At 60.2% G+C, this 57671-nt stretch carries 39 protein-coding genes and 1 tRNA gene (2 of these 40 running past the window's edge); 17 read left to right on the plus strand and 23 right to left on the minus strand.

The features are described 5' to 3' along the window. Together AB4O01_RS05880 and proP are read left to right on the plus strand one after the other, a co-directional pair. Positions 1-476, plus strand: partial view of a DUF3313 domain-containing protein gene (locus AB4O01_RS05880; RefSeq protein ID WP_095049047.1) — the 3' portion only. Its footprint begins 184 nt before the window's first position; 476 of the gene's 660 nt are visible here — the last part of the coding sequence; its start codon lies off the left edge, out of view; its stop codon occupies positions 474-476. 251 nt (positions 477-727) lie between these two features. Next, a complete protein-coding gene (gene proP / locus AB4O01_RS05885; RefSeq protein WP_093431427.1) occupies positions 728-2230 on the plus strand; it encodes a glycine betaine/L-proline transporter ProP in 1503 nt (500 codons plus the stop codon). Between the two features lie 31 nt (positions 2231-2261). Here the strand turns inward: proP and AB4O01_RS05890 are convergent, their stop codons facing one another. Further along, complete coding sequence (locus AB4O01_RS05890) at positions 2262-3149, minus strand: LysR family transcriptional regulator (RefSeq protein ID WP_093431424.1); 888 nt, start codon at positions 3147-3149, stop codon at positions 2262-2264. Between the two features lie 99 nt (positions 3150-3248). On the opposite strand from AB4O01_RS05890, the gene AB4O01_RS05895 reads away from it, so the two are divergent. Together AB4O01_RS05895 and AB4O01_RS05900 are read left to right on the plus strand one after the other, a co-directional pair. Further along, positions 3249-3911, plus strand: a complete 663-nt coding sequence (locus AB4O01_RS05895; protein ID WP_116256095.1) for an NADPH-dependent F420 reductase — start codon at positions 3249-3251, stop codon at positions 3909-3911. 68 nt (positions 3912-3979) lie between these two features. Beyond that, entirely contained in the window at positions 3980-4573 is a 594-nt protein-coding gene (locus tag AB4O01_RS05900) for a DUF502 domain-containing protein (RefSeq protein WP_460090967.1), read from the plus strand. On the opposite strand, the gene AB4O01_RS05905 is transcribed toward AB4O01_RS05900, so the two are convergent. The 4 genes from AB4O01_RS05905 to AB4O01_RS05920 form a co-directional block, all read right to left on the minus strand. Further along, a complete protein-coding gene (locus AB4O01_RS05905) occupies positions 4574-5158 on the minus strand; it encodes a hypothetical protein (protein ID WP_460090969.1) in 585 nt (194 codons plus the stop codon). Between the two features lies 1 nt (position 5159). Beyond that, a complete protein-coding gene (locus tag AB4O01_RS05910; protein ID WP_460090970.1) occupies positions 5160-5948 on the minus strand; it encodes a DUF2092 domain-containing protein in 789 nt (262 codons plus the stop codon). A 108-nt stretch (positions 5949-6056) separates the two neighbouring features. After that, positions 6057-7172: an AI-2E family transporter gene (locus AB4O01_RS05915; RefSeq protein ID WP_186622176.1), complete on the minus strand. Its 1116-nt coding sequence runs from the start codon at positions 7170-7172 to the stop codon at positions 6057-6059. A gap of 73 nt (positions 7173-7245) precedes the next feature. Continuing rightward, positions 7246-7851 carry a TetR/AcrR family transcriptional regulator gene (locus AB4O01_RS05920; RefSeq protein ID WP_460090972.1) on the minus strand — a complete coding sequence of 202 codons (606 nt, stop codon included), beginning with the start codon at positions 7849-7851 and terminating at the stop codon, positions 7246-7248. 157 nt (positions 7852-8008) lie between these two features. Between AB4O01_RS05920 and AB4O01_RS05925 the strand changes: the two genes are divergently transcribed. The 8 genes from AB4O01_RS05925 (at position 8009) to AB4O01_RS05960 (ending at position 23831) form a co-directional block, all read left to right on the plus strand. Further along, positions 8009-9391, plus strand: a complete 1383-nt coding sequence (locus tag AB4O01_RS05925) for an aspartate aminotransferase family protein (protein WP_460090973.1) — start codon at positions 8009-8011, stop codon at positions 9389-9391. 342 nt (positions 9392-9733) lie between these two features. Beyond that, entirely contained in the window at positions 9734-11437 is a 1704-nt protein-coding gene (locus AB4O01_RS05930; RefSeq protein ID WP_116256089.1) for an amidase, read from the plus strand. Between the two features lie 294 nt (positions 11438-11731). Beyond that, positions 11732-13027 carry an OprD family porin gene (locus AB4O01_RS05935; RefSeq protein ID WP_460090975.1) on the plus strand — a complete coding sequence of 432 codons (1296 nt, stop codon included), beginning with the start codon at positions 11732-11734 and terminating at the stop codon, positions 13025-13027. 527 nt (positions 13028-13554) lie between these two features. Beyond that, a complete protein-coding gene (locus AB4O01_RS05940) occupies positions 13555-13914 on the plus strand; it encodes a DUF6124 family protein (protein WP_460090976.1) in 360 nt (119 codons plus the stop codon). A gap of 359 nt (positions 13915-14273) precedes the next feature. After that, positions 14274-19304 (plus strand): phage tail protein, encoded by a 5031-nt coding sequence (locus AB4O01_RS05945; RefSeq protein WP_460090978.1) that lies wholly within the window; start codon positions 14274-14276, stop codon positions 19302-19304. Positions 19305-19812: 508 nt separating this feature from the next. Continuing rightward, the gene (locus AB4O01_RS05950) at positions 19813-20172 is read left to right on the plus strand and encodes a DUF6124 family protein (protein ID WP_008083868.1); all 360 of its coding nucleotides are present in this window, start codon (positions 19813-19815) and stop codon (positions 20170-20172) included. A 389-nt stretch (positions 20173-20561) separates the two neighbouring features. Next, complete coding sequence (locus AB4O01_RS05955) at positions 20562-22874, plus strand: hypothetical protein (protein WP_460090979.1); 2313 nt, start codon at positions 20562-20564, stop codon at positions 22872-22874. Between the two features lie 597 nt (positions 22875-23471). After that, positions 23472-23831, plus strand: coding sequence for a DUF6124 family protein (locus tag AB4O01_RS05960; RefSeq protein ID WP_038361600.1), 360 nt, complete (start codon positions 23472-23474; stop codon positions 23829-23831). A 157-nt stretch (positions 23832-23988) separates the two neighbouring features. Here AB4O01_RS05960 and AB4O01_RS05965 read toward each other — a convergent pair. From AB4O01_RS05965 to fdnG, 7 genes are all read right to left on the minus strand, one after another. Beyond that, a tRNA-Sec gene (locus AB4O01_RS05965) sits at positions 23989-24084 on the minus strand. A gap of 6 nt (positions 24085-24090) precedes the next feature. Next, on the minus strand, positions 24091-26007 hold the full coding sequence (gene selB, locus AB4O01_RS05970; protein ID WP_460092223.1) for a selenocysteine-specific translation elongation factor: 1917 nt from the start codon (positions 26005-26007) through the stop codon (positions 24091-24093). Further along, positions 26004-27416 (minus strand): L-seryl-tRNA(Sec) selenium transferase, encoded by a 1413-nt coding sequence (selA, locus tag AB4O01_RS05975; RefSeq protein WP_460090981.1) that lies wholly within the window; start codon positions 27414-27416, stop codon positions 26004-26006. Before selA ends, selB begins: the two co-directional genes overlap by 4 nt. A 180-nt stretch (positions 27417-27596) precedes the next feature. Further along, positions 27597-28523: a formate dehydrogenase accessory protein FdhE gene (gene fdhE / locus AB4O01_RS05980; RefSeq protein ID WP_460090982.1), complete on the minus strand. Its 927-nt coding sequence runs from the start codon at positions 28521-28523 to the stop codon at positions 27597-27599. A 3-nt stretch (positions 28524-28526) separates the two neighbouring features. Then, a complete protein-coding gene (locus tag AB4O01_RS05985) occupies positions 28527-29192 on the minus strand; it encodes a formate dehydrogenase subunit gamma (protein WP_093431374.1) in 666 nt (221 codons plus the stop codon). Further along, positions 29189-30124: a formate dehydrogenase subunit beta gene (fdxH, locus tag AB4O01_RS05990; RefSeq protein ID WP_093431371.1), complete on the minus strand. Its 936-nt coding sequence runs from the start codon at positions 30122-30124 to the stop codon at positions 29189-29191. The genes AB4O01_RS05985 and fdxH overlap by 4 nt, the downstream gene beginning before the upstream one ends. After that, positions 30125-33190, minus strand: coding sequence for a formate dehydrogenase-N subunit alpha (gene fdnG, locus AB4O01_RS05995; RefSeq protein WP_460090984.1), 3066 nt, complete (start codon positions 33188-33190; stop codon positions 30125-30127). A gap of 357 nt (positions 33191-33547) precedes the next feature. Between fdnG and AB4O01_RS06000 the strand changes: the two genes are divergently transcribed. The 4 genes from AB4O01_RS06000 (at position 33548) to AB4O01_RS06015 (ending at position 37693) form a co-directional block, all read left to right on the plus strand. Then, positions 33548-34702: a MalY/PatB family protein gene (locus tag AB4O01_RS06000; protein WP_460090985.1), complete on the plus strand. Its 1155-nt coding sequence runs from the start codon at positions 33548-33550 to the stop codon at positions 34700-34702. A 214-nt stretch (positions 34703-34916) separates the two neighbouring features. After that, positions 34917-35774: a glucose 1-dehydrogenase gene (locus AB4O01_RS06005; RefSeq protein ID WP_242210071.1), complete on the plus strand. Its 858-nt coding sequence runs from the start codon at positions 34917-34919 to the stop codon at positions 35772-35774. Between the two features lie 90 nt (positions 35775-35864). Next, a complete protein-coding gene (locus tag AB4O01_RS06010; RefSeq protein ID WP_186621648.1) occupies positions 35865-37229 on the plus strand; it encodes a cation:proton antiporter in 1365 nt (454 codons plus the stop codon). 167 nt (positions 37230-37396) lie between these two features. Further along, positions 37397-37693: a hypothetical protein gene (locus tag AB4O01_RS06015; protein ID WP_460090986.1), complete on the plus strand. Its 297-nt coding sequence runs from the start codon at positions 37397-37399 to the stop codon at positions 37691-37693. Positions 37694-38111: 418 nt separating this feature from the next. Here the strand turns inward: AB4O01_RS06015 and AB4O01_RS06020 are convergent, their stop codons facing one another. From AB4O01_RS06020 to AB4O01_RS06035, 4 genes are read right to left on the minus strand one after another with little or no spacing between them, the layout of a single operon-like run. Then, positions 38112-38648 carry a hypothetical protein gene (locus AB4O01_RS06020; RefSeq protein ID WP_016983364.1) on the minus strand — a complete coding sequence of 179 codons (537 nt, stop codon included), beginning with the start codon at positions 38646-38648 and terminating at the stop codon, positions 38112-38114. A 56-nt stretch (positions 38649-38704) separates the two neighbouring features. Next, positions 38705-40645, minus strand: coding sequence for a hybrid sensor histidine kinase/response regulator (locus tag AB4O01_RS06025; protein WP_186621639.1), 1941 nt, complete (start codon positions 40643-40645; stop codon positions 38705-38707). A gap of 5 nt (positions 40646-40650) precedes the next feature. After that, complete coding sequence (locus AB4O01_RS06030; protein WP_460090988.1) at positions 40651-42969, minus strand: ATP-dependent DNA helicase; 2319 nt, start codon at positions 42967-42969, stop codon at positions 40651-40653. Then, positions 42966-44618 carry a VRR-NUC domain-containing protein gene (locus AB4O01_RS06035; protein ID WP_460090989.1) on the minus strand — a complete coding sequence of 551 codons (1653 nt, stop codon included), beginning with the start codon at positions 44616-44618 and terminating at the stop codon, positions 42966-42968. The genes AB4O01_RS06030 and AB4O01_RS06035 overlap by 4 nt, the downstream gene beginning before the upstream one ends. A 194-nt stretch (positions 44619-44812) precedes the next feature. Here AB4O01_RS06035 and AB4O01_RS06040 point away from each other — a divergent pair, with 194 nt between their 5' ends. Further along, the gene (locus AB4O01_RS06040; protein WP_095049074.1) at positions 44813-45037 is read left to right on the plus strand and encodes a YgdI/YgdR family lipoprotein; all 225 of its coding nucleotides are present in this window, start codon (positions 44813-44815) and stop codon (positions 45035-45037) included. 53 nt (positions 45038-45090) lie between these two features. Here the strand turns inward: AB4O01_RS06040 and AB4O01_RS06045 are convergent, their stop codons facing one another. The 7 genes from AB4O01_RS06045 to AB4O01_RS06075 form a co-directional block, all read right to left on the minus strand. After that, on the minus strand, positions 45091-45465 hold the full coding sequence (locus AB4O01_RS06045) for a hypothetical protein (protein ID WP_460090990.1): 375 nt from the start codon (positions 45463-45465) through the stop codon (positions 45091-45093). Positions 45466-45706: 241 nt separating this feature from the next. Then, positions 45707-47560: a polyurethane esterase gene (locus AB4O01_RS06050; protein ID WP_460090991.1), complete on the minus strand. Its 1854-nt coding sequence runs from the start codon at positions 47558-47560 to the stop codon at positions 45707-45709. 197 nt (positions 47561-47757) lie between these two features. Next, positions 47758-49446: a polyurethane esterase gene (locus AB4O01_RS06055; protein ID WP_460090992.1), complete on the minus strand. Its 1689-nt coding sequence runs from the start codon at positions 49444-49446 to the stop codon at positions 47758-47760. A 55-nt stretch (positions 49447-49501) separates the two neighbouring features. Next, a complete protein-coding gene (locus AB4O01_RS06060) occupies positions 49502-52579 on the minus strand; it encodes an autotransporter domain-containing protein (protein WP_460090993.1) in 3078 nt (1025 codons plus the stop codon). A gap of 89 nt (positions 52580-52668) precedes the next feature. After that, entirely contained in the window at positions 52669-55620 is a 2952-nt protein-coding gene (gene eprS, locus AB4O01_RS06065) for an autotransporter serine peptidase EprS (protein WP_460090995.1), read from the minus strand. Between the two features lie 479 nt (positions 55621-56099). Next, positions 56100-57470 (minus strand): TolC family outer membrane protein, encoded by a 1371-nt coding sequence (locus AB4O01_RS06070; protein ID WP_093431325.1) that lies wholly within the window; start codon positions 57468-57470, stop codon positions 56100-56102. A gap of 2 nt (positions 57471-57472) precedes the next feature. Further along, a protein-coding gene (locus AB4O01_RS06075) for an HlyD family type I secretion periplasmic adaptor subunit (RefSeq protein WP_034154169.1) crosses the window boundary here: on the minus strand, positions 57473-57671 show its final stretch. 1151 nt of this gene lie beyond the right edge of the window; only the last 199 of its 1350 coding nucleotides appear in the window; the start codon falls outside the window, past its right edge; it ends in the stop codon at positions 57473-57475.

Below are 57671 nucleotides of genomic sequence, written 5' to 3' on the forward strand. Positions count from 1 at the left end.
CCCAGGTTTACCTGGCGCCAAGCCAGTTTTACCCGAGTGCCGAGCCGACTTCGCGGATTCCGCTGAGCACGCTGTCCGGGGTTACTGACTACTACGATGCGGCGCTGCGACTGGAATTGGGCAAGGTGATGCATCTGGTCAACCAACCGGGGCCGAACACGTTGGTGGTGCGCCCCGCCATCACCCAAGTGGCGACCAGCACTCAGGGTTTGCGCTTTTATGAGTGGCTGCCCGTCACTCTCGTCGCTGCCGGTGTGAGCACGGCGACCGGCATCCGTGATCAGGACAGTCAGGTCGCCACCGAGGTTTCGTTCGAGGACGGTTCGACCGGCGAAGTGATTGCCGAAGTGGTGCGCAAAGGCACCGGCGTGCCGCTGGAGAACGACAAGCAGGTGTTGACTGCCGACGACGTCAAAGTGGTGCTGGATGGCTGGGCCAGCGACCTGCGGCAATCGTATACGGCCATCCGCCGGTAAACACATATCCCCCTGTAGGAGCTGCCGAAGGCTGCGATCTTGTTGGGACGCGGAGCGTCCCCGGCTGCATTCCCACGCAGAGCGTGGGAACGATCAATCGCAGCCTTCGGCAGCTCCTACACCGGTGTGCCAGGAAAAAAAGCGCCGGGCAGTGAATTATTTCGTGTCCTCATGTATCTGAGCCAAAGAGTACGCGCCATCAAAAAGATGGCATCTACGCGGCACGATGGATCAGCAAAGAGAAGACCCGGATGAAATCACGCAAGAAAACCGTCAAGCCGATCGGCCTGAACGACATCACCATTGTCGACGACGCCAAGATGCGCAAAGCGATTACCGCTGCCGCCCTGGGCAATGCCATGGAATGGTTCGACTTTGGTGTCTACGGCTTCGTCGCCTATGTACTCGGCAAAGTGTTCTTCCCCGGTGCCGACCCCGGCACACAGATGATCGCCGCGCTGGCGACGTTCTCGGTGCCCTTCCTGATTCGGCCGCTGGGCGGCTTGTTCTTCGGCGCCTTGGGCGACAAGTACGGGCGACAGAAAGTCCTCGCCGCGACCATCGTGATCATGTCGCTCAGCACCTTTGCCATCGGCCTGATTCCGTCCTATGCCTCGATTGGCATCTGGGCACCGATCCTGCTGTTGCTGGCAAAAATGGCCCAGGGTTTCTCGGTCGGTGGCGAATACACTGGTGCGTCAATCTTCGTCGCTGAATATGCGCCGGACCGCAAGCGTGGCTTCCTCGGCAGTTGGCTGGATTTTGGCTCGATTGCCGGTTTCGTCCTCGGTGCCGGTGTGGTGGTGTTGATCTCGACGACGCTCGGCGAAGCGAAGTTCGAGGAATGGGGCTGGCGTCTGCCGTTCTTCCTCGCGTTGCCGCTGGGCATGATCGGTCTCTATTTGCGCCACGCCCTGGAAGAAACCCCGGCGTTCCAGCAGCACGTCGAAAAGCTTGAGCAAGGCGATCGTGAAGGCCTCGCCGGTGGCCCGAAAGTCTCTTTCAAGGAGGTCGCGACCAAACACTGGCGCAGCCTGATGACCTGCATCGGCGTGGTGGCGGTGACCAACGTCACCTACTACATGCTGCTCACCTATATGCCGAGTTACCTCTCGCACAATCTGCACTACAGCGAAAACCGTGGCGTGTTGATCATCATCGCGATCATGGTCGGCATGCTCTTCGTACAACCGGCGATTGGCTTCATCAGCGACAAGATCGGCCGCAAGCCTTTCATCGTCGTCGGCAGCATCGGCTTGTTCATTCTGGCGATCCCGGCGTTCATGCTGATCAACAGCGGCAAGATCGGTTTGATCTTCGCCGGTCTGCTGATGCTGGCCGTGCTGCTGAACTTCTTTATCGGCGTCATGGCCTCGACCCTGCCGGCGATGTTTCCCACGCACATTCGCTACAGCGCGCTGGCGGCTGCTTTCAACGTCTCGGTATTGATCGCCGGCCTGACTCCGACCGTGGTCGCGTGGCTGGTCGAGAGCACCAATAATCTGTACATGCCGGCGTATTACCTGATGGTCATCGCCGTGATCGGTCTGGCCACCGGGGTGACCATGAAGGAAACCGCGAACAAGCCATTGCGCGGTGCCGCGCCGGCAGCCTCGGACCTCGAGGAAGCCAAGGAACTGCTGCAAGAACATCACGACAATATCGAGCAGAAAATCGAGGACATAGACGCCGAAATCGCTGCGCTGGAAGCCAAGCGCAAGGAACTGGTGCAGCAGCATCCGCGAATTAACTGAGTCGCTTTATTCACTCATCCAAATCGCCCGGTCAGCCAAATCGGCTGACCGCGGCATCGATGAACTGGCGCACTTTCGCGGTCTTCTGCCGATGCGCCGTGTACAGCAGATGCATCGCTCTGCTCGGCGCCTCAAACCCCTCCAACAACCTCACCAACTCGCCTCTGCGCAATGCCGGTTCAAGAAAGTCGGCAGGCCCCAGCACAATCCCGAAACCATCCACCGCCGCTGACAACAACGCCTTGCTCTCGTTGACGTGCAAGCGACTGCTCACCGGCACGCGCTCGACCTGCGCACCGTTGAAAAACGACCACTCGTGATCGGCAGGCCGTGACCAATAGGCATAACCCAGGCACTCATGTTGTTGCAGATCGGCGGGCACTTGCGGTGTGCCGTGTTCCGCCAGATAGCGTGGCGCCGCGCAGACAATCAAGCGATACGCGGCCAAGGGCCTGGCGGTGAGGCTAGCCGTGGCCAACGGGCCGATCCGGAAAGCCACCTCAAACCCCTCCTCCACCAGATCCACCGCACGGTCGGTCAGGTGCAGATCAATTTCCACTTCAGGGAATTCGCGCAAGAACGCGGTCATGAACGGCATCAGGCTGTACGAACCGAAGGTTACCGGCGCGCTGATCCTGAGCTTGCCGCGCGGCGTGTCATTCATGATCTGCGCCAGCGAATCAGCGGCCTCTGCCTCAGTAACGATGTGCTTGCAGCGCTCGTAGTAGGCCTGGCCCAGTTCGGTCAGGCTCTGCCGGCGCGTGGTGCGATTGAGCAACCGCGCACCCAGCCGCTGTTCAAGGGCGGCCACGTGTTTGGCGACCATTTGCGCCGACATGTCGAGGCGTTGCGCAGCGCTGGCGTACGAGCCCGCTTCAGCCGCCATCACGAAAGCCGCCATGCTGGTCAGCCGATCCATTCGAAACTCCTGTTAGCGAAAGTAAGTAACAGAGTGCAATTTATCTGCATCTGGGCAGGAATCATCATAGTGGCTCCCCACCTGACAGAGGAATACACCATGCGCATTGGAATCGTTGGAGCCGGATTCATCGGGCGCGCCGTCGCGCAAATCGTCCTCGCCGCCGGGCACGAAGTAATGCTCAGTAACTCACGCGGCCCGAAGACCATGAGCAGCGTGCTCGCCGGCATCACCGGCTGCCAGATCGGCACGGCCGAACAGGCCACACAGTTTGCCGACGTGGTGTTGCTGGCCATCCCCTACGAACACATCCCGAGCCTGCCGCCAGCCTGGTTCGAAGGGAAAACCGTGCTCGACGCCAACAACTATTACCCTGATCGCGACGGCCACATCGCCGTACTCGACACGTTCCAGAGCACCACCAGCCGCTTGCTCGCAGAGCATTTGCGCGGAGCCACGGTGGTCAAGGTGTTCAATGCCATTCTCGCAGCGGACTTGCTCACCGATGCCCGCCCGCATGATTCCAGCGAGCGGCGCGCCCTGCCCGTCGCCGCAGATGACGCTGACGCCAAGGCATTGGTCGTGGGTTTGCTGGACGAACTCGGCTTCGATGCGGTCGACGCCGGAGGCCTCGATGAGAGCTGGCGATTCGAGCGGGCGAAACCGGCTTACTGCGCGCCGCTGGACAAGTCCGGGCTGGAGAAAGCGCTGGCTGCTGCCGAGCGCGAGGTCGAGTTACCTTTGGGCAGTTGGCGGCGCTGAAGCCTTCCGGCAGCTGGACGGAGATCAGCTAGCCTTGAATCCGATCGCACGTCATTCAAGGAGCCGTCATGTTCAAGTTCATCAAGACCACCGTGGTCGGCGGTCTGCTGTTCATTCTGCCGTTGGTGTTGATCGTCGTGCTGATCGAAAAAGCCATCCACCTGCTGCGCGGGCCGGTAGAAAAGTTATTGCCGATGTTCAAGGGCTATGACGTGGCGGGCGTGACGCTGGTGAGTCTGGCGGCGTTGCTGGGCCTGATCGTCCTGTGTTTTCTCGCCGGGCTGCTGGCACGCACGTCTGCGGCGGCGCGGGCGCTGGAGGCCACGGAAAACAAGCTGCTCAGCAACCTGCCCGGTTACCAGTTGTTCAAAGACACCACGGCGCGGTTCGCCGGACTGGAAAACGAGGACGGTTCCAAGGTCGGCCTGATTGCCGAGGGCGAAGGCTTTCGCCTGTGCCTGATCGTCGAAAGCGTGGATGACTGGCTGACGATTTTCATGCCGGACGGTGGCCCGGCGGGCAGCACTGCCGGTGAAGTGCGACTGGTGCCGGCCGCACAGGTCATCGTTACTGAGCTGCCGTGGCTGACCCTGGCCACCGGGTTACGCCGAGGCGGCCGTGGCATGTTGGCGCAGATGCAAGCGTGGGTGCCGAAAGCCTGATCAAGGCGCATTGACCACCACATACGTCACATCACTGCCCTGATACTGCGGCTGGTACCAGGTCGAGCCGCATTGCATGTAGGCGACGTTGTACTGAATCACCTGCACACAACTGCTGGGCATTTGCGCCGGGGTAAAGATCGCCCCTACCACCGCTGCAGTGGCCGCGACGGTTGCCGTTACCGCCACTGCGGCCGCCACCGGATGGTAGTGATCGTCGTAGCCATAACGGCCATGGCCGTCGACATCAATATCGACATCGCGACTGTTGTCGATGTTGACGTTTCGGTTGCCGTTGTTGACGTTCGTGCGGTTACCAACGTTGTTGCCGGCATTGACCCGGTTACCCGAATTGACCCGATTGCCCGAATTGACCCGGTTACCGGCACTGACATTGTTGGTGCGCTGCGGCGCATTGATCCGCTGCGCCCGTTGCGCATTCGGCGCCGGCGCGCGGTTGACGTTGGCGCGGGCATGCCCCTGGGCGCGTTGCCCCCGGGCATCGGCTTCGGCGACATAACCGGCGGTCAGCAGCGTGGCGGCGGCCAGCGACAACAACAAACTCCACGTCATCGACTTGTTCATATCACTGCCCTCCCTGATCGCTGGCCTGTTTAAACGCAATCGCCACATCGCCTTTGCCCGGTTTGAAGGTGAACTGCGTGTCCGGAATGGTCGGCTTGAGGTTCCACTGATACACCGCGCTGTACTCGGGGAAGCTCTTCTCGTCGGTGGTGGTGATCACCAGCTTGCACGGCAAGGGTTTGTCGGAGCGGGTCAGCCACAATTGCCAGTCGATGCCCTCCTGGCGAAACGCCAAATGGTCGCAGAGCTGACCCTTGATGACCGACGGGCCCACGTACAACGCGGCTTTCAAGGCATCGATCTGCGCCTGATCACTGCCGAACAGAAACAGGTCCTCCATCGGCACCTGCACACCGTAGAAGTTCTCGACCTTGTGCAGGGTTTCCGCCACCGTGGCCGGGGCGTCGACGGTGGTGTAGTACTTCAGGTATGGCGAATACTGGGTGAGTTTTTTGCCGTTATAGAAAAACTCGCGGGTGCGCACATCGCCTTCGCTTTTCGCATACAGGCGATCATGGCCGACCACTTTCAGGGTGTTGGCGGACTCGGTCTTGATCTTCTGCCCGGATTCCAGAACCGTGTCGCGCGAGACTTGGGCGTCGACCTGGAATTTCGGCAGGCTGCGCAGGTAATCGCCCATATCGATGAGCTTGTCGACCACTTGCGGGTTGATCAACGGCGCATCATCGGTGGCCGCGTGAGGGGGCGCCGCCGGCGGGTCTTCGGCGCGGACTCCCGGCGCGAGAACCAGTGTGAACATCAGGCAGACAATACTGGCTGGGGCTTTCATCGGTTGCGCTCCTGTCCCTGCGTGGGCGTTGCGCCCGAAGGGCGACTGACTGACCAGCCTAGACGTCCGCTAAGGTGTACGCCAATGCGTCAGCGAGAGGGATGAGTGTCACGGTAGATTTTCTTTGCGCTGGCTCTCCAGAAGCTCGGTGATATCGGCCGGTTGATAGACCCAGCCGATGAACAATTCATAGCCAACCGCCAGAATCACCGGCCCGGTGAACAAACCAATAATGCCGCTGGTGACCATGCCCCCGAGCGCGCCGATCAGTACTACTGGCATCGGCACCGCGACGCCGCGTCCCAGCAGCATCGGCTTGAGCACGTTGTCGGCAAGCCCGGCAATCGCCATCCACACCGCAAAGATAATCGTGCTGGCGCTGACCCCGTCCACGGCGAAGACATAAATCACGATGGGCAGCGTGATCAGCAACACCGGCAATTGGGTGATGCCCAGCAGCAACACCATCAAGGCAAGAATGCCGGCCGCCGGTACGCCCATGACCACCAGTGCCACGCCAACCAGCAGCATCTGAATAAAGGCGATACCAACCACGCCCTGCGCCACGGCGCGGATGGTTGCCGTACACAGTTCGGCGATCTGCGGGCCGCGCACCGGCCCGGAAATGCGTGTGGTGACTGCAACCGCTGTGCGGTGGCCGCGCTCGCCGTGGTGCATGATCAACCCGGCAACGATCAAGGCAATCACAAACACCACGATGCCTGCGCCGACGCCGGCGGCTTGATGCAACACCACTTTGCTCCAGTCCTTGAGGTGCGGCGCCAGCTCCTGAAACGCCCAGCTCAGGTCCTGCGAAGCGTGCATCCAGATGCCGTAAAGCGGCGCGCCAATCAACGGCCAGCCTTCAACACTGGCCGGTGGCGGCGGTATCTCGAACTGCCCCGCTTCGAACGTGTGCATGCTGCCCTTGATCGAATCGGCGATCGAAGCACCCAGCAGGCTCAACGGCAGCATCAGAATCACCAGGCCCAGCAGCACCAGAATGATTGCCGCCCAGCCGTAGCGATTACCGAGTTTCGCGCCCAGAGCCTGATTCAGCGGATACAGCGTGACGGCCAGGATCAGCGCCCACAGCATGACATTGAGAAACGGATGGAAAATGTCGTAGCAGAACAGCACCAGAACGGTGATCAGGCCCGCTCGAATGAGCACGTCCAGCAGTGCTCTGGAACTCTGAAACGTGATCAGCGGTTTGTCTTCCATGTCGGCGCTCCTGGGTGGGCCATCGATGAACCGCTGTGAGCCTAGTTCACTTCCGGCACATCGTCTTTTAGCCTTAGCGCTCCAGCATGCCGTGACACAACAGATTCAAAACCCCGCGCATGTGCAAGGCGTGCGCGGCCCGATCCGGGATTTCCTGCGTGGCGAGGCGAATGAACGCCATGTTCGCGTATTGGTTGAACAGCGTCGCCACCACATCGAGATCGATCGATTCGCGCACTTTGCCGGCCTGCTGAAAATGCAGAAGCAGCGCTTTGGTCTCTTCGATCACGGCGGCATTCCACGGGCTCATCGCCTCAGCCAACTCACCGGTCAGCAGAAACGGCGCCAATTCTCGCCACAACGAAGCCGGCATCGCTTGTAGCTGGTAATCGGTCATCAGCCCTTCGAACTCGCACAGCGCCTCCAGCGGATCGCTGTTCTCGTCGAGATTCGCCCGCGCCTCGCGCATGGCTTGCTCGTCGGGTTGCTTGAGCAAGGCCAGCAGAATCTCCTGCTTGCCGCCGAAATAGTTGACCACGGTGGGGGCGGAAACCCCCGCCTGCACGGCGATCTGGTCCAGCGTGGTAGCCGCAAAACCGTTGCGCTTGAACAACTCGAGCGCCGCCTCGGCAATCACCTGCCGGCGCTGTTCCTTCTGCCGTTCTCTGAGTCCGCTCATGTTGCCTCTGTTGATCGTTGCCAATGGCGGTCAGCCTACGGTTATCTTTTTTTACCGACAAATATTTTCTTTACAAAAATATTTTTAGATGACAAAACTTTCCCCGTGCAGCGCTGTGACGAACGCACCCACTTGCCCTTTGCTCTGGAGATCCGCCATGTCCGCCGAATTCGATTCGACCCGCAGTACCCGCGATTACCAAGCCTCTGACGCCGCTCACCACATCCACGCGTTCGTTGATCAAAAGGCCCTCAACGAGGAAGGTCCACGGGTGATGGTCAGCGGCGATCGGCTGGCGTTGTGGGACAACGACGGCAATCGCTATCTGGATGGCATGTCCGGCCTGTGGTGCACCAACCTCGGTTACGGGCGCAAGGATCTCGCCGCCGCGGCGACCGCACAGCTGGAACAACTGCCCTACTACAACATGTTCTTCCACACCACTCACCCGGCGGTGATCGAGCTGTCCGAACTGCTCTTCAGCCTGCTGCCCAAGCACTACAGCCACGCGATCTACACCAACTCCGGCTCCGAAGCCAACGAATTGCTGATCCGTACCGTGCGCAAGTTCTGGCAGGTGATGGGCAAGCCCGAGAAGAAAATCATGATCGGCCGCTGGAACGGCTACCACGGCTCGACCCTGGCCGCGACGGCGTTGGGCGGGATGAAATTCATGCATGAGATGGGCGGGACCATCCCCGATGTCGCGCACATTGATGAGCCGTACTGGTTCGCCCATGAAGGTAATCTCAGCCCGGAAGAGTTTGGCCTGCAAGCGGCGCGGCAACTGGAAGACAAGATTCTTGAGCTAGGCGCCGACAAGGTCGCCGCGTTCGTCGCAGAACCGTTTCAGGGTGCGGGAGGGATGATCATTCCGCCGGCGACGTACTGGCCGGAAATCCAGCGTATCTGCCGTCAATACGATGTGTTGTTGTGTGCGGATGAAGTGATTGGCGGTTTTGGCCGCACCGGTGAATGGTTCGCCCATCAGGCATTTGGTTTTGAGCCCGACACGCTGTCGATCGCCAAGGGCCTGACCTCGGGTTACATCCCTATGGGTGGCTTGATTCTGTCGCGGCGCATGGCTGAAGCATTGGTCGAGAAAGGTGGCGTATTTGCCCACGGCCTGACCTATTCCGGGCACCCGGTCGCAGCTGCCGTGGCGATTGCCAACCTCAAGGCCTTGCGCGATGAGGGCGTAGTGAATCAGGTGAAAACCGACACCGGGCCGTATCTGCAGAATTGCCTGCGCGAGGTGTTCGGCAGTCATCCGTTGGTGGGTGAGATTCAGGGGGTTGGTTTGGTGGCTGCGTTGCAGTTTGCTGAGGACAAAGCGACGCGCAAGCGTTTTGCCAATGAAAACGATATCGCCTGGCGTTGCCGCACGATTGGCTTTGAGGAGGGATTGATCATTCGTTCGACGTTGGGGCGGATGATCATGGCCCCGGCGCTGGTGGCCACGCGCGCGGAGCTGGATGAGTTGATCGACAAGACGCGGATTGCGGTGGATCGGACGGCGCGGGAGTACGGGGTGCTGTGATCGGCTGAAGTGATGGGTTGGCCGGGCTGACGCCTTCGCGAGCAAGCTCGCTCCCACATTTGGAATGCATTCCACTTGGCTCCTTGGCTGCAAATTTGAAATGCATTCCACTTTGGCAGCCTGGATGCCTGTTTGAAATGCGATCCCTGTGGGAGCGAGCTTGCTCGCGAAGGGGCCGGCCGGAGAGAAAATCGGTGGCAGATTGATCCCGTCGATTACTCCGCACGCCGCTTGGTGTTAAATAGGCGCCAGTCTTAACCTTGTCGCTTATAGCTGTGCAACGAGAACCGATATGAACACCCACTCCAGGAAAAACACCCAAATTCAAACAGCGGTGAGCGCATGATCGAGGTCACCGAAGTTTCCATTGCCCAACTGCGCGCCGCGCTCGAGTCCGGCCAGACCACCGCAGTCGAACTGGTGCAGGCATATCTCGCACGTATCGATGCCTACGATGGCGCCGACACCCCAACGGCGCTGAATGCCGTGGTCGTGCGCAACCCTGAAGCGTTGAACGAAGCCCGCGCGTCCGATGCCCGTCGTGCCGAAGGCAAAACCCTCGGCCCGCTCGACGGCATCCCCTACACCGCCAAAGACAGCTATCTGGTCAAAGGCCTCACGGCAGCGTCCGGCAGCCCGGCCTTCGCCGATCTGGTCGCTTATCGCGACGCCTTCACCATTGAACGTCTGCGCGCGGCCGGGGCGATTTGCCTGGGCAAAACCAACATGCCGCCGATGGCCAATGGCGGCATGCAACGTGGCGTCTACGGTCGCGCCGAAAGCCCTTACAACGCTGATTACCTCACCGCGCCGTTTGCCTCCGGTTCGTCGAACGGTGCCGGCACCGCCACTGCCGCGAGTTTTGCCGCGTTTGGTCTGGCTGAAGAAACCTGGTCGAGCGGGCGTGGCCCGGCGTCGAACAATGGCTTGTGCGCCTACACGCCGTCACGCGGGGTGATTTCGGTGCGCGGCAACTGGCCGTTGACGCCGACCATGGACGTCGTCGTGCCTTATGCGCGGACCATGGCCGATCTGCTCGAAGTCCTCGACATCGTCGTCGCCGAAGACCCGGACACCCGTGGCGACCTCTGGCGCCTGCAACCGTGGGTGCCGATCCCGAGCGTCAGTTCCGTGCGCCCCGCCGCTTACTGCGATCTGGCTGCCGACGCCAAAGCGCTGGCCGGCAAGCGTTTCGCCGTCCCGCGTATGTTCATCAATGCCGACCCCGAGGCTGGCACCAGCGAAGCCCCGGGCATCGGTGGCCCGACCGGCCAGCGCATCAACACCCGCGCCTCGGTGATCGACTTGTGGAAGCAGGCGCGTCAGGCTCTGGAAGCGGCCGGTGCCGAAGTCATCGAAACCGACTTTCCGCTGGTCTCCAACTGCGAAGGCGATCGCCCCGGCGCGCCAACCGTGTTCACTCGGGGGCTGGTCTCCAAAGAGTTCCTGCACCATGAGCTGTGGGACCTGACCGCGTGGGCGTTCGACGACTTCCTGCAAGCCAACGGCGATCCGAAACTCAATCGTCTGGTCGACGTCGACGGGCCGAAAATCTTCCCGCACGACCCGGGCACCCTGCCCAACCGTGAAGGCGATCTGGCTGCCGGCATGGATGAGTACGTGCGCATGGCCGAGCGCGGTATCACCCCGTGGAATGAAATCGGCACCGTGCCTGACGGCCTGCGCGGCCTGGAGCAAACCCGACGCATCGACCTCGAAGACTGGATGGACACGCTGGGCCTCGATGCCGTGCTGTTCCCGACTGTTGCCGACGTCGGCCCGGCGGACGCGGACGTCAACCCGGCGTCGGCTGACATCGCCTGGAGCAACGGCATCTGGGTGGCCAACGGCAACCTCGCGATCCGCCACCTCGGCGTACCGACCGTCACCGTGCCGATGGGCGTGATGGCCGATATCGGCATGCCGGTCGGCCTGACCTTCGCTGGCCGCGCCTACGACGACTCGAACCTGCTGCGTTTCGCCGCCGCGTTTGAATCGACCGGCAGCAAACGCCAGATCCCGCCACGTACGCCGCCATTGTCGTAACGTGATCAAAAGGTGTGTCAGGCAACAAAAATGTTGCCCGACACACCGCCATCGCTGACGCAGATTTTTGCTCCCGCCACAAAACCCTCATTCAGCCCAGAACCCTGTGGGAGCGAGCTTGCTCGCGAAAGCGGTTTATCAGCCGGCAAAAATGTTGACTGATGTACCGCTTTCGCGAGCAAGCTCGCTCCCACAGGTTTTGTGTGGCCCCGTAAATTCAGCACATCCGCTCAATCCCCTGCCCTACATTCCCGCGATCATCCCAGCCATCTTAATTGCCGCTGGCCACCGACCATGATCGACCGCGCCCCTTCGCGTCTCACCCTCCTCGCGCTGCTCTGCGGTCTGACCACCAGCGCCCACGCCAGCGGTTTCTTCGACGATGCCAAAAGCGAAATCCTCAGCCGCGACTTCTACCTGAGCAACGACTACCGCTCGCCCTCACCCTCCGGCAAAAACTACAAACAGGAGTGGGCTCAGGGCTTTATCGGCACTTTCTCATCTGGTTTCACCGCCGGAACGGTCGGTTTTGGCATCGATGCCCACGCCTTCGCCGGGCTCAAACTCGACGGCGGCAAAGGCCATTCCGGCACCGGTCTGCTGCCGGTCGACAGCGATGGCCGCAGCGAAAACGATTACTCCAGCGCGGGCGGCGCACTCAAGCTGAAAGCCTCGCGCACCACGCTCGCCTTCGGTGAAATGACCGTGGAAACCCCGGTGTTCGACACCTCCGACAAACGCCTGCAACCGGAATACGCCACCGGTTTTCTGCTCAACAGCGCCGAGTTCGACCACATCAATCTGGTGGCCGGGCATTTCACCGCGTTCAAGAATCAGGACAGCTCATCCGGCAAAGGCAATTTCTACGGCTATGGCGCCAATACCGAGGCCGGCGCGATCAGTTTTCTCGGCGCCGATCTGTTCACCGACAGCCCAGTGGGCGGCACGCTGTATGCCTCCGACCTGAGCGACACCTGGCATCAGTACTACGGCAATCTGCACTTCAAACAGTCCGGCGTACTGCTCGACGCCAACCTCTACCACACCCGCGACAGCGGCCGAGCGCTGGCCGGCGCCATCGACAACACCGCGTTCAGCCTCTCCGGCAAATACGCCTTCGGCCCCCACGCGGTAATGCTCGGCTGGCAAAAGATCAATGGCGACACACCGTTCGATTTCGTCGGCGGCGACTCGATCTACCTCGCCAACTCGATCAAATACGCCGATTTCAACGGCGCCAACGAACGCTCCTGGCAAGCGCGCTACGACCTCGACCTCGGTGCCTTCGGCATCTCCGGCCTGAAGTTCATGACCCGCTACGTCAGCGGTAGCCATATCGATGGCACCCATGCGCCCAAGGGTGGCGCCTACAACCCGTTTGATCCTGACAGCGGCAGTTATCAGCCGCAGCAAGGCGATGGTGGCAAGCATTGGGAACGCGATATCGATTTGAAGTACGTCGTGCAATCGGGCGCGGCAAAGGATTTGTCGGTGCAGGTATCGCATGTTTCACATCGAGCCAATGAAGCGCAGGCCGGCGATGACATTGACCGGATCTACGTGGTGATCCAGTACCCACTTGGTTTCTGAAGGAACGCGGTTACTGTAGGAGTGAGCCTGCTCGCGATAGCGTCTTTTCAGCAACATTCATGCTGACTGATACACCGTAATCGCGAGCAGGCTCATTCCTACAGGTTTCTGCGTCGATCATCAGGCTGTGTTTACACCGCCGAACCTGTGGGAGCGAGCCTGCTCGCGAAGGGGCCAGTGAAATCAGGGCAAATCGCCTTTTAAACTCTGGTGTTTAAAAGACACCTCCAGACACGCCTTCAAGGCTACAAATTCTTGCGCCATTGCCTACAGCTACGCCAGAATCCGCCGGCTTGTGCGCCTTGGGGGCGGGTTCTATTGTGGTGCGGTCGCTGATTATCAGTGATCGGGTTTAGCAGCCCGGGTTTTTCTCTAGACGCACAAAGTTCATTGCCGTTATGGCGGCTTTGCGTGGGGCACTTCGGTGCGCCGGGTTCTAGAGTCCTGGTCTGCTAACCCGCGTACAGCCGCCACCTCCTTCGTTAGCAGCGAACGGTGGCAGCTTCACTACTCTAGAGGCTTTACCGATGATCAAACCAACGCCAAACCCACCCGAAACCGACCTCGCTTCCCCCTACGAATCCCTCGATTCAAAAAAACTCAACGACGCCGCCGAACGCGCCCTCGATCATTACCTCTGCCCACCCGGTTCCACCCCGCCGCCCCGTAAAACCCGCCGGATGTACGCCGTCACCGCAGACTTCAAAAACGAGGAACTGCTGGCCGATGCCAGCGAAACACTCGCCTCCGCCAGAACCATCGCCCATGACTTCGCCCACCTCATACCGGCATCGCAACGCAGAACGCTGTTGGGGATCGCGCAACTGATCATGCTGGGGGAGCTGGCGGTGAATCGGGTGATGGATAATCTGGAGGTGCCGGGCTGAAAAGACTGAGAAGAACCTGCGGCGAGAGCTAAACAGGGTCAGATCAAGCTCTCCGCTTTTGGGATCAAAAGATCGCAGCCTTCGGCAGCTCCTACAAACAACCGCGTAGGAGCTGCCGAAGGCTGCGATCTTTTGCTTTTGACGCTCGCTCCGATGACCACTCGTCGCCACCTGTCAGATCTGACAGGTGCGCTTTCCCCGCAATCGCGCTTTCATCATTCCTGCTGTTCCCACCACGCAGGAGCGCCCTGAAATGAACCAATCCACCACCACCGACAACTCACCTCTACAGCTTTACCCCCCCCAAGATCCAGGGCCAGACCGAGCCGGTCAAAGGGGCGCATGTCGGTGTACCGCTAGTGGCTTATGACCTGGTCAGCGATGGTGAAGGCGCAAAGGTTCAGATCGATCCGCCATTAGTCGGTATCTGGGAGTCAGAGGATGTTGTGAAACTGTGGCTGGTCAACGACACAACGCTGCTTAGCTTCACCACGATTGGCGATCCGAATGTACCCATCTTTCTGCGCATTCCCAGAAACCGGCTGCATCCCGATGAAGTCAACCAACTGTATTACACGGTCGAACGCAACAGCAATAATACCGGGACCTCTGAGCCGCCACTGCAAGTGCTCTACAACCGCATTCGCCCTGGTCTGAAAGATCGCTTTCCCGAAATCGACGGCCACTCCGAACTCGAACTGGACTTGTCCGATCTCATTGAGCAAGGCGTCGGCAAAGACTTCGTCAGCGCGCCCGTCTGCTTCAGTTATCCCTACTGCCGCGCTTACGACACCATCAGCCTGAAGTGCAACGGCGAAATAAAGACGTTCCCGGTCAGCAACGATCAGGCCCCCGAACCGCCGAACCCGGGCACCGAAAAGCCAACGACCCTCTGCTTCACGGTGGAGCGCGAGTTTCTCGACAAAGCGAAACGCCAGAACAAGGTCCTCAACTTTTCCTACACCGTGACCGATCAACTGCGCAATGGACCGGATCCCGATGCGGTATGGTCTGCTGCGGTGGCGGTGGATGAGGATCTGGATGGTTCGTTGTTGGACAAGCCGATCCTGCTGGAACGCAAAGAAGACTATCCCGGTGACGACGCGGAAACCATCGACCTGGAGAAGCTGGCGGGCAATCCGCTGCTGGTGGTCGTGATGACCAAAGACAACCGTTTTGAGGTAGGCGACGAGATTGTGGCGACCTATACCACTACAGGGCAAACCGACCCCGTGGTCGTCCGGGGCAAAGTCGAAGAGGATCCCTTCCTTGGGAAACTGCCCTGCTTCCTTGAGGTGCCCAATAATAAGGTCTTCGCTGGCAGCAAGGTGACTGCGATTTACGAATTGCACAGGCCCAATGTGGGGTTGGTGGGGAGTTCCAATATAGCTACCGCGACTGTGACCGACGCGGCCCCGATTGACCTGCAACCGGAAATCACCTCGGTAACGGACTCCCAGAGCAAGGAAATTCCGCATAACGGCGGCACCGTCGATCCACAGGTGAAATTGACCGGCACAGCAACACTGCTGCAGCAGGTCGAGATTTTCGAGGGGACAGTCACAAAAGGTGATCGCCCGGTCGATGCCAGCGGCATCTGGACTTATGAGACAACACTCATCGGGATCGGCACTCGCACATTCACCGCCAAAGCGAAGTACGGCACCGGTCAGGTCTCTGCCGGCAGAACCTTCACCCTGTCGAACGCACTGACGCCTACCATTGATTCGGTGAAGGACTCCGCAGGCGTGGAAATACCCGACAAGGGATTCACATCCGATACCACCATCAAACTGAGCGGCACCGCCACACCGCGCCTGGAAGTCGAGATCTTTAATGGAGCTGTCTCGTTAGGCAAAGCGACTGTCGATCCCGCGACAGGAAAATGGGAGCTGCCGGTTTCAGGCCTGAGCGCGGCCACCTACAACTTCAAAGCCAGGGCGTTGTATGCGCCGGGGGCTGAATCGGCGGTCAGGACCCTGACCGTGACGGCGGCCACCGCCCCGACGTTGACCTCCGTGAAGGGTTCGCCGAGTGGGGTCGAAATTCCGCAGAACGGCACCACGGTAGAAACCACCGTAACGCTGTCCGGGATTGCTGCCAAGGGGCTGCAAGTCGAAATATTCGACGGCGCCACTTCAAAAGGCAAAGCGACTGCCGATCCCGCAACAGGTAAATGGGAGCTGCCGGTTTCAGGCCTGAGCGCGGCCACCTACAACTTCAAAGCCAGGGCGTTGTATGCGCCGGGGGCTGAATCGGCGGTCAGAACGCTGACCGTCGTACAAAACATCGTGCCAGAACTCCGTTTGATCACTGACTCAGCACTGGTAGAGATTCCCAACAACGGTCAAACGATCGATACAACCATCATCTTGAGCGGGATTGCCACCCCAGGCACCGTGATCGACTTGGTCAACTATGGTGCACCTCTGCCCAACACCAACATTCCAGTCAATGCGCAACGTACGTGGACGTTTCAACTCACTGGACTCAGTGTCGGGACCACCTATAACTTGCGCGCCAGGCGCCAAGGGGGATCGGTTTCGAATGCTCGGAACGTTGTAGTCGTGGCGGCCACCGCCCCAACGTTAACCTCCGCAAAGGGCTCGCCGAGCGGGGTCGAAATTCCGCAGAACGGCACCACGGTAGAAACCGCCGTAACGCTGTCCGGGATTGCTGCCAAGGGGCTGCAAGTCGAAATATTCGACGGCGCCACTTCAAAAGGCAAAGCGACTGCCGATCCCGCAACAGGAAAATGGGAGCTGCCGGTTTCAGGCCTGAACGCGGCCGTGCACAACTTCAAGGCCAGGGCGGTGTATGCGCCGGGGGCTGAATCGGCGGTCAGGACCCTGACCGTGACGGTGGCCACCGCCCCGACGTTGACCTCCGTGAAGGGTTCGCCGAGTGGGGTCGAAATTCCGCAGAACGGCACCACGGTAGAAACCGCCGTAACGCTGTCCGGGATTGCTGCCAAGGGTCAACAAGTCGAAGTATTCGACGGTGCCGCTTCAAAAGGCAAAGCAACTGCCGATCCCGCAACAGGTAAATGGGAGCTGCCGGTTTCAGGCCTGAGCGCGGCCGTGCACAACTTCAAGGCCAGGGCGGTGTATGCGCCGGGGGCTGAATCGGCGGTCAGGACCCTGACCGTGACCGCCGCCACCGCCCCGACGTTGACCTCCGTGAAGGGCTCGCCGAGCGGTGTCGAAATTCCGCAGAACGGCACCACGGTAGAAACCGCCGTAACGCTGTCCGGGGTCGCTGCCAAGGGTCAGCAAGTCGAAATATTCGACGGTGCCACTTCAAAAGGCAAAGCAACTGCCGATCCCGCAACAGGTAAATGGGAGCTGCCGGTTTCAGGCCTGAACGCGGCCGTGCACAACTTCAAGGCCAGGGCGGTGTATGCGCCGGGGGCTGAATCGGCGGTCAGGACCCTGACCGTGACGGCGGCCACCGCCCCGACGTTGACCTCCGTGAAGGGTTCGCCGAGTGGGGTCGAAATTCCGCAGAACGGCACCACGGTAGAAACCACCGTAACGCTGTCCGGGATTGCTGCCAAGGGGCTGCAAGTCGAAATATTCGACGGCGCCACTTCAAAAGGCAAAGCGACTGCCGATCCCGCAACAGGTAAATGGGAGCTGCCGGTTTCAGGCCTGAGCGCGGCCACCTACAACTTCAAGGCCACGGCGTTGTATGCGCCGGGGGCTGAATCGGCGGTCAGGACCCTGACCGTGACCGCCGCCACCGCCCCGACGTTGACCTCCGTGAAGGGCTCGCCGAGCGGTGTCGAAATTCCGCAGAACGGCACCACGGTAGAAACTGCCGTAACGCTGTCCGGGATTGCTGCCAAAGGCCAGAAAGTCGAAATCTTTGACGGCGCTGTCTCCAAAGGTCCGGCAACGGCAGATCCCACAACCGGTGTCTGGACGTTGCTCATCAGTGCCCTGGCTGTGGCAGCACACAGCTTTACCGCCAAGGCTTTGTACGGCTCGGGCGCGACGTCGGCCGCCAGAACACTGACCGTCACAGCTTACATGGAGCTGAAACCCGCCGGCGTGCAGCAAGCCAACGGCAACACATTGGCCCCCTTGGCTGCCGAGTCCCAGCTCACCATTGTCGTGCCGCAAGGCACCACCCTCCCCACCGACCTACTAAGCGTCTGCTGGATTCCGAAGCCCGGCACCCACGCCGAAGGCTCATTCACCTCCGATCCACGGCCGATCAGCGAGACCGGTCTGAACATCGATATTCCGCCGCGGCTCGTGGCCTTTTGTCTGGGCGACAGCGTGACCGTCTGTTACACCATCACCCGTGGTAACGGCGCCGCGCAACCGTCAGACCCGCTCATCCTCAACGTGCAGGAACTGCCCCAGGCAGCACTCCTCGCCCCTCGGTTGAAGGAAGCGAGCAATGCGGGTGAAGGATCGGAGCTGAATCTGGCCGAGCTGACACCTGAAGGCAAAATGTGGTGCTCAGGGTTTCCCTTCAATGCGGTGGGGCAATATGTCTGGTTGCTGTTCAAGGGCACCAATGCCGATGGTTCGGTCTATGAAAAATTCGTCTGGGCGGCGCCGTCTGCCTTCGTCAATGATGACTGGGTGAGGAATGGCTACTCCGAAGCGACCGCGCCTTATGAGGATTTGAAAGGGTTGAAGGATGGGACGCCACTGACCATGGAGGTGTGGGTGGCGTTTGGGAAGAGTGAGGATTTGGGGTTGGCGAAGCGGTTTTTGGTGCGTACTTATGTGGTTAAGGCGACGCCTGCTCTGGAAATAGATACCTCACCAATGGTGCTGGATGGGCCCCACTTTTATCCGGCACCGGCCCCCCATATCCCGCCTTTCGATACGACTGCATATTTACACGATAACGCGCATCGCACACGAGAAGCTCGGGGCGGTAATCCTCCTTACCAATACAGTTCGTCAGACCTTAACGTTGCTTCCGTAGATCCAAAAACTGGCCATGTTGTTTCTACAGGAATAGGAACCGCACGCATCACCGCGCGTGACGAAAGGGGCGCGACCAACAGTTACGAGGTTAGCTGTAAAAACGTTTATGAACTGGTATTCAACTCGCTGCACCGCACTCACGCAGAGTCCATGGCTTGGCTCACATCCATAGGCGCCCAACCTTTCCCACATGAATTCACAAACGACCCGACTGCCCAGGCCGCGTCTTTTAGTTTCCAAAAGGTAAGCACATCCCCCTACCATTATTGGTACACAGCTAAAACCTCCAATCCATCTCAGCCGCAGGCAGCCACATGCTTCACAAGGGGATACGCACAATGGGTCACACCGCCTTATTCACAAGGCATAAATGTTTCAAATGAAACAGTCGACGTTTACGTGCAATTCCAAACCATTGGATTCAAAGCCAGGAGGTTTTAACGTAAAAAGGGATGGATTTATTTAACCAGTGATTTAAACGTCGGGGCTTGATCAAGGTTTTTTCTGCTGACCGGGATGGCCCTTTCGCGAGCAAGCTCGCTCCCACAGGGAAACACATTCCAAATGTGGTAGCGAGCTTGCTCGCGAAGGGGCCAGTGACGTCAGCGCAAATCGCCTTTTAAACTCAGGTGTTGAAAAGACACCTTCAGACACGCCTTTCAGGCTACAAATTCTTGCGCCATTGCCTACAGCTACGCCAGAATCCGCCGGCTTGTGCGCCTTGGGGGCGGATTCTATTGTGGGTCGGTCGCTGACGAATCAGCGATCGGGTTTAGCAGCTCGGTAAATTTCAAGGCACGCGAGTACTGCCATTACGTTATGGCGGCTTTGCGTGGGGCACTTCGGTGCGCCGGGATCCTTGAGCCTGGTCTGCTAACCCGCGTACAGCCGCCACCCTATCCGTTTAGCAGCGATGGAATGACGGCTCCACATCTCAAGGAGCTTCACCATGATAAAACCAACACCCAACCCACCCGAAACCGACCTCGCTTCCCCCTACGAATCCCTCGATTCCAAAAAACTCAACGACGCCGCCGAACGCGCGCTCGATCACTACCTCTGCCCACCCGGCTCTACCCCACCACCACGCAAAACCCGCCGGATGTACGCCGTCACCGCAGACTTCAAAAACGAGGAACTACTGGCTGATGCCAGCGAAACACTCGCCTCCGCCAGAACCATCGCCCATGACTTCGCCCACCTCATACCGGCGTCGCAGCGACGGACGCTGTTGGGCATCGCGCAACTGATCATGCTCGGCGAGCTGGCGGTGAATCGGGTGATGGATAATCTGGAGTTGCCGCAGTAGCACGGTTCTGTACCAAGCCTTGAATAAGTCGGTGCAGCGACTGACGTCTTCGCGGGCAAGCCTGCTCCCACAGTGATCGGGATCGATCACAAACCTGTGTTCACCCCGGCGAACCTGTGGGAGCGAGCCTGCTCGCAAAGGCAATCTCACAGCCAACACAAACGGCTAAACGGGGCACGACGAAGCTTTCCCGCTTTTTAGTTCAAAAGATCGCAGCCTTCGGCAGCTCCTACGCCGATCCCAAGGAGCTGCCGAAGGCTGCGATCTTTTGCTTTTGACGCTCGCGCCGATGACCACTCGTCGCCACCTGTCAGATCTGACAGGTGCGCAATTCTCAATTAAGCGCTCTGATAACCCCTGCCCGTTCCCAACACGCAGGAGCCTCATCCATGACCACCTCAACCCCGCCGGACAACACCGTCCTCGTCCTGTACCCGCCAAAGGTCAACGGCGAGACCACGCCCGTGGTAGGTGCACACATCGGCGTGCCCCTGGTGGCCTCTGATCTGGTCGCCGACGGTAAAGGTGCCGTTGTTATCGTCGATCCGCCGCTGTCGGGCACCATGGACCCCGGCGATGTCATGGAGCTTTGGCTTGAGGGTGAATCGGCGACACTGGATAGCGAGACCATTACAAATCCGAACGCGAAAACCCAGTTACGGACTAAGGGCCGACTGCATCCGGACAAGGTCAACAAGATGTACTACACCGTCAGGCGTGGCAGCGACAACATCGGCACTTCCACACCACCGCTGGAAATCCTCTATAACCGCATCCGCCCCGGCCTGAAGGATCGCTTTCCCCAAATCGACGGCCACTCCGAACTCGACCTGGACTTGTCCGACCTCATTAAACAAGGCGTCGGCAAAGACTTCGTCAGCGCGCCCGTCTGCTTCAGTTATCCCTACTGCCGCGCTTACGACACCATCAGCCTGAAGTGCAACGGCGAAATAGAGACCTTCACGGTCAGCAAGGATCAGGCCCCTGAACCGCCGAACCCGGGCACCGAAGTGCCAACGACCGTCTGCTTCACGGTGGAGCGTGAGTTTCTCGACAAAGCGAAACGCCAGAACAAGGTCCTCAACTTTTCCTACACCGTGACCGATCAACTGCTCAACGGACCGGATCCCGATGCAGTATGGTCCGCTGCGGTGGCAGTGAATGAGGATCTGGATGGTTCGTTGTTGGACAAGCCGATCCTGCTGGAACGCAAAGAAGACTATCCCGGTGACGACGCGGAAACCATCGACCTGGAGAAACTGGCGGATGGGCCGCTGCTACTGGTCGTTCTGACGGACGATAAGCGTTTTGTCGTGGGCTACGACGTCATCGCGACCTATACCGCAACTAACACAGGGCAACCCGCCGCTGTGGTGGTGACCATTAGCAGCAAAGTCGAAGCAGATCGGTTCGGAGTGAAACAAACCCTGTTCCTTGAGGTACCCAATGACAAGGTTTTCGCTGGCAGTAGCGTCACGGCAACCTACGAACTGCGCAAGCCGGATGGCGATCTGGTGGGGAGTTCCAATACAGCTACCGCGACTGTGACCGACGCGCCTCCGATTAAGTTGTTACCACCGTTTCTGGTGGACGCCGTTGAGCCGATTGATGTGCTGGCCTATCCAAATGGGGTAAAGATCCGCATCGAGTATCGCGATGCACGGAAAGCAGATCGCGCACGTCAGGTAGAAGTCAATCCACCAGCAGGCTCGCCGCAGTTTCCGTTGGTGGAGTTCAACAGCGAAAAACAGGTGGATACCGTGTTGAGCACGCCGTTTATGGCGGCGCGACATGGAGAGAATATTGGATTTCGCTGGAATTTGAATCGCAATAACGCACAGGCCGGGAAATCGCCAGTGGCGACGTTCAGTATATTGAAGATTGCCGATGGAGATTCTCGGTTGCCGATGCCAAATGTAACCCAGCCACCGGACAGCAAAACGTTGAACTTAAATGATTTCACAGGTGATGCGGAAGTTACGCTGCGTCCGTGGCTTGGCATTTCTACAGACCAACTTATAAACCTAGAGTGCACGGGAACAGATAACTTAGGCGCACCTTACACAATCGACCTCCTAACCAACAATCAAGTCACTGCGGACAATGTCAGAGATGGTTTTATAAAGAAACTATTGCGAAACGAACTCAACAAATTCAAGGACAACAGTGAGATTCACTTTGAAGCAAAATTCGATTTCCCCCAAAGCAACGATACTCCGACCATATCACTTCCGGTATTGACCCTGACCCTCATTACGGTCCCGAACGAGATACTCGTAAACTTCGATAGCGAACCAAGTCAGACACTTTCCAGCGGGCAATCATACGAAACACAATACGTCACCATCACTAATGCATCTTCTTCATACCCAATATCTTTATCGCCAGCAGTCGGTAGCGGTGACCCTGCGCTAAAAAACATCGAAGGACAAGTAGTTTTCACGTCACTGGGATCATGCACCATACACTTCAATTTCAAAAATACGTATACGTACATCAGCTTTTATCAAGCATGGGGAAACGTTACAAACAGAGCAAATTACTACAATTCAAAAGGAGTATTCCCGGGTTATACACTTCTCGCCCCCACAGAAAGAAATCCTGCGCAACTTATCGAATTCAGAAGCACCGATATTGCTCGAGTGGAGATAATCACCAACAATGATGCAATCGCCGTCGACAACTTTAAATGTATAAAATAAGAACATCCAACAACTGAATCAACAAGTAAGCAGACCAATCCATATTGGAGACATTAGTGCGAACAAAGGGGACAGCTTTACTTAACCAATAATTTAAACAGCGGGGTTTGATCGAGGTTTTTCTGCTGGCCGGGATGGCCCTTTCGCGAGCAGGCTCGCTCCCACAGGGAAACGCATTCCAAATGTGGGAGCGAGCTTGCTCGCGAAGGGGCCAGTGAAGTCAGCGCAAATCGCATTTTAAACTCCGGCGTTTAAAAGACACCTCCAGACACGCCTTTCAGGCTACAAATTCTTGCGCCATTGCCTACAGCTACGCCAGAATCCGCCGGCTTGTGCGCCTTGGGGGCGGGTTCTATTGTGGTGCGGTCGCTGACGAATCAGCGATCGGGTTTAGCGATCCGATACCTTACAGACGCTCAATCCCCAGTCTCAATTGCAGCATTGTCTATCTGCACTTGGCGTCATGGTGGCTGTGCGTGGGAGACCTTCGGGTCTACCCGGGGTTTCTGTGACCCGGATCGCTAACCTGCGTACAGCCGCCACCTTTACTTGTTTAGCGATGAGCCGTGGCGGCTAAATCAACCACGGAGTTTCACGATGATCAAACCAACACCCAACCCGCCCGAAATCGACCTCGCCTCCCCCTACGAATCCCTCGATTCAAAAAAACTCAACGACGCCGCCGAACGCGCGCTCGATCATTACCTCTGCCCACCCGGCTCCACCCCACCACCACGCAAAACCCGACGGATGTACGCCGTCACCGCAGACTTCAAAAACGAAGAACTGCTGGCCGATGCCAGCGAAACACTCGCCTCCGCCAGAACCATCGCCCATGACTTCGCCCACCTCATACCCGCGTCGCAGCGCAGGACGCTGTTGGGGATCGCGCAACTGATCATGCTCGGCGAACTGGCGGTGAATCGGGTGATGGATAATCTGGAATTGCCGCAGTAGCGGGGATACAGATCGTTCCCACGCTCTGCGTGGGAATGCCTCAACGGACGCTCCGCGTTCGGCTCTGGATGGGACGCAGAGCGTCCCGGGCTGCATTCCCACGCGGAGCGTGGGAACGATCAATCAACACTGGAGCGGGGAGGTCCGGAGGAAAAACTGGCGGAAGGCAGCCGGAGTCGAACCTGCCCGGGAACGGATGCCGTCCCCAACCGGGTTTGAAGCCCGGCCGCGCCACCGGGCGCGATTGCCTTCCTTGAACTCATTGTGCGCAGGCGTTAGCCAGCGCGTTGTCGGGGCGGATCTGGCGGGATTCGCCGATGCGTCGGGTCAGGCCGACGCGGTCGAAATATTCGAGGTACTGAATACAGCGTTTGCGTCCCAAGCCTAGCGCATCGCGGAAGGTTGTCACCTGGATCTGCGGATTTTCGCTGGCGAGTTTGAGCAGCACGTTCGCCATCTGGCGCAGTTGCACGTCACTCAAGAACAGGTCGCGCACGACTTGATGCATCAAACCCAAACGCGCCAGTTTACGCAGCAACAAGCGCACGACGGCGTCGTCCTGCCCCAGGACGTTGGCCACATCACGCACCCACGGCGGGTCGAAACCGGCTTGTTCAAACAACGGCTGCAGCCCTAGCCAGAGACTTTCATCCTCGGCATTCAGGCGCACCTGATGATCCGGCAGGTGCAGCCACGGCCCACTTGCCTGGATCGAGCCGGCCGCGAGCAATTCATCCAGCAAACTGACAAACGTCGCACGCTCCAGCGCCAATCCACTGAAGCGCCGCAAGCGATCGCGATCCGGCCCCATCTGGTCGGGTTCCAGTTCATGGAGCTGCGTCAGTTGCTCCAACAGGGTGAACTTCAGCTGTGCCCAGCGCTGCACGTTGAACAGCAGCGGGCCTTGACGGGTGTCGATGAGGCGGACGTTTTCCGCTAATGCCCAAGTCGAGCGCGGGCGATTGAATTGGCGTTCCAGGCGCAGCGGATCAAGGCCGCCGGCGCTGTAGTTGAGCAGCACGGGCAAGACCTTTTCAAACTCGTCGCCCGAGACTAAGGCGCGCAATTGCTCCAGACGTTCGGGGCTGCGCCGTTGTCGCGCCGGGGCGAACGGGTCGAGGACCTGGCCGCCGCCCAAGGTGCGTTGCGCGCTCTGGTCGCGCAGGATCAGTCGATCGCCCTTCACCGCGTGTACCGGCGCATTGATCAGCAGTTGCGCGAACATGCGCTCGCCGGGTCTCAGCCGCGGCCCCTCGAGCAAGGCCACCCGGGCGATGACATCTTGTGTACCCAGATGCACGTGCACCGGGTGAAAGTGTTCGAAGGTGCGTTCGCCGGGCAGCAGTTGAAAGTCGATGTCGACCCGTTGCGTCGGCGCGTGCAGCCATTCGCTCAGCAGCCACTGGCCGCGATGGATCTGCGCCAGTTCGAGGCGTTCACCCGTCAGGTTCAACGCCACTCGCTGGCCGGCAACAGCAAGTTCGGCGGGTTGATTCTGTGCATGCAAGCCGCGAACCCTGACCGATTTTCCGGATGGCCCGAGGGTGAGCTTGTCGCCGACGGCAACTGTGCCCGACAACGCCGTCCCGGTAACCACAATCCCCGCACCGGCGACGCTGAACGCGCGGTCGATGGCCAGGCGAAAACCACCTTCGCAGCTGCGCTCCAGTACTTCACGTTGCGTCTGCAATAACGTCTCGCGCAGTTCATCAACGCCGTGCCCGGTCACGCTCGACACAAGCACGATCGGCGCTTCGGCAAACGGCCCGGCCTCAAGCAAATCCAGCACCTGCCGCTGCACCTCCTCCGCCCGGCCTGCTTCAACGCGGTCGCATTTGCTGATTGCCACCAAGGCGCGCGGAATACCGAGCAATTCGACAATCGCCAAATGCTCGCGGGTCTGCGGCATCACGCCGTCGTCTGCGGCAATCACCAGCAAGACCAGATCGATACCCTGCGCGCCAGCGAGCATGTTGTGGGTGAATTTCTCGTGGCCGGGCACGTCGATAAACCCGGTCAGCCCCGCGCCGGGTTCAAGTTCAGCGTAGAGATAACCGAGGTCGATGGTCATGCCGCGCGCGCGTTCCTGCGGGCGGCGGTCGCCGGTTTGTCCGGTCAGCGCTTGTAGCAGCGACGTCTTGCCGTGGTCGATGTGCCCTGCCGTGCCGACGATCACGGGTCGACCTGCAACTGTGGCAATTGCGCGAGCCACGCTGGTTCATCGTCGAGCTGACGCAGATCCAGCCACAGGGCATCGTCGTCAATCCGCCCAAGCACGGGGATCGGCAACGCGCGCAACGCCGCTTCCAGATTCAGCAGGCAGCGCCCGCGCAAACGCTTGTAGACTTGCGGGCGCAGACACAGCGCCGCACTCGGTAAACGCGCCACCGGTTGGCTGCCGCTGCCGATCATGCCCAAGGCCTCGACTGCGCTAACCTGCCAAACCGACCCCAGGATTTCGGCCAGCAAGGGCTGCAAGCGTGAGGCCTGCGCAAAGATATCTGCCTGCGGCCGGGTGAGCAGACGCAAACTCGGCAGACGCTCAGCGAGGCGATCCGGATCGCGATACAACCCGAGCACCGCCTCCAGTGCCGCCAGGGTCAACTTGTCCACCCGCAGTGCACGTTTCAATGGGTTTTTCTTGATCTTCGCGATCAGTTCTTTGCGCCCGACGATCAACCCGGCCTGCGGGCCGCCGAGCAATTTGTCGCCGCTGAAGGTGACGATGTCCGCGCCGTCGAGCAGCGCCTGCCGCACCGTGGGTTCGACAGGCAAACCCCAACGGGTCAGATCCAACAGGCTGCCGCTGCCCAGATCTTCCAGCAACGGCAAGCCATGCCGATGGGCCAACTCGACCAATTCCGCAGTCGGCACGCGAGCGGTAAACCCTTCGATGCTGTAGTTGCTCGCATGCACACGCATGATCAAACCGCTGCGCGGGTTGATCGCCGCTTCATAGTCGCGGGCATGGGTGCGATTGGTCGTGCCGACCTCATGCAGGCGCACGCCGGCGCGGGCCATGATGTCGGGGATGCGGAAGGCGCCGCCGATTTCGATCAGCTCGCCACGGGAAATGATGCCTTCCTTGCGCGCGCCGAGACTGTTGAGTGTCAGCAGCACGGCGGCGGCGTTGTTATTGACCACGGTGACGGCTTCGGCGCCGGTCAGTTCGCGGATCAGGCCTTCAATCAGATCATCACGATCACCGCGCTTGCCGCTGGCCAGATCGAATTCCAGATTGAGCGGATAACGCGCGGCCATTTGCACCGCTTCGATGGCTTCGTCCGGCAACAAGGCGCGGCCGAGGTTGGTGTGCAGCACCGTGCCGGTGAGGTTGAAGACACGACGAACCTGACTGCGCTGCTGTTGCGCCAAGCGTTCGCCGACTCGGCCGGCAAGGACTTCGGCGCCGATTTCAACGGCGGACAACTGCCCGCTCAACACGCCGGGCCGCAGCTCATCGAGCAGCTGACGCAGCCCCGTCAGTAACGAATCCCGGCCGTAACGCTCGGCCAACGGCGCGCACGCCGGGTGACGCAACAAGCCGTCAATAGACGGCAACCGCAGGGCAACGCTGGAAGACATCAGCCACTCCTGATTCAACTGAAACAGCGCCTTCGGGAACAAGCTCCCTCCCACAAGGGTTTCAGAAGTGTAGACGCACTGTGGGAGCGAGCCTGCTCGCGAAGGCGGTAAGTCAGTCAAAGCTGATGTGGCTGAAATGGCCCCTTCGGGAGCAGGCTCCCTCCCACAGTTTTGCTCTCGTCATTCGTCTCCCGGAGCCAGCAACAGATTCGGCGCCAGACGCTGATAGCCGTCCTGGGCCAGACGCATGTCCAGTAACAAACTGCTCAGATCAGCCGACAACGCCTCCGCGTCGGCATCGTTTTCCAGATACACCAGTTTCAGATAACTGTTACAACCCGGACAGACCTCCGCCCGCAGCGGCGCCTGATTAGCCGCGTGGCGATCATCCTCAACGCTCAAATAATCAAGCCCTTTGCTCGACTCGCAATACACGCACTTGACCCGCACCACATGCCATTCGCAGGCACACAGCGAACACACCAGATAACGCAAACCGTTGTGCTTGCCGCGATGGCGGATCACCCCGGCCATCGCCGGCGAACCACAGGCCGGGCATTGGCTGAGGCTGTCGCCGGGTTTGAGTTTCAGGTCCTGCGCGCTGAGCAGCCAGTGACTCCACGCCACTTGTAGCGCCGCGCCGAGGAACGGCACCAACGCCGCCGGCACCATCGAATACTGGCCGCTGATCAATGCCACGGCCCAAGAGCGCAATTGGCCAGTGCTGGCAGCGCGCAGCGTGTCCACCGCTTCAACAACAGCAGAATGCCCCAATGGTTCATAACGCTGCAGCAAAGCGTCGAGATAAGCCTGCCAGCCCTCTTCACGCACCAGCGTGTCAGCCGCGAACGGCGGCAAACCATGCTGCTGACAGGCTTCAATCCGTTGCTGATCAAACGGTGCCGTCAGCGGTGGATCGTCGAATACCTGCTGCTGCACCCGGCACAACCCGGCAATCAGCCGCAGATATTCGGCCAGCGCATGCCCCTCGGCCAATTGCTCCAGGCGAGCGGCCCGCAGCGCAAACAGATTCGAAGGCGGCAGATACAGAAACGGCGGTGAACTCGCCGCCGCTTCGATTTCCCCAGGTTCAAGAATGGTTGGCAAACGTCAGCCCTTTTTGGTGATCGGTCGTTCCGGCGCGTCCGGTTGGCGTTCATCGCGCGTGATGTCGCGATACCAGAGTTCATGGTGTTTCTTCGCCCAGGCGCGGCTGACCCAGCCGTGCATCATCGCGTCCACCGAGCCCTTGATCCACAGCCCGGCGTAGATGTGAATGATGATGCTCAGCACCAGAATGAACCCGGCCAGCGCATGCAGGAGCATTGCCCAGCGGATCACGGTGATGCCGAAATACGCACTGAACCAGGCGCGCCAGATCACCAGTCCGGTGAACAGCAAACCCAGCATGCACAGGAGTAAAGTCCAGAACAGCAGCTTCTGCCCGGCGTTGTATTTGCCTACCGGTGGCACGCTTTCTTCATCGTTGACCAACACTCGGTCAATGCGGCGCATCCACTTCCAGTCGTTGTCGATAAAGAAATTCGAACGCCAGAAACGGAACACCAGACCGAGGAACAACACAAACATGGCGATGCCCATGTACGGATGCAGAATCCGCGTCCACGGCCCGCCGCCGAACAGGTTGCTCAGCCAGAACAGCGACGGATGAAACAACGCCAGCCCGGACAGCCCAGCCATGAAAAACAGGATCGCCACCAGCCAGTGATTGGTGCGCTGGTTGGCGGTGTAACGCAGGATCGTCTTGTTGCTCATGGCCGGTCCTCCCCGCGTGGATCGAAGGTGTGCACCGCCGGATCGACGACATGCACCGAGGTGTCGGGCGGCGTCGGATGTTCATCCTCTTCGACGCGATTCGGGCCGATGCGCACGTAATGGAAGAACCCGGCCAGCACCGCCGCGCCCATGGCCAGCAGGCCCAGGGGTTTACTGATGCCTTTCCACAGGCCCACCAATGGACTGATTGCCGGATCTTGCGGTAAACCTGCATAGATTTTCGGCGTGTCAGCGTGATGCAACACGTACATCACGTGCGTGCCGCCGACACCGGCCGGGTCATACAGACCGGCGTTTTCGAAACCACGGCTTTTCAGGTCGACGATGCGTTCGGCGGCGTGTTCCTTCATGTCTTCCTTGGTGCCAAACACAATGGCGCCGGTCGGGCAGGTTTTCACGCAGGCCGGTTCCAGCCCTACTGCGACCCGATCCGAGCACAAGGTGCACTTGTAGGCTTTGTGATCTTTTTGCGAAATGCGCGGAATGTTGAACGGGCAACCGGTGATGCAATAACCGCAACCGATGCAGTGATCCTGATCGAAATCGACGATGCCATTGGCATGCTTGATGATCGCCCCGGGACTCGGGCACGCCGCCAGGCAACCGGGTTCGGCGCAGTGCATGCAGCCGTCCTTGCGGATCAGCCACTCAAGGTTGCCGGCGTCGGTTTCGTGCTCGGTAAAGCGCATCAACGTCCAGGTTTCCGCGCTCAGGTCTTGCGGGTTGTCGTAGGTGCCGTGGTTATGGCCGACCTCGTCGCGCAGCTCGTTCCATTCCGAGCAGGCGACCTGGCAGGCCTTGCAGCCGATGCATTTGGTGGTGTCGATCAGCTTCGCCACCGCTTCCTGATTCCTCACCGACGGCGGCACGGTTGTGGTGGCCGAGCGGGCAATAATGTCTTGGCTGGCCATTTACAGTTTCTCCACGTTGACCAGGAATGACTTGGATTCCGGGGTCTGGGTATTGCCATCGCCGAGGAACGGCACCAGGGTGTTGGTCAGGTAACCGTGACGCGTCAGACCGGTGAACCCCCAATGCAGCGGGATGCCGATCTGGTGCACGACCTGGCCGTTGACCTGCAGCGGCCGGATCCTTTTCGTCACCACCGCCACCGCTTCGATAAAGCCGCGCTTGCAACTGACGCGCACACGATCACCGGCGACAATGCCCTTCTCTTTCGCCAGCACTTCACCGATTTCGACGAACTGCTCAGGCTGGGCAATCGCGTTCAACTTGCAATGCTTACTCCAGAAGTGGAAATGCTCGGTGAGCCGGTAACTGGTGCCGGCGTACGGGAAGTCCTTGGCCTCGCCGAGGGTTTCCCAGACCGAATCGAAGATTCGCGCCGCCGGGTTGCTGGTGGCTTTCTTGTTTTGCGGGTGCAACGGGTTGATGCCGATCGGTGTTTCGAACGGCTCGTAGTGCTCGGGAAATGGCCCTTCGTTCATCTTGTCGACGGCGAAGAACCGCGCCACGCCTTCGGGGTTCATGATGAACGGGTTCATCCCGGCTTCCGGCGGTACATCGGCCTTGTAGTCCGGCACGTCGGTGCCGCCCCAGGCCTTGCCGTTCCACCACACCAGGCGTTTTTTCGGGTCCCACGGTTTGCCGGCGACGTCCGCCGAAGCGCGGTTGTAGAGAATCCGCCGGTTGGCCGGCCAGGCCCACGCCCAGCCGAGATGCTGATGCATGCCGTACGGATCGGCGTTGTCGCGGCGGGCCATCTGGTTACCGGCCTCGGTCCAGCTGCCGGCGAAGATCCAGCAACCGGACGCGGTGCTGCCGTCATCCTTGAGCAAGCCGAAACCCGCCAGTTGCGAGCCGGCCTTGACCGCCACACCCGTGGCATCGGTGAAATCCGCCACGGCGCTGCCGTTGATTTCCTTGGCCAATTCCTCTGGCGAAGGCTCGTCGGGGATCTTGTACGGCCACGTCAGTTTCAGCAGCGGATCAGGGAATTTGCCGCCCTCGGCCTGATAGCGCTTGCGCAGGCGCAGGAACAGCTCGCTCATGATGCGGATGTCAGTCTGCGCTTCGCCCGGGCCATCGGCGCCTTTCCAGTGCCATTGCAGCCAGCGACTGCTGTTGACCAGTGAGCCGTCCTCTTCGGCAAAACAGGTGGTGGGCAGGCGAATGACTTCGGTCTGGATCTCGGCACTTTTCACGTCGTTGTACGGCCCGACGTTGTGCCAGAACTCCGAGGTTTCGGTGGCCAGCGGATCCATCACCACCAGCCATTTCAGTTTCGCCAGTGCGCCCATCACGCGGTTTTTGTCCGGCAGCGCGGCGATCGGGTTGAAGCCCTGACAGAAGTAGCCGTTGACCTTGCCCTGACTCATCAGGTCGAACATCTTCAGGACGTCGTAGTTGGGGATGTCGAGTTTCGGCAAATGGTCGTAGCACCAATTGTTTTCGGCAGTGGCGTTTGCGCCGTACCACGACTTCATCAGACTGACGTGGAATTTGCTGTAGTTCTGCCAATAGGACAATTGCCCCGGCCGCAGCGGGACTTGCGTGCGTTTGTGGATGAACTGGGCGTAATCCTGCTCGGTGTCGCTGCCCAGGGTCAGGTAGCCCGGCAGCGCATTGGAGAGCAAGCCAAGGTCGGTCAGGCCCTGGATATTCGAGTGACCGCGCAAGGCGTTGACCCCGCCGCCGGGCATGCCGACATTGCCCAGCAGCAATTGCACCATCGCCGCGCTGCGAATGATCTGCGCGCCGATCGAGTGCTGCGTCCAGCCGAGGGCGTAGAGAATCGTCATGGTCTTGCCCGGGGTCGAGCAGGTGGCGATCTCTTCCCAGATTTTCTGCATGGCATCGACCGGCATGCCGCAGATCTGGCTGGCGAGGTCGATGGTGTAGCGGCTGTAATGCTGCTTCATCAGTTGATAGACGCAGCGCGGGTCTTGCAGGGTCGGGTCGACTCTGACGAAACCGTCGTCGCCCATCTCGTAACCCCAGCCGGATTTGTCGGTGTAGCTGCGTTTCTCCGCGTCGTAGCCGCTGAAGATCCCGTCTTCAAAGCCGTAGCCTGCTCTGACGATGAACGACATGTCGGTGTAGTTGCGCACGTATTCGTGCTGGATCTTGTCCTCGGTCAGCAGGTAATTGATCAAACCGCCCATGAAGGCGATGTCGGTGCCGGTGCGGATCGGCGCGTAATAGTCGGCCACGGACGCGGTTCGGGTAAAACGCGGATCAACCACGATCAGCCGCGCAGCGTTGTGCGCCTTGGCCTCGGTTACCCATTTGAAGCCGCACGGATGCGCTTCTGCAGCGTTGCCGCCCATCACCAGGATCAGATTCGCGTTGGCGATATCGGTCCAGGTATTGGTCATGGCACCACGGCCGTACGTCGGGGCAAGACTTGCCACCGTCGGGCCGTGTCAGACACGCGCCTGGTTATCGAACCCCAGCATGCCAAGACTGCGAATCACCTTCTGGGTGATGTAGCCGGCTTCGTTGGACGCCGCCGACGCCGCGAGAAAACCGGTGCTCAGCCAGCGATTCACCGTTTGCCCGTTGGCATTTTTCTCGATGAAATTGGCATCGCGGTCGGCTTTCATCAGGTCGACGATGCGATCAAGCGCTTCGTCCCAACTGATCCGTGTCCATTCGCTGCTGCCCGGTTTGCGGGTTTGCGGGTAGAGCAAACGGCCGGGGCTGTGAATGAAATCGAGAAGGCCTGCGCCTTTCGGGCAGAGGGTGCCGCGGTTGACCGGGTGGTCGGCGTCGCCCTCAATGTGAATGATGCTTTGCGCGACATTCTTCGCGGCATCGCCCTGGCTGTACATGATCAACCCGCAACCGACCGAGCAATACGGGCAGGTGTTGCGGGTTTCATGGGTGTGGGCAAGCTTGAAGTGGCGCACCTGCTCGGCGAAGGCTGGCGTCGGGGCCATGCCCAACGCGCCCAGGCTAGAGCCTGCAAGGCCGATACCGGCGACCTTGAAGAACTGACGACGGCTGAGATCCATCGTGCACTCCTGATCAGGTGGAACCCGGTACTGGTGCCGGGTTTTATCTGGACAATCACGGTTGCGGCAAACGTCTGCCGACTTTTTCACTGTAGACAATGACCACACGATCTGTGTGAAAACCGACCGTCGGCCGTTTGTCGGTTCTTTAACTGAAGACCACCAAACCCTGTGGGAGCGAGCTTGCTCGCGAAAGCGGTGTGTCATTCGACATCGATGCTGACTGATACGACGCCTTCGCGAGCAAGCTCGCTCCCACAGGTATTGTGTGAACCTTATAAGCAGCAAGCTCGCCCCCACAGGGGATGGAGGCTTAGAATGGCCAGCAGGACCATTCCCGCCTTCACGAGACCGCGCATGACTTTCGATTTTGATCAGGTATTCGACCGCCACAACACCGGCAGCACCAAGTGGAGCCGCTATTGCGCCGACGTGTTGCCGATGTGGGTCGCTGATATGGATTTCGCCGCGCCGCCGGTGGTGATCGAGGCGCTGCAACAACGCTTGCTGCATCCGCTGGTGGGCTACAGCGTGGCGCAGGACAACTTGCGCGAAGCCATCGTCGCCGACCTCTGGAACAAGTTTTCCTGGAAGGTCAAACCGCAGGAACTGATTTTTCTGCCGGGCGTCGAGTCGGGCTTCAACATGGCTTTGAAAGCGCTGGTGCAGGCGCAGCAGAACGTCGTGGTGCAAGTGCCCAACTACCCGCCACTGCGCCACGCGCCGGGGCATTGGGGCTTGAACAAGGTTGAACTGGAGTTCGTCGCCCAGGCTGACGGCACTTACCTGACGCCGCTGGACGTGTTGCGTGAGTCGCTGAACGGCGGTGGCGCGCTGTTGCTGAGCAACCCGCACAACCCGATCGGCAAGGTGTTTGGCCGTGACGAGCTGCAAGCCGTGGCCGATATCTGCGCGGCGCAGGACGCCTGGATTATCTCCGACGAAATCCACGCCGAGCTGTGCTTCGACGGTCGCGTGCACATTCCGACGGCGTCGCTGAGCGCGGAGATCGCCGAGCGCACCATCACGCTGATGTCGGCGAGCAAGGCCTACAACATCGCCGGCCTCAAGACCTCGTTCATGATCATCCAGAACGCCGCCCTGCGCGAACGCGTCAATCACGCCCGTTGCGGCATGGTCGACAGCGTCAACCCGCTGGGCATGGAAGCCACTCGCGTGGCGTACAGCGAAGGCGGGCCGTGGCTGGCCGAGCTGAAAACCTACCTGCAAGCCAATCGCGACTGGCTGGTAGAAGCAGTGCGCAACCGCTTGCCGGGCGTGACCATGAATGTGCCGCAGGGCACGTATCTGGCGTGGCTGGATTGCTCGGCGCTGGACCTGGACAACCCGCAGCAGTTCTTCCTTGAGCAGGGCAAAGTGGGCCTCAGCGCCGGTCTGGACTTCGGCGATCAACACCAGCAGTTCGTGCGTCTGAACTTCGGCTGCCCGCGCGCGTTGCTGGAAGAAGGCATCGCCCGCATGGAACGCGCCCTGACACAACGCCACACTTAAGAGCACCACATCCCCGTGTAGGAGTGAGCCTGCTCGCGATAGCGTCCTGACATCCAACATCATTGTTGACTGAAATACCGCTATCGCGAGCAGGCTCACTCCTACAGGGGTTTTGCATTTCCAAGTCGAGAAATGCGGCGTAAATCCGATCGAACTCACGGCAAACACACCGGGTCAACCGCCCATACCTGCCCTGAAACTTCGGAGACCCGCGATGACCGACTATCCAAAACCGCCCTTCCCCAAACAGGCTCAGGCCGTTCCCGGTTCGCAACGCAAGATGGAGCCCTATCCCGATTGTGGTGAGCAAAGCTATGTCGGTTCCGGGCGACTGGCCGGCAAGATTGCTTTGATCACCGGCGCCGACAGCGGCATCGGCCGCGCCGTGGCGATTGCCTTCGCCCGTGAAGGCGCAGACGTCGCGGTGGCCTATTTGAATGAACATGAAGATGCCAAGGAAACCGCGCGCTGGGTCGAACAGGCCGGACGTCAGTGCCTGTTGCTGCCCGGCGATATCGCACAGAAATCCCATTGCCAGGCCTTGGTCGACAAAACTGTCGAACGCTTCGGCCGCATCGACGTGCTGGTCAACAACGCCGCGTTCCAGATGACCCACGAAACCTTCGAAGAAATCCCCGACGAAGAATGGGTGATGACCTTCGACGTCAACATCACTGCAATCTTCCGGCTGTGCCAGGCGGCGATCAAACACATGCGCGCCGGGTCGTCGATCATCAATACCAGCTCGATCAACTCGGATTTGCCCAAACCGACCCTGCTCGCTTACGCCACCACCAAAGGTGCGATTGCCAACTTCACCGGCGGTCTGGCGCAGATGCTCGGGCCAAAGGAAATCCGCGTGAACTGCGTGGCACCGGGGCCGATCTGGACGCCGCTGATCGTCTCGACCATGCCCGATGAAGAAGTGCAGAACTTCGGCGGCAACACCCCGCTCGGCCGCCCCGGCCAACCGGTCGAAGTGGCGCCGATCTACGTGTTGCTGGCCTCGGACGAAGCCAGTTACATCACCGGCCAGCGCTATGGCGTGACCGGTGGCAAACCGATGCTGTGATGACGCCTTCGCCAACGCCTACAGTAAAACTGAAGGCCCATTGAACACGGTGCGATTGCCGTCACATCAAACATTTGAAGGCGGCAGATCATGAGTTTTATCGTGTGGGTCGCCGTACTCGGCGCAGTCCTGCTGACCCTGGCGCTGACGTCGTCATACCTGCGCTGGATGCCGGTGACCACCTCGGCGGTTTGTTTGCTGCTGGGTATCGGCATCGGTCCCAGTGGCCTCGATCTGCTGAAACTATCCCTGGAAGACGCCTCGCTGTGGATGGAGCACCTGACGGAAGTCGCGGTGCTCTTCTCTCTGTTCGTCTGCGGCCTGAAATTGCGCCTGCCGCTGCGCGACAAGCGTTGGCGAATCGCCTTCGGCCTCGCCGGCCCAGTAATGGTTCTGACCATCGCCGGGGTGTGCCTGCTGCTGCATTTTGCTTTGCGCTTGCCGTGGGGGCCGGCGTTGTTGATCGGGGCGATGCTGGCGCCCACCGACCCGGTGCTGGCGGCGCTGGTGCAGGTCAATGATGCGCGGGATGTCGACAGCGTGCGTTTCGGCCTGTCGGGTGAGGCCGGGCTGAATGACGGGGTGGCGTTTCCGTTTGTGATTCTCGGCTTGTTGTTGATTCACGGTGATGGCTCTGCCGCCGAGTGGCAGGGCTGGGTCTTGCGCAGTTTGTTGTGGGCGGTGCCCGCAGGCCTGCTCACCGGTTACTGGATGGGCCGTGGTATCGGCCGCGTGACCCTGTCGCTGCGCATTCACAATGACGACAGCACGCTCAGCCCGAACGACTATCTGGCGTTGTCGTTGATTGCCCTGGCGTATGTCGTTGCCGAGGCGATTGGCGGCTATGGTTTTCTGTCGGTGTTCGCTGCCGGGTTGGGCCTGCGTCAGGTCGAAGTCAAATCCACCGGCGCCGGGCAACCGCCCGCCGAGCACTTGGTGCAGCCGGTGGTCGGTCATCAGAACGTCGAACCGCAGCACGCGGTGCACGGCGACACCGAACGGCTGGAAAGCAGCCAGGTCGCCGCCGGGATCATGATGGGCGACATGCTGTCGTTCGGCAGTCTGGTCGAGCGCGCCATGGAAGTATTTCTGGTGACCCTGCTCGGCGTGGTGCTGGTGGCGCACTGGGACTGGCGGGCGTTGCTGGTGGGCGGCGTGCTGTTCTGCCTGATCCGCCCGGCCTGCGTCGCGCTGATGCCTTGGGGCGCACTGCTCAAAGGAAGGCAACGGCTGTTGATCGGCTGGTTTGGCATTCGCGGTATCGGCAGCCTGTTCTATTTGTTTTATGCCTTGAACCACGGGCTGACCGACACGGTGGCCAGCCTGTGTACCGATCTGACCTTGTCGGTGGTGGCGCTGAGCATCTTGCTCCACGGCATCAGCACGCAACCGATCCTCGCCCGTTACGAACAGCGCAAAAAAACAAAAAAACTGATTTTTGATTTGCGGATTTAACCGAGAATTGATCGAATTTTTTTCTATAAAAAAATGGATCCCTGATTAATGGCCGGCAGTCACAAGCATAACCCCTCGCCGGATGTGTCCGGCGGGGCCCGGCAGGTTCGGTTCCCCTGCGGCGCTACGCCTATGAAACGGAATCCTTGAAGATTAAGGTCACGGTCATGAAAGAATGCTCGACTCCTGCGCAAATCAAGGCTTGCAGAGCACTGGCTCTGGAACGTAATCGTCAATTGTTCGATAACGCTCACACCCTCAACCGCGCGGCCAATGCGCTGCTCGACGTTGAACACCTGGATATCGAGCAATTTGAACATTACCGAGCGCTGCGCAAGAAAGCCGATTTGATGTTTGAAGATGCGATCGATCATTTGTGCGTCTTGAACGAAGACTTCCCGCCGATTCCGGTGTCTTCGCAAAACTCGTCGGCATTGCGTCGAGAGCTTGAAACTGTGGAATGAGCCAGAACAGCCCCTCACCCTAGCCCTCTCCCAAAGGGAGAGGGAACTGACCGAGGTGAATGGTCGAGGTTTGCCGACCTGAGATACCGGGTTGAACTCAGATTTGAACAGCACGAAAATCTGCTCCCTTCCGAGTGAACCCAGACACCCTCACCCTAGCCCTCTCCCAGAGGGAGAGGGAACTGACCGAGGTGAATGGTCGAGGTACGCCGACGTGAGGTACCGAGTTGAACTCGGACTTTGGCTTGAGATACCGAGTCGAACGCAGATTTTGAGTACAACGAAGATCTGCTCCCTTCCCCCTCGCCCCCATTGGGGGAGAGGGTTGGGGTGAGGGGGATCGGTCTGAATAGCACAACAAAATCCACGCGAATGAAAAAGCCCGGCGAAATAAACCGGGCTTTTCCCTACCTGCCAATCACCCTCCCGGATTGGTCACCTGAATAAACACCGCATAACTCCCCAGCAACACCCAGAACGTCGCAAAAATCCACGGCGTACGCACCGAAAACAGCAGCGACTTGCGATAGCCCTTGTGGCTCGACTCCATCTCGCTGAACAGCGGCGATTCGTCATACGCCAGGCCCATCAGCGGTTCGCTGTGCAGCAAGTGGCTCTGCTTGAAATGCCAGTGATCAATGATGTCGTACGCCGCGCGAATCCCCGGCCAGGCGTTCAGTGAGCTGAGCAGCCCGAGCAGCGCAAGAAACGGTGGCACCACCAGCGTGAACAACTTGCCCCACTCCGGGTTGAGGTTGGCCATGCACGAGGCAAAGGCAATCACCAGAAACGACTGCGCCGCCAGATAAGCGTCGGTACGGTTGGCGAGGATGCTGGTTTCGTACTGGATCTCCCGCCGATAGAAATCCAGCCGTTCCTTGGGTGAGCCAAACATCTTGGCGTCATGTTCGGTCAGGGTTTCTTCAGCGGTGGGCTCAGTCAGTATGCGAGACAAAAGATGCACGCTCCGGGGTGGGGAAAACGTTTAGAAGTCCCCGTTGGCGCGCAAGTTCAGACGGATTGACCGACGCCTTGTTTCATCGATTGGGCAATGATTGCCACCAGATTCATCTGCGTAAACGGCTTGGGCAGCCGTGGCAGTTGCGCGGCAAAGCCTTCCAGACGTTCGGCGTAGCCGGTGGCCAGGATGATCGGCAGATCCGGTTTGAGCACGCGCACGGCATGGGCCAGTTGCGCGCCGCTCATCTTCGGCATGGCCATGTCGGTGATCATCAGGTCGATGACCTCGCCCTGATCGAACAACGCCAGCGCTTGCGCACCGGACGTCGCACTGACCACCCGATGGCCGAGGTCTTCGAGCAGCAGGCTGGTACTGGTCAACACCAGTGAGTCGTCATCCACCACCAGCACGCTGAGTCTTGGTACCACCACGGGCTCGGCGTGTGGCTGCAGCGACTTGCTGACGGTACCCTCGCCGGCCACCGGAATCCACAGTTCTGCCGTGGTGCCCTGGGCCTTTGCACTCTTGAGGATGAAACGGCCACCGAGTTGCTCCATGAAGCCGTGGACCATCGACAAGCCCAGCCCGGTACCCTTGCCCAATCCTTTGGTGGTGAAGAACGGATCCCTGGCCGACGCCAGCGTGTGCTCATCCATGCCCTCCCCGGTGTCGATTACGCTGAGGCAGACGTAACGCCCCGCAGGCAGGTCCGAATGCCCCAGTTCAAGCACCACTCGCGGTTCAGCGCTGATGCTCACCGTACCTCCATCGGGCATGGCGTCGCGGGCGTTGGTCGCCAGATTGAGCAGGGCCAGCTCCAACTGATTGGTGTCCGCCAGCACCGGCTCGAGATCGTCGGGAAACCGCGTGTCGACACGGATACCCGGCCCCAGCGAACTGCGCAGCAAACCGCTGATGCCCTGAACCAATTGCGCGATATCGACCGACTCGGTCTTCAGTTCCTGTCGGCGGGCGAATGCCAGCATGCGCTGGGTCAGCGACACGCCACGCAAGGCGCCTTGGGTGGCGTTTTCCAGCAGGCGGCTGATTTTCGCATCGTCGCCCACGCGCTTTTGCACAATCTCGAGGTTACCGAGAATCACCGTCAGCAGATTATTGAAGTCATGGGCGATGCCACCGCTGAGCTGACCGATGGCCTGCATCTTCTGCGCCTGGAACAGCGCTTCACGGGTTTTCTCCAGCGCCTGTTGCGCCTGGTGGGCTTCGGTGATGTCGCGGGTGATCTTGGCAAAACCAAGCAATGTGCCGGTGTCACCACGAATCGCATCGACCACCACATGAGCGAGAAACCGCGTGCCGTCCTTGCGCATGCGCCAGCTCTTGTTCTCGAAACGGCCCTCGCGGGTGGCGATTTCCAGCGCCCGTTGCGGCTCGCCGAGTTCGCGGTCCTCGGGGGTATAGAACAGCGAAAAATGCTGACCGATGATTTCTTCCGGCAGATAGCCTTTGATCCGCTGCGCGCCCTGGTTCCAGTTGCTGACCCGGCCTTCGGGGCTGAGCATGTAGATGGCGTAGTCGGTGACACCCTGCACCAGCAAGCGGAACTGCTGCTCGCTTTGCTTGAGGGTTTCTTCGGCCATTTTGCGGTCGGTCAGGTCGCGGGTGATCTTGGCGAAACCGAGCAATTTGCCGTCGGGATCAATGATCGGGTCGATGACCACATGCGACCAGAAATTGGTGCCGTCCTTGCGCACCCGCCAGCCCTCGCCTTCGAAACGTCCCTCACGGATCGCCGTGTCGAGCGCACGCTGCGGCAGACCGGCTGCGCGATCTTCAGCGGTGTAGAAGCGGGAGAAATGTTCGCCGAGGATTTCCGCTTCTTCGTAGCCCTTGAAGCGTTTGGCGCCAGAGTTCCAACTGGTGATGATGCCGTCGGGATCGATCATGTAGATCGCATAGTCGACCACCGCATCGATCAACAGACGAAAACGCATCTCTTCGATCGCCGCGGTCTTGTTTTTCTCGCTCATCACACTCACCAGCCATTGTCATGAGCAGAAGTATGCGGTAATCCGGCAAATTGGGAAGCGTCCGTCTCATGATTGATTGCCCACCAGCGCGGCAGCAGCTGTTTGATCCGGCTCTCGGCAAAGCGATCGTCAATCAGCATGACCACGCCGCTATCCTCACGGGTGCGGATGACTCGCCCGGCGGCCTGCACCACTTTCTGCACGCCCGGGTACAGGTAGGTGTAGTCGTAACCGGCGCCGAAGATGGCGGCCATGCGGTGTTTGAGTTGTTCGTTGACCGGATTGAACTGCGCCAGCCCCAGGGTGGCAATGAACGCGCCGATCAGCCGCGCACCGGGTAAATCGATGCCTTCGCCGAACGCACCGCCCAACACGGCAAAGCCGACGCCCTGGCTGTGCGCGGTGAACTGATCGAGAAAGGCCTGCCGCGCCCCTTCGAGCATGCCCCGCGATTGCTGCCACAGGCTGATGTGCGGGGAACGCTCAGCGAGTAACGACGCCACTTGTTGCAGATAATCGAAGCTGCTGAAAAACGCCAGATAGTTGCCCGGACGTTCGCTGAACTGCCGCGCGATCAATTCGACGATCGGCTCCAGCGAGGCCTGACGATGGTTGAAGCGTGTCGAGATGCGACTGACGATCTGCACCTGCAACTGCTCGGCGCAAAACGGCGATTCGACGTCGATCCACACGGTGTCGGCGGGCGTGCCAAGCAAATCGGCGTAATAGTGACGCGGGCTGAGGGTCGCGGAAAACAGCACGCTGCTGCGCGCCGCTTTCAGGCGCGGGCCAATGAACGCGGCCGGCACCACGTTGCGCAGGCATAACTGCGACAGCGGCTTTTTGCGGTCGAGGTCGCGCTTGCTGATATCGAACAGGTAATGCTCGTCGTACAGCTCCGCCACCCGGGCGAATTGCAGCAGGTCGAAATAGAAGTTCTGCAAGGCGCTGTCGAGGCCCTGCGGATGGTCATTGAGGTAATCGCCAATGGCCGCGCAACACAACGAGATCGCTTGCAGGAGTTTTTCCGGGGCCTTGTCGTAAGCCTGATACGCCGCCAGTTGCGGCGCATGCAGCGCGTTCCATTCACGGTTGATCCGTTGCAGGGAGCTTTTCAGCGGTGCCGGCGCGGTTTTGCGCACGCTGCCCAGGGTGAACTGATCAAGACTGGCGCTGTACATCTGCCGGCCGCGTTCGACCAGGTTGTGCGCCTCGTCCGCCAGCACCGCGACTTTCCATTGATTAAGCTGGGCCAGACCGAACAGCATGGCGCTGAAGTCGAAGTAATAGTTGTAGTCGGCGATCACCACGTCTACCCAACGGGCCATCTCCTGACTCAGGTAATACGGGCACACCGCGTGTTGCGCGGCGACCTCGCGCATGGCGGCTTGGTCGAGCAGGCGGATTCGACTGGCCGCTTCCCGCGCGGCCGGCAAACGATCATAAAAGCCCTGAGCCAACGGGCAGGATTCGCCGTGACAGGCTTTGTCCGGATGTTCGCAGGCCTTGTCCCGGGCGACCATTTCCAGCACCCGCAGGGGCAAGGCTGGTGACCGATCGAACAACACCTGACTGGCATCCAGCGCCAGTTTGCGCCCCGGTGTCTTCGCGGTCAGGAAGAACACCTTGTCCAGTTGCTGCGGCGCCAGGGCCTTGAGCATCGGGAACAGCGTGCCGAGGGTTTTGCCGATGCCGGTCGGTGCCTGGGCCATCAGGCAACGGCCGGTGCTGACGGCTTTGAACACTGATTCCGCCAAGTGCCGCTGACCGGGACGAAAATCGGCATGGGGAAACGCCAGTTGTTGCGCGGCCAGATTGCGCGCTTCTCGATGGGCCATTTCCTGTTCGGCCCATTGCAGGAACAGCGTGCATTGCTGTTCGAAAAAGGCCTTGAGGGTTTCGGCGCTGAAGGCCTCGACCAGGCAGGTTTCCTTCTCGCTGACGATATCGAAATACACCAGCGCTAGATTGATCTGCTCAAGTTCGAGTTTGCGGCACATCAACCAGCCGTAGATCTTCGCCTGCGCCCAGTGCAACTGGCGGTGATTGGCCGGTTGCTTACTCAGGTCGCCACGGTAGGTTTTGACTTCCTCCAGACAGGTTTGCGCCGGGTCGTAGCCGTCCGCCCTGCCCTTGACCTTCAACTGCAGAAACTCGCCTTCGAGCGCCACTTCGCTTTGATACTTTTCGCTGCGCCGCGAGGCCACAGTGCGGTGACCGGCGATGCCTTCCAGCGCCGTGGGTGATGGGGTGAAGCGCAGGTCGAGGTCGCCGGTCTTGGCGGTGAACTCGCACAATGCGCGCACGGCAATGCTGTAGCTCAAGCGCTCTGCTCCGCCCATTGCACGTAACACACGGCCACGGGCATCTGGTGTTGATGGCAGAACTCCAGCCAACGCAGCTGGTTGTCCTGCAGGCGATCGCCGGGACCTTTCACTTCAATCATTCGGTAGGTTTTGTGCTGCGGCCAGAACTGGATCAGGTCGGGCATGCCGGCGCGGTTGGCCTTGATGTCGAGCAGCAAACGGTTGAACCAATGTTTAAGGTGCTCAGCGGGTAGACAGGCCAACGCCTGCTCAAGCAATAGTTCATTCACCGCGCCCCAGAATACAAATGGCGACTGGACACCCCATTTGTCGACAAAGCGCTGGCGAATGGTCGCGGCATAGCGACCGTCGTCGAGTTCGCTCAGGCACGCCTGGAACAGCTCAGCGCGGCGTTGCTGGAAATCCTCGTTGAGCAGGTCCACCGGGCCACGCTGAAACGGGTGGAAGAATGCCCCGGGCAACGGTGCGAAAATCGCCGGCCAGCACAACAGGCCAAACAGCGAGTTGATCAGACTGTTTTCCACGTAATGCACCGGGCCGTCGTCATCGTGCAGATGCGCCTGCACGTAAAACTCCACAGACAAGGCTGGGTCGGTGCGTGGCAATTGCAGATCCAGCCGCTCGACCGGTCTGGCCGCTACGCGTTTGAGCGGCGGGCCACCGAGTTTGCGCCGCACCCTTAGCAATATCCGTTGCAGGCCTTGCTGCTCGGCAGCGCTTTCCGGCGCCTGTTCGGCTAGCGTGGCGAGCTCCAGTGCCAATGAGTATTCGCCGCTGCGCTCCAGCACGCGGATCATGCGTAAACGGGCGCCGGGATAGGCGCAGTCGCGGTAAATGCTCAGGGCCAGGGCAAACTCGCCGATGCGCTCGCAATACTGGCCGATCTGGAACAGCACCTTGCCACGCCGGCGTTGCAGCCACGGGTTGTCGAAGTGCAAGGCGCTGACCTGCGCAACAATGGTGTCCAGTGGTTCACCGGCCTCGAAACGCAATTGACAGTTGTGCAGGAACAGGCACGCATCGACGTCATCGCGACTGCGCAGGCCCCGCGAGTCGGCGCAGAATTCGACTTTTTCATAAGTGAAGATGCCAAGGTCGGCGAGGACGAATTCCGACCAGTCCTGATACAGGTTGCCGAAGAACATCAGCCGCAAGCGATCGCACAGGTCCATGATGGTCAGGCTGAACAAGCGATCATCGAGCAGCGGCGCCCAGTCGCGCAGGCTGCGAGCGTCTGCAAACTGCTCGGCGAGGAGCGGCAGCCAATCGTCCTTGCGGCCCTTGGGTTGCTCGATAAAGGCTGCAAACGCTTGCAGGATCTCGGCCTTGAGCAACACATCGAACAACTCGGCGAGGGCCAGCGGCGCGTGTTCATCGATCCAGCCGTGCTCCAGCAAGGGCTGCGCGGCCTCGGCGATGTCACCGATTTCAACGTAATTGAGTTTGCCGGCACGAAAATGCACGCCCTTGCGCATCACCATCCGCACCAGCAAACCCTGCGACGCGCGCGGCAAGGCCTTGAAGTCGCGGATGAACGCGTGTTCCGGTTCGCTCATTACATCGGCGTAACGAAGCTCAAGCCAATCAAGCACTTGCCGGAAGTTGTTAAGGTAATAGAACGGGTCGTCGAGGGGATTGGCAGTCACGGGAATTCTGGGCTATGGCAAGCGAGTACTGGTTATGCGTACAGATACCAGCTGTGCCCTGCCCGGCGCAAACGGAAAATGATCAATGGCATTTTTTCGCCGGGCTATCGAACTTTTCCCCCGGGGATGGCACCAACCGCGTTAGAGGGCCGACAATGCTCGGCATCACATCGAATGAGGATTTAGAGGTGGGTATGAAAATCAAAGCACTGGGCATCCCTTTCGCCATCGCCGCCGCGCTGGCACTGGCCGGTTGCTCGACCCCGACGGTGGTCACCCTGCAGAACGGCACCCAGTACCTGACCAAGGACATGCCGAAGACCAAAACCAAGGACGGCTTCTATGAGTTCGAGGATATTTCCGGGGCCAAGGTGAAGGTCCGTGCCGATGAAGTGGCCACTGTGCGCGAAGAAGACTAGGTTTCGCTCGCGTCGATCGTTCCCACGCTCTGCGTGGGAACAATCATCGCGTGTTATTCGAAAGTCGGCATACCCGGCAGGCTGCCGTCGCACGGCATGTACGTGCCACCCCGCTTGACCACTTCGCCCTGCAAACGCCGACAACGATCCAGATCCTGCTGCGTCATGCGATCGATGCTCAGATTGCCGGTGGTTTGTGGCTGCTTGCCGTCACCCAGGCGCAGGGTCACGAACGGTTGTTCGGGCTGAATCTGAAAGCGGCTCTTCTCTTCGACCGGTTCGACCTCCGCGGTTTTCGGCGGGCTCGGCAGTTGGTCGGTGGTGACGCCGTAACGGCTCAGAATCGAGCTTTGAGGCAGATCGGCGCAGGCATTGGCCGAACACAGCGCCAGTGCGACGAACCCGACATACCCCTTGAAACCTTTCACGTTTGAATCTCCTGTACCCAATGGCGGCTAGCTATAGAACGTGTGTGCACGTGCTGGCTTTAGGCCGCATTTCCTGTTTTCGCAGGGGTTTGAGTCAGGCCGTGGCCATCGAGTCACTTTTGAAACCGAGTTATCGTTCTTCGCGAGCAAGCTCGCTCCCACAGGGGATTTGCGTCGTTTACAAATTCCCTGTGGGAGTGAGCTTGCTCGCGAAGGGGGCCTTAAAGGCGCCCCATCAACATCAGGCAATCACAATACCGTCAGCACTCAGGCTATTCAGCGACACCCCGACCAACGTCACCGAATCGTTGCCAAACGTCAGCACCGTGTCCTGCCCGACAGTCGCGGCATGAGCCCGGAAATCCTCCGCCGGCAACACACCCTGCACACCGAGAAACACCAGTTTGTCGTTGGAGGTAAAACCAACTACCCGGTCCTGCCCGAACGCACCGTTGAACAGGAACGTATCCGCCCCGCCCCCCGATTCCATCAGGTCATTACCCGCGCCGCCGACAAACACGTCATTGCCGAGGCCCCCCATCAGGTGATCGTTGCCGTCCAGCCCGAACAACCAGTCGCCACCGGCATGCGCCTTCAACGTATCGGCGCCGCTGGTGCCTTTGACGCTGGATTCGTACGCGGTGACGTTGTTGCCGACCTTCAAGCCGCTGGCCGTGACGCTGTGGATCACGTCGTCCTTGAACAGGCCCCAGAGAAAGCCCGGTTCCTTGGTGACAATGCTGCCGATATCGCGGGTGATGCTGATCCCGCCGTTGGCGTCGCGCACGTACAAATTGCCGGCACCGTCATTGGCGAAGTCGAAGTTTTTCACCGCACTTTGCAGATCGAGGGTGTTGTTGCCCTGCCCGCCGAGGATGACGTTGTAGCCACCGCTGTCGCGGAAGGTGTCATTACCGGCGCGGCCTTCCAGGTAATCGTTGCCGCTACCGCCCTGGATCAGATCGTTGGCGTCACTGCCAATGATGAACGTGCTGCCCTTGTGGGTTTCGGCGTTGCGGTTGAGGTCCTGTACCCAGGTGTTGGCCCGCGCCGGGTCCGAGAGGTTGGCGACGATGATCGTCGAGTCGCGGCTGGTCAGATCGTAGAATTTTGAGTCGATCACCCGGTTCATGCCGTCGCCATACGCGGTCGGCAAGTGCGAGATCCAGGTGGGAATGTTGAGGATCGAGTACGGCAGCAGATTCCACGCGGTCGAGGCGTAGTGATCGTTGAAGCTGACGATGTTGTCGGTGGCCGAGACTTTGGGCGCATCGTGCACGCCGATCGAAGCACCGGTGAAGGTCGAGCCGTCGAGGGCGCGAAACACCGGGTCGTTTTCGTAGCCGACGTTGAGCACTTTGTCGGTGCTGCTTTGCGTTGGCGAGGCGTAGGCGATGTAGTTGGAATCGGCAAAGAAACCGCCCCACTTGCCCCCGCTCAGGTCCGCCATGCTGTTGACCGCCAGGCCACCGAGGCTGTGACCACTGACGAGAACGTCCTTGCCGCTGAGGCCGTTGGCCTTGGCAAACGCCACCACGTCATTGAGCAGATTGCCGAAGGCTTCGCCGACGTAATTCTTCGCGTAATCCTTGGGACCGAAGGCGGCGAGCAGGTCGTTGATCACGTCGCCGATGGAGTCGAGGATCAGGTTTTCCCGCGGGCCGCTGGTGCCGCGAAAGGCAACACCGAGTTCGGTGAGATGGCCCTGGGCGTCGTACTTGCCGAGGATTTCCACTTGCGCGGTGGTGTAGCCGGCCTTCTCGCCGAAGAAGGTTCCGCGCGCATCGGTCTTGCCGTCATAGCCCAGTTGCGAGGCGGTGATGGGCGTCCAGCCGGCCTTTTTCACCGCGTCGAGGGCGAGTTTTTCCGAGTCGGGGTTCCACGGAATGCCGGGAATCACCCCTTGCGAATCGCTGCCGCCGAGCAGCGCCGTGACCAGCGTGGCGGGCAGGCCGAGGCCGAAACCGTTGTGCTGATAACCGGCGGCAAAGCCGTTATCGAGGTTGTGATAGGAATACAGCGTGATCGCCATGGCATCGTTGAACAACGCCTTGGAATCGGCTGTGCCGAAGTTCTTGTAGTCATACACACCCATTGCTATTGCCTCTCTCTTGTTGGAATTGTTAGAGATAGCTCACAGCCAGGGCGCCCCACGGGGACGCCCCGGAGCATTTCAGTACTACTTGTTGCTGTTCACTGTGGGAGCGAGCTTGCTCGCGAAAGCGGTGTGTCAGGTACCAATACTTCAACTGACACTACGCATTCGCGAGCAAGCTCGCTCCCACATTGGATCTACGCGAACATGAAACTGGAGTCCGACAGGTTAGCCACTCCCACCCCGACCAGGGTCACGGCATAGTCGCCAATCTTCAGCACGGTGTCGTTGCCGGCCTGCGCCGCGTGCTGCTTGTAGTCGTAGCCCTGCCCCGCGCCTTCGACGCCCATGAACACCAGTTTGTCGCTGCCCTGATAACCGTTGATGGCATCAAAACCGAACGCGCCACTGAACAGGAAGGTGTTGTTGCCACCCACTGCGCTCATCACGTCATTGCCGGCGCCACCGACGAAGGTCACATGGCCCTTGTCGCTGATCAGTTTGTCGTCGCCACCGAGGCCGAACAGCCAGTCACCGTCAGCCGTGGCGTGCAGCGCATTGCCGTAGCCATCGCCGCTGAGCGAATGGTTGTACTGGGTCAGTTCGTTGCCATTGGTCAAACCTTTGGCCGTAACGCCCCAGGTGATTTCCTTGCTGCCCCACCACGAACCCGACTCCTTGCTCACCAGCGCGCCGATGTCGCGGGTCATGCTGATGCCGCCGTAGGCGTCGCGCACGTACAGCGTGCCGTCACCGTCGTTGGCGAAGCTGAAGTTCTGCAATGGTTTCTGCAGTTCGAAGGTGTTGTGGCCCTGGCCACCGAGCAGGATGTTGTAGCCGCCGTCATCACGGAACCGGTCATCACCGCCCAGGCCTTCGAGGAAGTCGTTGCCCGCGCCGCCCTTGAGCCAGTCGCTGCTCTGGGTGCCGATGATGAACGTGCTGCCGGTGTGCGGCTCGCCACTGCGGCCGAGATCTTCGACCCAGGTCTTGCCGCGAGAAGCTTCTTCCAGATTGGAGACGATGATCGTCGAGTCTTTATGCGTCAGGTTGTAGAACTTCGAATCGATCACCCGATTCAAGCCATCGGCATAACCCAGCGAGCTGTGGGCCGACCAGTTCAGCGGATTGATGATGCTGAACGGCACCAGGTTCTGCGCGGTGGAGGCGTAGTTGTCGTTGAAGTTGACGATGTTGTCGGTGGTCGAATCGTGCGGCTTGTCGTGCTTGCCCATCGAGGCGCTGCTGAACGTGGTGCCGTCGAGCACGCGGAACACCGGGTCGTTCTCGAACCCGATGTTCAGCACGTTATTGCCGGTGCTGCTCTGAGTCGGCGAGGCGAAGGTGATGTAGTTGGCATCTTTGAAGAAGCCGCCCCAGTTGCTCGCGCTCAATTCGGCGACGCTGTTGACCCCGAGCCCGCCGAGGCTGTGACCGCTGAGCAGCACATCCTTGGCGGCGATGCCGTTGGCAATGGCGAATGCGGCGACCGCCTTGAGCAGATTATCGAAGGCGTTTTTAGCGTAATTGCTCGCGTAATCCGACGGCCCGATAGCGGCCAGCAGGTTGTTTTTCAGGTCGCCGAAGGTGTCGCTATAACCCAGCCCACCGGTGCCGCGAAACGCCACGCCAATACCGATCAACTTGCCGGCCGCGTCGTACTTGCCGAGCACTTCGGCCTCGGCGCTGGTGAAGCCGTCCTTCTCGCCGAAGAACGTGCCTTGCGGCCCGACCTTGCCCTGATAACCCAGCGCGGTTGCCGTGAGCGGCGCCCAAGCAGTGGCCGGCAACGGCTTGCCGGTCGGCGTGTAGGCATACAGCGTCAGTGCGATGGCGTCGCTGTACAACGCTTTGCCATCGGCATTTTTATAATCGAACAGTCCCATGTTGTGCTCTCTCTTCCTTCAAAAACCGGCAGCTCCGCAGAACTGCCGGAACGCCTTAGAACTGCCAGTCGAGGGTCAGACCCACACCGTGGTCTTTCTCGTTGTTACCGATCAGGCCGTTGTAATCCAGGTTCACCCGCACATCGCGATTGAGCGCCAGACCTGCGCGCACACCGACCACTGCGGCGTCGCGATCCATCGACACGCTCTGCACGGTGAACGCGCTGTTGCCGTTGGCGAAGGCCAGATGGCTGTCAGCGTCGACACTGCTCAGGTTGTGCTGCCAGCCGAGGCTTGCGCCCAGTTCCAGCTGATGCTGATCCGACAGCGCGAAGCTGCGCTTGGCGCGCACGCCGAGGGTCGACAGCACCACATCGCGGTTGTCCTCACCGCCCTTCAGCGCGGCGGCGTCACCTTTTTCGGTGAAGCTTTCGGTGTTCAGGTGCACATAGGACAGATTGGCGAACGGCTCCAGGTTCATCGGTTGCAGGCCCAGATCATAGGCGGCCTCGGTGAAGACTTGAGTGGTTGCAGCATCGTGCTTGGTCTTTTGTTTTCCGCTCACGTCCCCGAACTGCAGGTCACGTTTGACGTCGACACGGTGCCAGCTGTAGGCGCCGCCGACGGTCAGACGCAGCGCATCGATCTGATGGCCCAGGTACGCACCCAAGTGGTAGCTGTCGACTGACGCCGACGAATGCGTGCCGCTGCCCATGCTCAATGAGCTGTCGCTATAACCGGTAACGAAACCCAGACGGGTATCTTCAGCGATCAAGCCATCGACACCGGCCAGCAGGCCGCCAATGGAGCTGTTGGAGTCGGCATTGTCATGCCCGCCATCGCTCTTGCCCCACGAACCCAGGACCTTGACCCAGGCGTTGCTGCGATCGTCAGTCGGTGCGCCAGCGTTGAACAGATCACGCTCGCGCAGACGTTCGCCAATGGCTTCACGCAGGTAACGGCTGTCGTTGATCAGCATCGTGCCAATGGCCGGATGGATCTCGCCGGACAACTGCTGGAAGGCTTGCTGCGCCGACGCCGCATTCGGCGACAGCAACAGGGTTTCAAACAGCGCGTTACCAGCGCCCAGACGCTCGGCCGCCGCACCGACCGCACGCTGGTTCGGCGTCAAACCGACGCTGGCGAACGAAGCGTCGTTACGCCCGACCGCCAACTGGATGCCATCGGCCGAGTACGCCAGCGTGCCGCCGAGAAAGGCGTAATCCGGCAACACCTGACCGAAGCGGCCTTCAATACCGCCCGCCGCTTGCAGGATGTTGTAGCGCGTGCCGAGCAGGCTTTGCACTTCATTGGTGCTCAGCAGCGTCGGGCTGTTTTCCAGCGACATGCTCACTGTGGCGCCTTCAATCACGGCTTTGCCGGTAGCGATGATCTGATCGCTGCTGGTCGGCGATAGCTCTACGGCGTAGGTCGAACCCGGCTCGAAGGTCACATCCCCGGCCACGTTCATCGTGCCGATGGAGTTACCCGGAGCCACCGTACCGCCGCTGTTCACCGACAGCGCGCCGATGTGGCCATTGCCGCCGAGGATACCGCCGTCATTCACCGTCACCGCCGATTGCAGCGAACCGTTGATGGCCAGGCGCCCCTGATTGACCAGGGTCGGGCCGCTGTAAGTGTTGTTGCCGGTCAGCACCAGCGTGCCGATACCTTGCTTGGTCAAACCGCCGTGACCGGAAATGTCGTTGCGCCAGGTGTCGAGGCCGCAGGTGATGTCGGTGCACACACGCTCGGTCGGTTTGCCTTGATCGATGATTGCGCCGATGCCCGGCAGATCCGCGACAAACTGGCCGGAGCCGTAAGCGCCGTCGATGCGGAATTCGGCCGGGATGTCCTGCTCCGTGACGAACATCGACGGGCCGTCAATGCCTTTGCGCAGGTTGATCATGCCCCAGCCGTACAAGGCGTCGATGCCCGGTGCGCCGAGGTCGGTGGCCGTAGTGCGCAAGACCGTGGCGACCTGATCACCGCTCATGTACGGGAAGCGCTCCATCAGCACCGCCATGGAACCGGCGACATGCGGCGCGGCCATCGAGGTGCCGTTGTAGTTTTTGTAACCGGTGGTCAGGTTGTCGGCGTTGGTGCCTTCGATGATCGAGCTGAAAATCTTCGTACCCGGCGCCGAGACGCAGAAACTCGCGGTATAGCCGCAACGCGAAGAGAACGTACTCATGATGTACGGATTGGCGCTGGCCAGGTCCGGGTTCTTCTGCAGCGCGGCGACGGTGATCCAGTTCGGCGCGATGTCCGGGACAAAATAGCCGAGGCCGGCGATGGCGTCCGGGTTGTTGAGGTTGTAGTCGTTGCCGGCGGCGAAGATCGTCACGATGCCACTGCGCGCGGCGGCAATCGCACCGTCGTAGGCGCCGCCGGGCTTGGTGCCGAGCAGCGTGCGGATTTCGTTGAACTGCACTTGCGCGTCATTGACGGTGAAGTGCGGGTACGCCGGATCGCGGCCGCCGAGGTCGAAACGGTCAGTGATGCCGATGCCCCAGCTGTTGTTGATGATCCGCGCGCCGCTGGCGATCAGTGCGTCCCAACCGGCCTTGTACACCGCGCCGTCGTTACCGCGAACGATGCCGTCTTCCGGGCCCGGGTCGCCGTTGTCGGCGCTGATGATCTGCGCACCGAATGCCACGCCGTGCATCGGCCCGCCGTCGCGACTGCCGGCGGCGATACCGCCGACGTGGGTGCCGTGGGCGCCGAGTTTGCCGTCGGAACCGACCGAGGGCGAACCGTCATAACGGAACGCATCGCCGGCTTTGACCGGGATGTACGGGTCGGTGTATTCGCGAATCCCGCTGGTGACCAGGGTGACGACTTTATTGCTGCCGGAGAACTCCGGGTGCGCGGCATACACCGGCTGATCAAAGATCCCCAGTTTCACGCCTTTGCCGGTATAGCCGGCGGCGTAGGCGTGATCGGCACCGATCGCGCCCAGGCCCCAATCGGCCTGGAACTCGGCACTGCGCCAACTCGACGGATCGCCCGTACGACCGCTCTCCACGTAGGGTGCGGCGTGGGCGGTGCCGATGGCACAGAGCACGGCGAGCGTGAGGGTTTTCAGGGCAAAGCGGCCTCCCGTTTGCGCGGGGGTATTGTTGTTATTCATCCAGCGACCTTCCTTAGTGATGTTGCGAAAAATCCGTCTCTTCAGCTGTTGATCGTTCCCACGCTCCGCGTGGGAACGATCAGCGTGGGTTAGAACTGCCAGTTAAGACTCAGGCCAACGCCATGCAGCTTTTCGCGACTGGCCAGTTGTCCGTTGTAATCAAGGTTGACCCGTACATCGCGGCTCAGCGCGAGGCTGGCCTGCACGCCGACCAGTGCGGCATCGCGTACCAACGCGGAACTCTCCACCGCGTAAGGCGTGCCACCGCTGGCGAAGCGCAGATGCTGCTCGGAATCGATGTCGCTGAGGCTGTGCTGCCAGCCGAGATGGCCACTCACGTCGAGTGATTGCGCGGGCGAAAGATTGAACGTCTTGATCGCTCGCACACCGAGGGTGCTCAGCACCGCGTCACGCTGATCGCCGGAGCTTTTCAACGCCGCAGCGTCGCCCTTCTCGGTCAAACCTTCAGTGTCCAGATGCACGTAAGCCAGGTTGGCGAATGGCTCCAGCGCCAGTGGTTGCAGGTGCAAGCGATAAGCCGCCTCGCCGAACACTTGCGTGGTCGCCGCATCGACTTTGGCTTTTTGTTTGGCACTGACGTTGCCGTATTGCAGGTCGCGTTTCACATCGGCGCGATGCCAGCTGTAGGCCGCGCCGGTGCTCAAGCGCCAGGCGCCGATTTCACGACCGGCGTACGCGCCGAGGTGATAGCTGTCGACCTTGGCCGAGGAATGCGTGCCCGAACCCATGCTCAGCGAACTGTCGCTGTAACCGCTGAGCAGACCGATGCGCGTTTGCTCGTCCAGCGCGCCGTCGACACCGGCCAGCAGCCCGCCAATCGAGGTGTTGTAGCCCGCCGTGTCGTGGCTCGAATCAGTCGTGCCCCAGGCGCCGAGCGCCTTGACCCAGCCATTGCTTTGCGCAGCAGTTGTGTCGTGCAGACGCTCGCCTACTGCGTCACGCAACTGGCGGCTGTCGTTGATCAGCATCGAACTCAACGCCGGGTAGATCTCGCCGCTCAACTGCTGAAACGCCTGTTGCGCCGACCTCGCGTCAGGTGAACGCAACAGGCTTTCGTACACCGAGTTACCCGCGCCCAAGCCTTCGACGGCAGCCGCCACCGAGCGCTGATTCGGCGTTTGCCCGACACTGGCGAAGGTGGTCGCGTTACGTTCGATATCGAGTTGAATGCCATTGGCGGCGTAGTCGAGGCTGCCGCCGATAAACAGGTAATTCGGCAGCACGGCACCGAATTGGCCCTGAATGCCGCCGGCCGCTTGCAGGATGTCGTACTGGCGACCGAGCAGGCTTTGCACCTCGGTGGTGCTGAGCAGCGTCGGGCTGTTTTCCAGCGACAGGCTGACCGTGGCGCCGCTGATAGTGGCGGTGCCGCCGGCAACGATGCGGTCGCTGCTGGTTGGCGACAGTTCAACGGCGTAGGTCGAGCCCGGCGCGAAGTTCACATCGCCAGCGACATTCAAGGTGCCGATGGAGTTGCCCGGCGCCACGCGGCCGCCGCTATTGGCGGTCAACGCGGCGATGCGGCCGGAACCGCCGAGGCTGCCGCTGTCATTCACCGTCACGGCAGACGTCAGCGAGCCGTTGACCGTGAGCAAGCCGCCATTGACCGTGGTCGCACCGCGATAGGTGTTGTCGCCGGTGAGGATCAACTGGCCGCCGCCGGACTTGATCAGGCTGCCTTGATAAATCCTGCTCGCTGCTGCCGCATCACGGGCAGTGCCGACCGCGTAATCGATCTGATCCTGCTGACTGGCACCGGCAGCAACGCCGTTCTGCCAGCCCTTGACTTGCAGGGTTTGCTGCCAGGCGCTGTGCTCGGCGAGGTCTTCCGCCTGCCGCTGAATCAGCGCCTTGTCGGAGATGTCATTGCTCCAGACATCGCGCTGCCCTGCCCCCAAGTTGGCATCAAACGCACCGAGCAATTGCCCTGGCCCGCGCATCGCCCGGTTCAGGTTGGCCACGCCCCAGCCGACCCGCTCGGTCGGCGCAGCGGTGACAGAGCCATCCAGTTGCGTCGCGGTAGTCAGCAGCACTTCGAGCGCCTGCTGATTGGTCATGTACGGGTAGCGTTCCATCACCAGCGCCAGTGCCCCGGTCGCATGCGGCGCCGACATCGAGGTGCCGGACTTGATCGCGTAATCACCCCCGGGAATGGTGCTGTCGATCTTCGCCCCCGGCGTGGTGATGCACCAGTATTTGGCGAGGCCGCACTGGTTGTACTTTTGCTGATTGCTTTGATCGAGGCCCGACACGGCCAGCCAGTGGCCTTCCAGATCCGGCTGAAAGTACGGCAGCGCGGAACGCACGCTGGCGTTCGGATAGCCGCTGTTGCCGGCGCTGAATACGTTGATCACGCCGCGCCGGGAAACATCCGCTGCCGCGTCGAGCCAGGTGCCTTTATTCCAGTGCTGAGCGTACGCGGCGTGCAGATCGGCCAGTGTCCGGTAGCTGACATCCGGCGGCTGGCTGCCCCAACTGTTGTTGATCGCGCGCACGCCGGCATCGGCGAGGGCGTCGTATACCGCTTTGAAATAGCGCGGATCGGGGTTGGGGCCGAAGAGGAAGCTGTCGTTTTTGTTGGTGTTGCCGACGTAGATCTGCGCGTTGTACGCCACGCCGTGCATGCCGGTACCGTCGCGTGAGGCGCCCATGGTGCCAACGACATGCGTGCCGTGGGAGTCGTTGTTGGGGTTGAGGGTGCCATTGACGTTGAACAGTGAACCGTCAATGTAGCTGCCGCTGGCCATTACCGGGTGATAGCGGTCGCTGGCAAATTCCGGGTGGGCGGCATCGAAACCGGAGTCGAGGGCGCCGATTTTCACGCCTTTACCGGTGATGCCGGCGGCGTAGGCTTGCTCAGCCTGCATCCGGCTAAGGCCCCAGTCGCGGAGGAATTCGGCGCTGCGCCAACTGCCGGGATCGCCGGGTTGGCCGGTTTCGAGATATTGCGCCTGAGCCTGGGTTGCGGAAATCACAAGCAGCAGGGTACCGACCGAAATTGGCTTGATGCGTACGTCCATGTTCACCACTCACTTTTATTGTTTTATGCAGGTTCTTTTGCGGTGTTGCCTGTTCCCCTCACCCCAACCCTCTCCCCCAGGAGAGGGAGCTGACCTAGGTGTTTTGCGTCTTACATCGACCTGAAAAATCGCGTCGCTCATCCCCTCACCCCAGCCCTCTCCCCCAGGAGAGGGAGCTGACCGAGGTGTCTTACGGCATTCATCGAGCTGAAAAACCGCGTCGCTTATCCTCTCACCCCAGCCCTCTCCCTCCGGAGAGGGAGCTGACGGCGGTGTCTTGCGGCATTCATCGACCTGAAAAACCGCGTCGCTTATCCCCTCACCCCAGCCCTCTCCCCTAGGAGAGGGAGCTGACCGCGGTGTCTTGCGTCATGCATCAAGCTGAAAAACCGGCTCGATGTTGGATTCGGTGCCGCTCGTTCAGGTCGGCGTACTTCTGCAATATCCCCGGATCAGTCCCCTCTCCCTCTGGGAGAGGGTTAGGGTGAGGGCTGTTGAGCGACCACAAATGCCTCATCCACCCGCGCCAGATCCTGCTCGTTCAAGGTCCCGGCGTAATAATGCAACTTGGTCCAGGCCATCAAATAGTCGTACCGCGCCTGCGCCAGATCGCGGCGTGTGGTGAACAGTTGCTGCTCGGCGTTCAACGCGTCGAGGTTGGTCCGCTCACCACCGAGGATGCTTTGCTTAGTGGACACCACCAGCGCTTCCGCCGAGCTCAATGCCTTCTGATAAGCGCGCAATTTGCTCACCCCGGACAAACAAGCGCTGAACTGCCGCCGCAGTTCAATCAACGTCTCACGCGTCTTGCCGTCCAGCTCGTACTCCGCCTGCTCCATAGTGCGGCTGGCCTGACGCGTCGACGCCGACACCCCGCCACCGGCATACAACGGCACGCTGACTTCAAAACCGATGGTGTTGGTTTCGTAGCGCTGGTTGTAGGTGTTGCCGCTTTCCGATTCGTTCTGGCGCATCGAGGCATAGGCGCTGACTTTCGGCAAATGCCCGGCGCGATTGCGTTCCACTTCATAACGCGCAACTTCCACGGCCTGACGCTGCGAGGCCAGATTCGGGTTATTGCTCACCGCCATTTCATGCCAGGTGTCGTAATTGGCCGGCATCAGCGCGAAGGTCTGGAAGTTCTGATCGAGCGGCGCCAGATCCCCGATGTCCACCGCCGGCGTGCCGACCAGTGCACCCAGTTCCCGTAGTGCGGCGTCCTGTTCGTTGCGCGCCTCGATCTCCTCGGCAGTCGCCAGTTCATAACGCGACTCAGCCTCAAGAATATCGGTACGCGTGCCCTCGCCCTGCTTGAACATGTGTTCGTTCTGCTGGAACTGCTGCTCGTACGCCTTCTTCTTCGCCTGCGCGATGTCGATCTGATCCTGCGCGAACAGTGCCTTGGTGTAGTTGTCCAGCACGCGAACCAGCAACTCCTGGCTCTTGCCGCGAAAGTTCTCGTCGGCAAACAACGATTGCGCGACACCTTTGCGATACGCGGCATAAGCCTCGTAGTCGAGTAGCGGTTGTTGCAGGGTCAGCGCCGAGCCGTAACTGCTGTAGTTACGATCGTCGGTACGGTTACGCGCGCGCTCATCGAGAGACGTAGCTTTCGACGAGTTGCGACCCTTGTTGTAGGTGTAACCGATGCGCGGCAACAGGCCGGCGCGGCCTATGGCGCGGTTTTCCAGGCCGGCATCGCGCTCCTTTATCGCGCCGAGGAACACCGGGTCATTGCGCAACGCCTGTTCGTAGATCTCGAACGGCCCCATGGCCGCCACTGCCGAGTGACTCGCGAGCAGCAAGAATGCTGCTGCGAGCGTGGAAAGCTTATTCATACAGCCGCACATCCTTATTCTTCGGTCAGCGCAGAGCCGGCCCGGTCAAGCAGCGGTTTGAACAGATAGTTGAGCAGTGAACGCTCACCCGTACGCACGAACATTTCTGCCGGCATGCCGGGCTTGATCACCAGACCGTTGAGTTTTTCCATGGCCTGATCGCTGACACTGCTGCGCAACACGTAGTACGGCACGCCGGTTTTCTCATCGACC

It is taken from the genome of Pseudomonas sp. S2_E02 (assembly GCF_054668355.1).

Bases quoted from the DNA above. Each gene is read 5' to 3' on its own strand.
- proP (WP_093431427.1), top strand. From the start codon at position 728: ATGAAATCACGCAAGAAAACCGTCAAGCCGATCGGCCTGAACGACATC.
- AB4O01_RS05890 (WP_093431424.1), bottom strand. From the start codon at position 3,149: ATGGATCGGCTGACCAGCATGGCGGCTTTCGTGATGGCGGCTGAAGCG.
- AB4O01_RS05895 (WP_116256095.1), top strand. From the start codon at position 3,249: ATGCGCATTGGAATCGTTGGAGCCGGATTCATCGGGCGCGCCGTCGCG.
- AB4O01_RS05900 (WP_460090967.1), top strand. From the start codon at position 3,980: ATGTTCAAGTTCATCAAGACCACCGTGGTCGGCGGTCTGCTGTTCATT.
- AB4O01_RS05905 (WP_460090969.1), bottom strand. From the start codon at position 5,158: ATGAACAAGTCGATGACGTGGAGTTTGTTGTTGTCGCTGGCCGCCGCC.
- AB4O01_RS05910 (WP_460090970.1), bottom strand. From the start codon at position 5,948: ATGAAAGCCCCAGCCAGTATTGTCTGCCTGATGTTCACACTGGTTCTC.
- AB4O01_RS05915 (WP_186622176.1), bottom strand. From the start codon at position 7,172: ATGGAAGACAAACCGCTGATCACGTTTCAGAGTTCCAGAGCACTGCTG.
- AB4O01_RS05920 (WP_460090972.1), bottom strand. From the start codon at position 7,851: ATGAGCGGACTCAGAGAACGGCAGAAGGAACAGCGCCGGCAGGTGATT.
- AB4O01_RS05925 (WP_460090973.1), top strand. From the start codon at position 8,009: ATGTCCGCCGAATTCGATTCGACCCGCAGTACCCGCGATTACCAAGCC.
- AB4O01_RS05930 (WP_116256089.1), top strand. From the start codon at position 9,734: ATGATCGAGGTCACCGAAGTTTCCATTGCCCAACTGCGCGCCGCGCTC.
- AB4O01_RS05935 (WP_460090975.1), top strand. From the start codon at position 11,732: ATGATCGACCGCGCCCCTTCGCGTCTCACCCTCCTCGCGCTGCTCTGC.
- AB4O01_RS05940 (WP_460090976.1), top strand. From the start codon at position 13,555: ATGATCAAACCAACGCCAAACCCACCCGAAACCGACCTCGCTTCCCCC.
- AB4O01_RS05950 (WP_008083868.1), top strand. From the start codon at position 19,813: ATGATAAAACCAACACCCAACCCACCCGAAACCGACCTCGCTTCCCCC.
- AB4O01_RS05955 (WP_460090979.1), top strand. From the start codon at position 20,562: ATGACCACCTCAACCCCGCCGGACAACACCGTCCTCGTCCTGTACCCG.
- AB4O01_RS05960 (WP_038361600.1), top strand. From the start codon at position 23,472: ATGATCAAACCAACACCCAACCCGCCCGAAATCGACCTCGCCTCCCCC.
- selA (WP_460090981.1), bottom strand. From the start codon at position 27,416: ATGTCTTCCAGCGTTGCCCTGCGGTTGCCGTCTATTGACGGCTTGTTG.
- AB4O01_RS05985 (WP_093431374.1), bottom strand. From the start codon at position 29,192: ATGAGCAACAAGACGATCCTGCGTTACACCGCCAACCAGCGCACCAAT.
- fdxH (WP_093431371.1), bottom strand. From the start codon at position 30,124: ATGGCCAGCCAAGACATTATTGCCCGCTCGGCCACCACAACCGTGCCG.
- AB4O01_RS06000 (WP_460090985.1), top strand. From the start codon at position 33,548: ATGACTTTCGATTTTGATCAGGTATTCGACCGCCACAACACCGGCAGC.
- AB4O01_RS06005 (WP_242210071.1), top strand. From the start codon at position 34,917: ATGACCGACTATCCAAAACCGCCCTTCCCCAAACAGGCTCAGGCCGTT.
- AB4O01_RS06010 (WP_186621648.1), top strand. From the start codon at position 35,865: ATGAGTTTTATCGTGTGGGTCGCCGTACTCGGCGCAGTCCTGCTGACC.
- AB4O01_RS06015 (WP_460090986.1), top strand. From the start codon at position 37,397: ATGAAAGAATGCTCGACTCCTGCGCAAATCAAGGCTTGCAGAGCACTG.
- AB4O01_RS06025 (WP_186621639.1), bottom strand. From the start codon at position 40,645: ATGAGCGAGAAAAACAAGACCGCGGCGATCGAAGAGATGCGTTTTCGT.
- AB4O01_RS06040 (WP_095049074.1), top strand. From the start codon at position 44,813: ATGAAAATCAAAGCACTGGGCATCCCTTTCGCCATCGCCGCCGCGCTG.
- AB4O01_RS06050 (WP_460090991.1), bottom strand. From the start codon at position 47,560: ATGGGTGTGTATGACTACAAGAACTTCGGCACAGCCGATTCCAAGGCG.
- AB4O01_RS06055 (WP_460090992.1), bottom strand. From the start codon at position 49,446: ATGGGACTGTTCGATTATAAAAATGCCGATGGCAAAGCGTTGTACAGC.
- AB4O01_RS06060 (WP_460090993.1), bottom strand. From the start codon at position 52,579: ATGAATAACAACAATACCCCCGCGCAAACGGGAGGCCGCTTTGCCCTG.
- eprS (WP_460090995.1), bottom strand. From the start codon at position 55,620: ATGGACGTACGCATCAAGCCAATTTCGGTCGGTACCCTGCTGCTTGTG.
- AB4O01_RS06070 (WP_093431325.1), bottom strand. From the start codon at position 57,470: ATGTGCGGCTGTATGAATAAGCTTTCCACGCTCGCAGCAGCATTCTTG.